Annotated in this window: 60 protein-coding genes (1 of these 60 only partly in view); 22 read left to right on the forward strand and 38 right to left on the reverse strand. The window is 64.3% G+C overall.

Going from position 1 to position 55,551, the window contains the following annotated elements:
* Positions 1–91 precede the first annotated feature (91 nt).
* The 4 genes from ubiA to B3098_RS03300 all read left to right on the forward strand — a co-directional run bounded on the left by ubiA (position 92) and on the right by B3098_RS03300 (position 3,740).
* Positions 92–1,018 carry a 4-hydroxybenzoate octaprenyltransferase gene (ubiA, locus tag B3098_RS03285; RefSeq protein ID WP_286890828.1) on the forward strand — a complete coding sequence of 309 codons (927 nt, stop codon included), beginning with the start codon at positions 92–94 and terminating at the stop codon, positions 1,016–1,018.
* 199 nt (positions 1,019–1,217) lie between these two features.
* Positions 1,218–1,622, forward strand: a complete 405-nt coding sequence (locus B3098_RS03290; RefSeq protein WP_286890831.1) for a DUF1090 domain-containing protein — start codon at positions 1,218–1,220, stop codon at positions 1,620–1,622.
* A gap of 400 nt (positions 1,623–2,022) precedes the next feature.
* Entirely contained in the window at positions 2,023–2,418 is a 396-nt protein-coding gene (locus B3098_RS03295; RefSeq protein WP_175124752.1) for a DUF4148 domain-containing protein, read from the forward strand.
* Between the two features lie 203 nt (positions 2,419–2,621).
* A complete protein-coding gene (locus B3098_RS03300) occupies positions 2,622–3,740 on the forward strand; it encodes a saccharopine dehydrogenase family protein (protein ID WP_286890838.1) in 1,119 nt (372 codons plus the stop codon).
* Between the two features lie 40 nt (positions 3,741–3,780).
* Here the strand turns inward: B3098_RS03300 and glcC are convergent, their stop codons facing one another.
* Positions 3,781–4,545 (reverse strand): transcriptional regulator GlcC, encoded by a 765-nt coding sequence (gene glcC, locus B3098_RS03305; RefSeq protein WP_286890841.1) that lies wholly within the window; start codon positions 4,543–4,545, stop codon positions 3,781–3,783.
* A gap of 237 nt (positions 4,546–4,782) precedes the next feature.
* Here glcC and B3098_RS03310 point away from each other — a divergent pair, with 237 nt between their 5' ends.
* The 3 genes from B3098_RS03310 to B3098_RS03320 all read left to right on the forward strand — a co-directional run bounded on the left by B3098_RS03310 (position 4,783) and on the right by B3098_RS03320 (position 8,793).
* On the forward strand, positions 4,783–6,957 hold the full coding sequence (locus B3098_RS03310) for a malate synthase G (protein ID WP_286890843.1): 2,175 nt from the start codon (positions 4,783–4,785) through the stop codon (positions 6,955–6,957).
* Between the two features lie 152 nt (positions 6,958–7,109).
* On the forward strand, positions 7,110–7,727 hold the full coding sequence (locus tag B3098_RS03315; RefSeq protein ID WP_286890845.1) for a TetR/AcrR family transcriptional regulator: 618 nt from the start codon (positions 7,110–7,112) through the stop codon (positions 7,725–7,727).
* A gap of 211 nt (positions 7,728–7,938) precedes the next feature.
* Positions 7,939–8,793: a cysteine hydrolase gene (locus tag B3098_RS03320; RefSeq protein ID WP_286890847.1), complete on the forward strand. Its 855-nt coding sequence runs from the start codon at positions 7,939–7,941 to the stop codon at positions 8,791–8,793.
* A 95-nt stretch (positions 8,794–8,888) separates the two neighbouring features.
* Here the strand turns inward: B3098_RS03320 and B3098_RS03325 are convergent, their stop codons facing one another.
* From B3098_RS03325 to B3098_RS03345, 5 genes are all read right to left on the reverse strand, one after another.
* Positions 8,889–9,485 (reverse strand): TetR/AcrR family transcriptional regulator, encoded by a 597-nt coding sequence (locus tag B3098_RS03325; RefSeq protein WP_175124757.1) that lies wholly within the window; start codon positions 9,483–9,485, stop codon positions 8,889–8,891.
* A gap of 154 nt (positions 9,486–9,639) precedes the next feature.
* Complete coding sequence (locus tag B3098_RS03330; RefSeq protein ID WP_175124758.1) at positions 9,640–9,945, reverse strand: DUF4148 domain-containing protein; 306 nt, start codon at positions 9,943–9,945, stop codon at positions 9,640–9,642.
* A 91-nt stretch (positions 9,946–10,036) separates the two neighbouring features.
* Positions 10,037–10,342 (reverse strand): DUF4148 domain-containing protein, encoded by a 306-nt coding sequence (locus tag B3098_RS03335; protein WP_175136911.1) that lies wholly within the window; start codon positions 10,340–10,342, stop codon positions 10,037–10,039.
* 89 nt (positions 10,343–10,431) lie between these two features.
* Positions 10,432–10,737, reverse strand: coding sequence for a DUF4148 domain-containing protein (locus B3098_RS03340; protein WP_175136911.1), 306 nt, complete (start codon positions 10,735–10,737; stop codon positions 10,432–10,434).
* Positions 10,738–11,039: 302 nt separating this feature from the next.
* Positions 11,040–12,206: a mandelate racemase/muconate lactonizing enzyme family protein gene (locus B3098_RS03345; RefSeq protein ID WP_286890856.1), complete on the reverse strand. Its 1,167-nt coding sequence runs from the start codon at positions 12,204–12,206 to the stop codon at positions 11,040–11,042.
* A 95-nt stretch (positions 12,207–12,301) separates the two neighbouring features.
* Between B3098_RS03345 and B3098_RS03350 the strand changes: the two genes are divergently transcribed.
* Entirely contained in the window at positions 12,302–13,231 is a 930-nt protein-coding gene (locus B3098_RS03350; RefSeq protein ID WP_286890858.1) for a LysR substrate-binding domain-containing protein, read from the forward strand.
* 100 nt (positions 13,232–13,331) lie between these two features.
* Here the strand turns inward: B3098_RS03350 and ssb are convergent, their stop codons facing one another.
* Complete coding sequence (gene ssb / locus B3098_RS03355; protein WP_175124763.1) at positions 13,332–13,847, reverse strand: single-stranded DNA-binding protein; 516 nt, start codon at positions 13,845–13,847, stop codon at positions 13,332–13,334.
* 295 nt (positions 13,848–14,142) lie between these two features.
* Positions 14,143–15,327 carry an MFS transporter gene (locus B3098_RS03360; protein WP_286890861.1) on the reverse strand — a complete coding sequence of 395 codons (1,185 nt, stop codon included), beginning with the start codon at positions 15,325–15,327 and terminating at the stop codon, positions 14,143–14,145.
* A 240-nt stretch (positions 15,328–15,567) separates the two neighbouring features.
* On the opposite strand from B3098_RS03360, the gene uvrA reads away from it, so the two are divergent.
* Positions 15,568–18,423 (forward strand): excinuclease ABC subunit UvrA, encoded by a 2,856-nt coding sequence (uvrA, locus tag B3098_RS03365; RefSeq protein ID WP_239216363.1) that lies wholly within the window; start codon positions 15,568–15,570, stop codon positions 18,421–18,423.
* Positions 18,424–18,454: 31 nt separating this feature from the next.
* Positions 18,455–19,117 (forward strand): glutathione S-transferase family protein, encoded by a 663-nt coding sequence (locus tag B3098_RS03370; protein ID WP_286890867.1) that lies wholly within the window; start codon positions 18,455–18,457, stop codon positions 19,115–19,117.
* Between the two features lie 10 nt (positions 19,118–19,127).
* Here the strand turns inward: B3098_RS03370 and B3098_RS03375 are convergent, their stop codons facing one another.
* From B3098_RS03375 to B3098_RS03385, 3 genes are read right to left on the reverse strand one after another with little or no spacing between them, the layout of a single operon-like run.
* Positions 19,128–20,255 (reverse strand): deoxyguanosinetriphosphate triphosphohydrolase, encoded by a 1,128-nt coding sequence (locus tag B3098_RS03375; RefSeq protein WP_175124767.1) that lies wholly within the window; start codon positions 20,253–20,255, stop codon positions 19,128–19,130.
* Positions 20,256–20,279: 24 nt separating this feature from the next.
* Positions 20,280–21,356 carry a 3-dehydroquinate synthase gene (aroB, locus tag B3098_RS03380; RefSeq protein ID WP_286890871.1) on the reverse strand — a complete coding sequence of 359 codons (1,077 nt, stop codon included), beginning with the start codon at positions 21,354–21,356 and terminating at the stop codon, positions 20,280–20,282.
* Entirely contained in the window at positions 21,353–21,994 is a 642-nt protein-coding gene (locus B3098_RS03385) for a shikimate kinase (RefSeq protein WP_175124769.1), read from the reverse strand. The genes aroB and B3098_RS03385 overlap by 4 nt, the downstream gene beginning before the upstream one ends.
* Before the next feature lie 113 nt (positions 21,995–22,107).
* Between B3098_RS03385 and B3098_RS03390 the strand changes: the two genes are divergently transcribed.
* The gene (locus B3098_RS03390) at positions 22,108–24,555 is read left to right on the forward strand and encodes a penicillin-binding protein 1A (RefSeq protein ID WP_175124770.1); all 2,448 of its coding nucleotides are present in this window, start codon (positions 22,108–22,110) and stop codon (positions 24,553–24,555) included.
* A 33-nt stretch (positions 24,556–24,588) separates the two neighbouring features.
* On the opposite strand, the gene cyaY is transcribed toward B3098_RS03390, so the two are convergent.
* On the reverse strand, positions 24,589–24,918 hold the full coding sequence (gene cyaY / locus B3098_RS03395; RefSeq protein WP_175124771.1) for an iron donor protein CyaY: 330 nt from the start codon (positions 24,916–24,918) through the stop codon (positions 24,589–24,591).
* 55 nt (positions 24,919–24,973) lie between these two features.
* Between cyaY and lptM the strand changes: the two genes are divergently transcribed.
* Both lptM and lysA read left to right on the forward strand, forming a co-directional pair.
* Positions 24,974–25,141, forward strand: coding sequence for an LPS translocon maturation chaperone LptM (gene lptM / locus B3098_RS03400; RefSeq protein WP_286890876.1), 168 nt, complete (start codon positions 24,974–24,976; stop codon positions 25,139–25,141).
* Positions 25,138–26,430 (forward strand): diaminopimelate decarboxylase, encoded by a 1,293-nt coding sequence (gene lysA, locus B3098_RS03405; RefSeq protein WP_286890878.1) that lies wholly within the window; start codon positions 25,138–25,140, stop codon positions 26,428–26,430. The genes lptM and lysA overlap by 4 nt, the downstream gene beginning before the upstream one ends.
* 70 nt (positions 26,431–26,500) lie before the next feature.
* On the opposite strand, the gene ccsB is transcribed toward lysA, so the two are convergent.
* From ccsB to B3098_RS03420, 3 genes are all read right to left on the reverse strand, one after another.
* Positions 26,501–27,847 (reverse strand): c-type cytochrome biogenesis protein CcsB, encoded by a 1,347-nt coding sequence (gene ccsB / locus B3098_RS03410; RefSeq protein ID WP_175136918.1) that lies wholly within the window; start codon positions 27,845–27,847, stop codon positions 26,501–26,503.
* A gap of 8 nt (positions 27,848–27,855) precedes the next feature.
* On the reverse strand, positions 27,856–29,937 hold the full coding sequence (locus B3098_RS03415; protein ID WP_286890882.1) for a cytochrome c biogenesis protein ResB: 2,082 nt from the start codon (positions 29,935–29,937) through the stop codon (positions 27,856–27,858).
* Between the two features lie 119 nt (positions 29,938–30,056).
* Positions 30,057–30,758, reverse strand: coding sequence for a c-type cytochrome (locus B3098_RS03420; protein ID WP_175124857.1), 702 nt, complete (start codon positions 30,756–30,758; stop codon positions 30,057–30,059).
* Between the two features lie 264 nt (positions 30,759–31,022).
* Here B3098_RS03420 and yihA point away from each other — a divergent pair, with 264 nt between their 5' ends.
* Together yihA and hemB are read left to right on the forward strand one after the other, a co-directional pair.
* Positions 31,023–31,646: a ribosome biogenesis GTP-binding protein YihA/YsxC gene (gene yihA, locus B3098_RS03425; RefSeq protein WP_279971524.1), complete on the forward strand. Its 624-nt coding sequence runs from the start codon at positions 31,023–31,025 to the stop codon at positions 31,644–31,646.
* On the forward strand, positions 31,643–32,659 hold the full coding sequence (gene hemB / locus B3098_RS03430) for a porphobilinogen synthase (RefSeq protein ID WP_239216356.1): 1,017 nt from the start codon (positions 31,643–31,645) through the stop codon (positions 32,657–32,659). Before yihA ends, hemB begins: the two co-directional genes overlap by 4 nt.
* 79 nt (positions 32,660–32,738) lie before the next feature.
* Here hemB and B3098_RS03435 read toward each other — a convergent pair whose 3' ends face one another.
* The 3 genes from B3098_RS03435 to cutA all read right to left on the reverse strand — a co-directional run bounded on the left by B3098_RS03435 (position 32,739) and on the right by cutA (position 36,068).
* Positions 32,739–33,620, reverse strand: a complete 882-nt coding sequence (locus B3098_RS03435) for a DMT family transporter (protein WP_286891781.1) — start codon at positions 33,618–33,620, stop codon at positions 32,739–32,741.
* A 205-nt stretch (positions 33,621–33,825) separates the two neighbouring features.
* Positions 33,826–35,721: a protein-disulfide reductase DsbD gene (gene dsbD, locus B3098_RS03440; protein WP_414631258.1), complete on the reverse strand. Its 1,896-nt coding sequence runs from the start codon at positions 35,719–35,721 to the stop codon at positions 33,826–33,828.
* The gene (gene cutA, locus B3098_RS03445; protein WP_279971520.1) at positions 35,721–36,068 is read right to left on the reverse strand and encodes a divalent-cation tolerance protein CutA; all 348 of its coding nucleotides are present in this window, start codon (positions 36,066–36,068) and stop codon (positions 35,721–35,723) included. The genes dsbD and cutA overlap by 1 nt, the downstream gene beginning before the upstream one ends.
* Positions 36,069–36,190: 122 nt before the next feature.
* Here cutA and B3098_RS03450 point away from each other — a divergent pair, with 122 nt between their 5' ends.
* Positions 36,191–36,655: an HIT family protein gene (locus tag B3098_RS03450; RefSeq protein ID WP_286890889.1), complete on the forward strand. Its 465-nt coding sequence runs from the start codon at positions 36,191–36,193 to the stop codon at positions 36,653–36,655.
* 105 nt (positions 36,656–36,760) lie between these two features.
* Here the strand turns inward: B3098_RS03450 and rplQ are convergent, their stop codons facing one another.
* The 19 genes from rplQ to B3098_RS03545 all read right to left on the reverse strand — a co-directional run bounded on the left by rplQ (position 36,761) and on the right by B3098_RS03545 (position 46,909).
* Positions 36,761–37,153: a 50S ribosomal protein L17 gene (gene rplQ / locus B3098_RS03455; protein WP_006389635.1), complete on the reverse strand. Its 393-nt coding sequence runs from the start codon at positions 37,151–37,153 to the stop codon at positions 36,761–36,763.
* Positions 37,154–37,339: 186 nt separating this feature from the next.
* Entirely contained in the window at positions 37,340–38,326 is a 987-nt protein-coding gene (locus tag B3098_RS03460) for a DNA-directed RNA polymerase subunit alpha (RefSeq protein ID WP_008169002.1), read from the reverse strand.
* Between the two features lie 229 nt (positions 38,327–38,555).
* On the reverse strand, positions 38,556–39,179 hold the full coding sequence (gene rpsD, locus B3098_RS03465; RefSeq protein ID WP_175124780.1) for a 30S ribosomal protein S4: 624 nt from the start codon (positions 39,177–39,179) through the stop codon (positions 38,556–38,558).
* Positions 39,180–39,190: 11 nt separating this feature from the next.
* Complete coding sequence (gene rpsK, locus B3098_RS03470) at positions 39,191–39,592, reverse strand: 30S ribosomal protein S11 (protein WP_006216516.1); 402 nt, start codon at positions 39,590–39,592, stop codon at positions 39,191–39,193.
* A gap of 15 nt (positions 39,593–39,607) precedes the next feature.
* Positions 39,608–39,973 carry a 30S ribosomal protein S13 gene (rpsM, locus tag B3098_RS03475; protein WP_008168996.1) on the reverse strand — a complete coding sequence of 122 codons (366 nt, stop codon included), beginning with the start codon at positions 39,971–39,973 and terminating at the stop codon, positions 39,608–39,610.
* Positions 39,974–40,016: 43 nt separating this feature from the next.
* Positions 40,017–40,130, reverse strand: coding sequence for a 50S ribosomal protein L36 (gene rpmJ, locus B3098_RS03480; RefSeq protein WP_003806928.1), 114 nt, complete (start codon positions 40,128–40,130; stop codon positions 40,017–40,019).
* Positions 40,131–40,164: 34 nt separating this feature from the next.
* Positions 40,165–40,383 carry a translation initiation factor IF-1 gene (infA, locus tag B3098_RS03485; RefSeq protein ID WP_003806927.1) on the reverse strand — a complete coding sequence of 73 codons (219 nt, stop codon included), beginning with the start codon at positions 40,381–40,383 and terminating at the stop codon, positions 40,165–40,167.
* An 8-nt stretch (positions 40,384–40,391) separates the two neighbouring features.
* On the reverse strand, positions 40,392–41,717 hold the full coding sequence (gene secY / locus B3098_RS03490; protein ID WP_286891707.1) for a preprotein translocase subunit SecY: 1,326 nt from the start codon (positions 41,715–41,717) through the stop codon (positions 40,392–40,394).
* A gap of 13 nt (positions 41,718–41,730) precedes the next feature.
* Complete coding sequence (rplO, locus tag B3098_RS03495) at positions 41,731–42,171, reverse strand: 50S ribosomal protein L15 (protein WP_175124781.1); 441 nt, start codon at positions 42,169–42,171, stop codon at positions 41,731–41,733.
* Positions 42,172–42,180: 9 nt separating this feature from the next.
* Entirely contained in the window at positions 42,181–42,366 is a 186-nt protein-coding gene (gene rpmD / locus B3098_RS03500; RefSeq protein ID WP_006216520.1) for a 50S ribosomal protein L30, read from the reverse strand.
* Positions 42,367–42,369: 3 nt separating this feature from the next.
* Entirely contained in the window at positions 42,370–42,891 is a 522-nt protein-coding gene (gene rpsE, locus B3098_RS03505; RefSeq protein WP_008168987.1) for a 30S ribosomal protein S5, read from the reverse strand.
* A gap of 15 nt (positions 42,892–42,906) precedes the next feature.
* Positions 42,907–43,272 carry a 50S ribosomal protein L18 gene (gene rplR, locus B3098_RS03510; RefSeq protein ID WP_008168985.1) on the reverse strand — a complete coding sequence of 122 codons (366 nt, stop codon included), beginning with the start codon at positions 43,270–43,272 and terminating at the stop codon, positions 42,907–42,909.
* A gap of 21 nt (positions 43,273–43,293) precedes the next feature.
* Positions 43,294–43,827 carry a 50S ribosomal protein L6 gene (rplF, locus tag B3098_RS03515; RefSeq protein ID WP_062838799.1) on the reverse strand — a complete coding sequence of 178 codons (534 nt, stop codon included), beginning with the start codon at positions 43,825–43,827 and terminating at the stop codon, positions 43,294–43,296.
* Positions 43,828–43,839: 12 nt separating this feature from the next.
* Positions 43,840–44,235 carry a 30S ribosomal protein S8 gene (rpsH, locus tag B3098_RS03520; protein WP_006216525.1) on the reverse strand — a complete coding sequence of 132 codons (396 nt, stop codon included), beginning with the start codon at positions 44,233–44,235 and terminating at the stop codon, positions 43,840–43,842.
* A 10-nt stretch (positions 44,236–44,245) separates the two neighbouring features.
* A complete protein-coding gene (rpsN, locus tag B3098_RS03525; protein ID WP_006216527.1) occupies positions 44,246–44,551 on the reverse strand; it encodes a 30S ribosomal protein S14 in 306 nt (101 codons plus the stop codon).
* Between the two features lie 12 nt (positions 44,552–44,563).
* A complete protein-coding gene (gene rplE / locus B3098_RS03530) occupies positions 44,564–45,103 on the reverse strand; it encodes a 50S ribosomal protein L5 (protein WP_008168978.1) in 540 nt (179 codons plus the stop codon).
* Positions 45,104–45,115: 12 nt separating this feature from the next.
* Positions 45,116–45,436: a 50S ribosomal protein L24 gene (gene rplX / locus B3098_RS03535; RefSeq protein WP_008168975.1), complete on the reverse strand. Its 321-nt coding sequence runs from the start codon at positions 45,434–45,436 to the stop codon at positions 45,116–45,118.
* Between the two features lie 11 nt (positions 45,437–45,447).
* On the reverse strand, positions 45,448–45,816 hold the full coding sequence (gene rplN, locus B3098_RS03540; RefSeq protein ID WP_006216531.1) for a 50S ribosomal protein L14: 369 nt from the start codon (positions 45,814–45,816) through the stop codon (positions 45,448–45,450).
* Positions 45,817–46,156: 340 nt separating this feature from the next.
* Positions 46,157–46,909 (reverse strand): aspartyl/asparaginyl beta-hydroxylase domain-containing protein, encoded by a 753-nt coding sequence (locus tag B3098_RS03545; RefSeq protein WP_286891786.1) that lies wholly within the window; start codon positions 46,907–46,909, stop codon positions 46,157–46,159.
* Between the two features lie 220 nt (positions 46,910–47,129).
* Here B3098_RS03545 and B3098_RS03550 point away from each other — a divergent pair, with 220 nt between their 5' ends.
* Positions 47,130–48,557, forward strand: a complete 1,428-nt coding sequence (locus B3098_RS03550; protein WP_286891710.1) for an NAD-dependent succinate-semialdehyde dehydrogenase — start codon at positions 47,130–47,132, stop codon at positions 48,555–48,557.
* 240 nt (positions 48,558–48,797) lie between these two features.
* A complete protein-coding gene (locus B3098_RS03555) occupies positions 48,798–50,966 on the forward strand; it encodes a metallophosphoesterase (RefSeq protein WP_286891712.1) in 2,169 nt (722 codons plus the stop codon).
* 98 nt (positions 50,967–51,064) lie between these two features.
* On the opposite strand, the gene B3098_RS03560 is transcribed toward B3098_RS03555, so the two are convergent.
* On the reverse strand, positions 51,065–52,033 hold the full coding sequence (locus tag B3098_RS03560) for a helix-turn-helix domain-containing protein (protein ID WP_286891714.1): 969 nt from the start codon (positions 52,031–52,033) through the stop codon (positions 51,065–51,067).
* A 154-nt stretch (positions 52,034–52,187) separates the two neighbouring features.
* Between B3098_RS03560 and B3098_RS03565 the strand changes: the two genes are divergently transcribed.
* The 4 genes in view from B3098_RS03565 to B3098_RS03580 are tightly spaced (at most 15 nt apart) and all read left to right on the forward strand, a layout consistent with a single transcriptional unit that may run on beyond the window.
* Positions 52,188–53,081, forward strand: a complete 894-nt coding sequence (locus B3098_RS03565; RefSeq protein WP_175136925.1) for an alpha/beta fold hydrolase — start codon at positions 52,188–52,190, stop codon at positions 53,079–53,081.
* A gap of 15 nt (positions 53,082–53,096) precedes the next feature.
* On the forward strand, positions 53,097–54,269 hold the full coding sequence (locus B3098_RS03570; RefSeq protein WP_286891716.1) for a substrate-binding domain-containing protein: 1,173 nt from the start codon (positions 53,097–53,099) through the stop codon (positions 54,267–54,269).
* Between the two features lie 12 nt (positions 54,270–54,281).
* Positions 54,282–55,049: an ABC transporter ATP-binding protein gene (locus B3098_RS03575; RefSeq protein WP_286891718.1), complete on the forward strand. Its 768-nt coding sequence runs from the start codon at positions 54,282–54,284 to the stop codon at positions 55,047–55,049.
* A protein-coding gene (locus B3098_RS03580; RefSeq protein ID WP_175124788.1) for an ABC transporter ATP-binding protein crosses the window boundary here: on the forward strand, positions 55,046–55,551 show its 5' portion. The gene runs 247 nt beyond the window's last position; 506 of the gene's 753 nt are visible here — the first part of the coding sequence; the start codon lies at positions 55,046–55,048; its stop codon lies off the right edge, out of view. Before B3098_RS03575 ends, B3098_RS03580 begins: the two co-directional genes overlap by 4 nt.

The raw sequence follows: 55,551 nt of genomic DNA on the forward strand, positions 1-55,551 counted from the left end.
ATTTACGTCAACACGAACCCGTTTGCAAAAATCGGGCTGACCATAGATTGTTTTATGCTGTCGGCTTTCCCGACCACTTGTGACCGTGACAGTGAGCGCTTCGCAACAATCCCCCGCCGATCTCAGTGACATCGTCTTCACCGACTGGGTCGAACGCTGGCTGCCGAAGTCGTGGCGGCCCTACGCGCGGCTGTGCCGCCTGGATCGCCCCATCGGCACCTGGCTGACCCTGCTGCCGGCCATTGCCGCGCTGGTCCAGGCCGCGGGCGGCCTGCCCGACCTGCAACGCCTTATCGTCTTCTCGCTGGGCGCCCTGCTGATGCGCGGCATCGGCTGCACCGTCAACGACATGTGCGACCGCGATTTCGACAAGCACGTCGAGCGCACGCGCTTCCGTCCGCTGACCAGCGGCCAGTTGTCGATGAAGAACGCCGTGTGGTTCCTGCTGGGCCAGTTGCTGGTCTGCGGATCGCTGCTGTTCTTCCTGAATGACATGAGCCGCTGGCTGGCCGTGGCCGTGCTGCCCTTCGTCTTCATCTATCCGCTGTGCAAGCGCGTCACCTACTGGCCGCAGGTCGTGCTGGGCATCTGCTTCAACTGGGGCATGCTGATGGCCTGGTCGGACACGCAAAACCACGTGCCGCTCGCCGCCATCGCCATGTGGCTGGGCGCGGTGCTGTGGCAGGTGGGCTACGACAGCATCTATGCCTACGTCGACGTGCGCGACGACCGCAGCGTCGGCCTGCACTCGACCGCGATGCGCTTCGGCGACCAGGGCAAGCTCTGGATTGGCGGGTTCTACGCAGGCACCGTGCTGCTGTGGGCCTGGGGCGGTTATGCCATCGGCCTGTCGTGGGCCTATCAGGCCGGCATGGTCGCCGTGGCCGCGCATCTGGCTTGGCAGTTGAAGGTGTTCGACATCCAGCATCCCCACCGCAATTTCATGCTGTTCCGCGCCAACCTGTGGCTGGGCGCATTGCTGGTTGCCGCGGCATTGGCGGGCACGTTGATCCGCTGATGCGGCGCGGTTGAAGCGGCGCGCAAACGCGACATGGCGACGTCTGCGCGTCCCGCGCTTTCGAGCCGCGCTTTCGGGCGGTACTTTCGAGCGGTATTTTCGGGCGGTACTTCCGGGCGGTACTTTCAGGCCGTGCATTTGCGGGATTGACGGCCTCCGGCGATGATGGGCCTTCCGCCCCACGTCACGGAGTCACCGCATGCCTGCAATGATCAAATCCCTGACCACCGCCGCCGCCGTGTGCGCCCTCTTCGCCACGCTGCCCGCACAAGCCGCCACCGATTGCGCGCCGCTGCGCGGTTGCGCGGCCAAGTTCTGCCACATCGAAAACGACATCGCCGCCGCGCAGGCGCAGAATAACTCGCGCCGCGAGGCGGGCCTGCGCAAGGCGCTGTCCGAAGCCAAGGCAAGCTGCACCGACAGCCGCCTGCAATCGCAGCGCGAGGCCGACGTGCGCGAGAAGCAATCCAAAGTGGCCGAACGCCAGCAAGAGCTGGCAGAGGCGAAAGCCAAGGGCAAGCAGGACAAGATCGACAAGGCCCAACGCAAGCTTGAAGAAGCACAGGCCGAATACAACGACGCGTTGGCCGACCTGAACCGCTGACCTGACGTGCCCGCGAGCCAGGGCGTCGCGCGCGCTGGCCGCCGCTTATCTCCCACTCTCCTGCGGCCGCCCCCTCGCCGCGCCTCCTCCGATGTCCGCCTCTGCCTGCCCCGAGCCGGCCGCGCGCCCACTCCTCCAGTCGCCCTCCCATTCGCCGTCGAGCCGACCTCCAAGGCCCGGATATCTGACGCGTCATGCAATGGAAATATCGCCACCCATGGCGCCAACATGGACAATCCAAACCGATTAGCCATTATTTTGGAAAGATGTTTTCAGGTAATAAGGGTTTATCCCAGGGTTATTTAGGCACAGAATGCCTCTCATCGGGACACAGCAAGCGAGCCCCAGGCAGTCAGGCCTGGGGCTTGAATCCCAAGCTCACAAGACTCGGAGGTCTGCCATGAAAACCCTTGCTACCGCACTGATGCTGTCCATGTCCGTTCTGGCTGCCGGCGCTCAAGCCGCCGAAGCCGACCAAGCCCCCACCCGCGCTCAGGTTCAAGCTGAACTGCAACAAGCCAAGGTTTCGGGCCAATACACGTTCGGCGAAGAAGGCTACCCCGCCCCCATCGCCCAACATTCCAGCCTGACCTCGCAGCAAGTCCAAGCCGATCTGGCCCAGGCCAAGAACGCCGGCCAAGTGACCTTCGGCAACATGGACTACCCGCCCGTCGCCGCCTCGGCTTCCGCCACGTCGCTGAGCCGCGCCCAAGTCGAATCGCAACTGGCACAAGCCAAGACCGAAGGCCTGGTGACCTTCGGCAACCTGGACTATCCCCCCCACCTGGGCAGCTGATCCACGGGCCACGCCGGCCGTGAATCGCTACCAGGCAGCCCTCTGGCCACAAGCCAGAGGGCTTTTTCTTTGACGCTTCGACCACTTCAGCGGTCATATCGACGTGACTTGAAGCCGATTCGACGGTTTAGCCGCTACAAATCGACAGCACTCCCGCATAGGATGGGGCCACTTCCCTTCCCTCTCATTGCAGGAGCCGCACCATGTCCACGCACACCAAGCCCATCGTTCTACTGGGCGCCGGAAAAATCGGTTTTGCGATCGCGCTGATGCTGGAACGCAGCGGCGATTATTCCGTCCTCGTCGCGGACCAGGACGCCAGCCGGCTGGCCGTGCTTGCCGAACTGGGCTGCGAGACGCGCCAGGTTAGCGACGATGCCGGCGTGGCGCGCTGCATCGAAGGCGCCTACGCGGTGGTCAATGCGTTGCCCTTTCATCGCGCGATTGCGGTGGCGGGCTTGTGCGCCAAGGCCGGCGTACATTATTTCGACCTGACCGAAGACGTGGCCAGCACGCACGCGATCCAGGCGCTGGCCCATGACACCGGCGGCGTGCTGATGCCGCAATGCGGTCTGGCGCCCGGCTTCATCGGCATCGTCGGCAACGCGCTGGCGCGCCGCTTCGACACCTTGCTCGATCTGCGCATGCGCGTCGGCGCACTCCCGCGCTATCCGTCCAACAGCCTGCGCTACAACCTGACGTGGAGCACCGAAGGGCTGATCAACGAATACTGCAATCCGTGCGAGGCGATCGTCGACGGCCAACTGACCAGCGTGCCCGCACTGGAAGGCTACGAAACCTTTGCGCTGGACGGCGTGGAGTACGAAGCCTTCAACACCTCCGGCGGCCTGGGCACCTTGCCCGCGACGCTGCTGGGCCGCGCGCGCAACGTCGATTACAAGTCAGTGCGCTATCCCGGCCATTGCAACATCATGAAGCTGCTGCTCAATGACCTGCGCCTGCGCGACCGCCGCGACCTGCTCAAGGACATCTTCGAGTCGGCCATCCCCACTACCGAACAGGACGTGATCGTGATCCAGGCATCGGCGTCCGGCTACCGCCACGGCCGTCTGGAAGAAGAGTCGTATCCGATTCGTGTCTTCGGCGCGGAAGTCGACGGCCACCGCCTGAGCGCAATCCAGTTGTCCACGGCCGCAGGCATTTGCGCGGCCCTGGATCTGGTGGCGCACGGCGTTCTGCCGCAGCAGGGCTTCGTGGGGCAAGAGGCGATTGGCCTTGAGGCATTGCTCAACAACCGATTCGGCCGCATTTACGCGGGCAAACCGCTGGCGCTGGCCGGGTGCGCGGTGGCCGATCGCTGAGTCCGTCATCACAGCCGGCATCGTCGCCGCCAGCGCGGCGCTACGTCCAGCCTTCCAGACGCAGCGTCGCGCGCACCAGTCGCTGCTCTTCCTGCTCGATATCCGACAGGCTCTGGCGCACGCTGTCCACATGGTCGGCCGCGGCCTTGCGCGCCTGCTCTGGCTGGCGCCCGATCACCGCGTTGAACAGCCGCGTGTGCTGGCGGTCGATCTGGCGCTTCTCGGGCTCGCGGTGGTACAGGTTGTTCACGCACGCGAACACCGATCCCAGCAGCAGATCCGTCAGCGATTGCAGCGTATGGACCAGCACAGGGTTGTGCGAGGCCTCGCAGATCGCCAGATGAAAAGCGTGGTCCAGATGCGCGTGGGTGGCGGTATCGGTGGCGGCTCCCTGCGCGGACACCATCTCGTCATACCGGCGCCGGATCATGATGAAATCGGCCTCGGTCCCGCGGAGGGCGGCCAGCCGTGCCGATTCGGCCTCCAGCAGCGACCGCACTTCAAGCAGGTCATACAGCGTGCGCGGCTGCGAATTGAACAGGTGCATCAGCGGCCCGGCGTCCACCTTCGAGATGCGCGCAACGAACGAGCCCTTGCCCTGCGCCGTGTGAATGATCTCGCGGGCGCGCAGCAGCTTCAGGCCCTCGCGCAGCGCCGTGCGCGATACGCCCAGCTTTTCGGTCAGGCGCCGCTCGGACGGCAGGGCCTGGCCCGCCTTGAGGACGCCGTCCAGAATCAGACGCTCGATCCGTTCGGCGACTTCATCGGCCACCTGACGGGGCTTTTCTTCAATTTCCGCGTGCATGCAAACTCCGCACCAGTGGTATGACCATGCGCGGTCGGCGCTTGCGCGGCTCGGCCTTGCCTAGGTAAGTGGCTGATATCAAACCATAAAAATCGGCGCTCTGCCCGGCGCGCACCACACAAACTGGTATGACCAGCGGGTTTCCGTATGGACATCGGCGCGGTCGCGGACGATGATGTCAGCACCCCTCACCCGGCGCGCCGCGCCGGTCAGCTTGACTCAACGCCAGAGAACCGCATGACTCAACGCATCCAGCACCACGGCCTGCAAGTGGCGGCCAATCTCAGTCAATTCATTGAACAGGAAGCGCTGCCCGGTTCCGGCCTGGAGGCCGACGCCTTCTGGCAAGGCTTCGCGGCCCTGGTGCACGATCTGGCGCCCAAGAACCGGGCCTTGCTCGCCGAACGCGATCGCCTGCAGGCAGAACTCGATGCCTGGCATCGCGCCCATCCCGGTCCCATCACGGATCCCGCCGCCTACCGCAAGTTCCTCGAAGGCATCGGCTACCTGCTGCCGCAGCCTGCCACCGTGCGCGCCACCACCGACAACGTGGACACCGAGATCTCGCAGCAGGCCGGCCCGCAGCTCGTCGTGCCGATGTCCAATCCGCGATATGCGCTGAACGCCGCCAACGCGCGCTGGGGCAGCCTGTACGACGCCCTGTACGGCACCGATGCCATCCCTGCCACGCCCGGCGACACGGGCCGCGGCTACAACCCGGAACGTGGCGCCGCCGTCATCGCCCGCGCGCGCAGCTTCCTGGACACCGCGGCGCCGCTCGCGCAGGGCTCGCATGCGGATGCCAAGGGCTACACGGTCGAAGGCGGCCAGCTTCGCGTGGCGCTTGCCACCGGCGCGACCGGCCTGAAGACGGGCACGCAATTCGTCGGCTACCAAGGCGACGCGTCCGCTCCCACGGCGATCCTACTCAAGAACAACGGCCTGCATTTCGAAATCCAGATCGACCGCGCCAGCACCATCGGCGCCACCGATGCGGCGGGTGTGAAAGACGTGGTGGTCGAGGCCGCGCTCACCACGATCATGGACTGCGAAGACTCGGTCGCGGCCGTCGACGGCGACGACAAGGTGCAGATCTACCGCAACTGGCTGGGCCTGATGAAGGGCGACCTGACCGAGGACGTCACCAAGGGCGGCAAGACCTTCACCCGCAAGCTCAACGCCGACCGCAACTACACGCGGCCGGACGGCTCGGCGCTGACGCTGCATGGCCGCTCGCTCATGTTCGTGCGCAACGTGGGTCACCTGATGACCAACCCGGCCGTGCTGGATCGCGACGGCCAGGAAATCCCCGAAGGCATTCTCGATGCCGTCGTCACCAGCCTGGCCGCGGTGCAGGACCGCAAGCACAAGCTCAATTCGCGCACGGGCTCCGTCTACATCGTGAAGCCCAAGATGCACGGCCCCGCCGAAGCCGCATTCGCCAGCGAACTCTTCGACCGCGTCGAAGACCTGATCCGCGTGCCGCGCAACACGCTGAAGATGGGCATCATGGACGAAGAGCGCCGCACCAGCGTCAACCTCAAGGCCTGCATCGAAGCTGCCGCCTCGCGCGTGGCCTTCATCAACACCGGCTTTCTGGACCGCACCGGCGACGAGATGCACTCCGGCATGGAAGCCGGTCCCATGCTGCGCAAGGGCGACATGAAGTCCAGCGCGTGGATCACCGCTTACGAACGCAACAACGTGCTGGTGGGCCTGGACGCCGGCCTGCGCGGCCGCGCCCAGATCGGCAAGGGCATGTGGGCCATGCCCGACCTGATGGCCGCCATGCTCGAACAAAAGATCGCGCATCCCAAGGCCGGCGCCAATACCGCCTGGGTGCCTTCGCCCACCGCTGCCACGCTGCATGCGCTGCATTACCACCAGGTCGACGTGCAGGCGGTCCAGCAGGAACTCGAACGCACGAAGCTGGACAGCGTGCGCGACGACCTGCTCAATGGCCTGCTCACGGTGCCGGTCGGCGATCCCGCCAAGTGGTCCGCCGCCGACATCCAGCAGGAACTGGACAACAATGTGCAGGGCATTCTTGGCTACGTGGTGCGGTGGATCGACCAGGGCGTGGGCTGCTCGAAGGTGCCCGATATCCACAACGTGGGGCTGATGGAAGACCGCGCCACGCTGCGCATTTCCAGCCAGCACATCGCCAACTGGCTGCGCCACGGCATCACGAACCGCGATCAGGTCACCGAGACCTTCAAGCGCATGGCCAAGGTCGTCGACGGCCAGAACGCGGGCGACCCGCTCTACCAGCCGATGGCTGGCAACTTCGACACGTCGCTGGCATTCAAGGCCGCGTGCGCCCTGGTGTTCGAAGGCCTGACCCAGCCCAACGGCTACACCGAGCCGCTGCTGCACAAGTACCGCCTGGAGTACAAGGCGGCGCGCGCCTGATTCAGCGCCGCGCTTGACCAAAGCCGGACGGCAATGCCGTCCGGCTTTTTTTTCGGGTCTGAATTTGCATCGGGGCGGGGGGGTGTCTTGCTGCCTCATCCCTCCCCGATTAAAACCCCTTGGTTTTCGCACGATCGTGCTAAATTTCCGCCATGACAGCAAAAACCGAGAAAAGCGAACTCACCTTCGCGGCCATCGTGAACACTGCGCTCGACATGGCTGCCGCGCAAGGCATGGAAAGCCTCTCGCTGGGCCAGGTCGCCAAGCGGCTCGGCATCAGCAAGAGCGGCGTCTTCTCGCGCGTCGGCTCGCTCGAAGCCCTGCAGCAGGCGGTGCTGGACGAATACGACCGGCGCTTTGTCGAAGCGGTCTTCACGCCTGCCATGGCCTACCCGCGCGGCCTGCCGCGCCTGAACGCGCTGGTGTCGCTGTGGATCGACCGCGCCAGCAATGTCGAGACGCTGACCGGCTGCATCTACGTGGCCGGCGCATTTGAATACGACGACGTCGACTCGCCGCTGCGCGCGGTGCTGGAACACAACCTGAAGCGCTGGCGGGCCGCGATGGTGCGCACGGTGAACCAGGCGCTCGAAGCCGGCCACTTGCGCGCCGACACGGACCCGCAACAGCTTGTGTTCGAGGTCTACAGCCTGATGATCGGCCTGATGCACGACGCGCGGTTCCTGCGTGACCCGAAGGCGCACGAACGCGTGAAGGTCGGCTACGAGCGTCTTATCTCCACGTATCGCAGCTTCAAGTACATCGAGTAATCCCCGAAGCCGGCGTTGTGCCGGCTTTACTTTCGCTTAATTTCGCACGACCGTGCGAATATTGACAGGAGCAGGCCATGTGGATTCTTATTCCGTTAGGCGCGTTAGGCGTATCGTCCATCCTTTGGCGCCAATGGCGCTTGCTGCTGCGCCAGTTGCCCGACCGCGCCGAACACCTCGTGCTGTTCTAAGACCCCGCCCCCCCCCCACCATGCCGCGCACCATTCACCTGCTGATCGTCGACCCGCAAAACGATTTCTGCGACTTGCCCGAGTCGTACCGGCCCCTCGACCCGCTGACTGGCCTGGCGGTTGCGCCCGCGCTGCCCATCGCAGGCGCCCACGCAGACATGCAGCGGCTGGCGCGGTTCATCGACGCCACGGCCCCCGTGCTCTCGTCGATCACGGTTACGCTGGATTCGCATCATCGTCTGGACATTGCGCACCCCACATTCTGGCGCGCGGGCAATGGCGACCCGGTCGCGCCCTTCACGCCGATCACGGCGGCGCAATTGCGCGCCGGCGAATTCGTGCCGCGCCATGACGACGACCTGCCGCGCACGCTCAACTACCTGGATGAACTCGAAGCGCGGGGCCGCTACACGCTGATGGCGTGGCCGGTGCATTGCGAGATCGGCACGTGGGGTCATAACGTGCATCCCGACGTGCGCGCCGCGTATGGTCGTTGGGAAGAAGAGCGCCAGTTCATTGTGCGCAAGGTGCCCAAGGGCGCCAACCCCTGGACCGAGCACTACAGCGCGCTGATGGCTGAGGTGCCCGACGCCGACGATCCGCGCAGCCAGCTCAACCGCGACTTGCTGGACTCACTGGACCGCGCGGATCTGATCCTGATCGCGGGCGAGGCCGGCAGCCACTGCGTCAAGGCCACCGTCGAACACCTGGCCGAGCACCTGCCCGGCGGCAACCTGTCGCGCATCGTGCTGCTGACGGACTGCATGAGTCCCGTCGCGGGCTTTGCGAACGCACAGTCGAGCTTTCTGCAACGCATGCGGGATCTCGGCGTGCAGGAACGCACCAGCACCGACATGGCGCGCGCGCTGGCGTAAGACGGCGACGCGCAGTCGGCGCGCCCAAACACAACGGCCGCCTGCGTCAGCAAGGCGGCCGTGAAACGGTGAACAGCGAAGTCAGCGCGTGGAGTTCAGGCGCCGTGGCCCGTCTTGCCTTCGCATTCAACGTAAAGCGCGCTGATCGCTTCGCACAACGCGGGCGGCTGCTGGAACAGGCGCGACACCAGCAGACAGCCCTGGATCGTCGCGAACACCGCACGCCCCGCTGCTTCGGGCGTGCCGGAAAACTTCAGCGTGCCTTGCGCCGCGCCCTCGGCCAGCACGCGGGCCAGCCACGCTTCGTGCGCGCGGAAAAATCCCTGCAGCGCGCCGCGGACCCGTTCCGACAAACTCATCACGTCGGCGGCCAACATGCCGCCCAGACAGAGTTCACCGGAACCGCAGGCGGCGGATTCCATCATCGACAGATATTTTTCAAGCTGCGCTTGCGCCGGCTGCGCGGTGTCGATTCCGCGCACCGCGCCAAGTGCGCGCGTGCTGTAGGCCTCGACCGCTTCGTACAGCAGGTCGTCCTTGCCTGGAAAGTAGTAATGGATGCTGGACGTCTTGACGCCCACATGCTCAGCCAGGTCGCGGTAGCTGAAGCCGTTGCATCCGCGCATGCGGATCAGCTTCTCGGCGTGCGCCAGAAGCAGTTCGCGAGTGGTATTGGAAGTCGGGGTATCCATGGCGGCATATTACCTACTAATAGATCGGTTCGTCATTGGGAGGGTCCCTTATCGGCAGTTACCGAGCGGGCCATTCCATGTCACCGACCGTGCCAGCGGACTCCGGCCGGGACAAGAATCCCGCCCCCGGGGTCCGCTTTGATTGCCATCTGCTTCAGCCTTGCACGGGCGGGTAGTCGAGTTCACCGCCGTCGGTCAGGCCTTGGGCGCGGGCGGCCGCCAGTTCCTGCTTGACCTGAGCGCGCGTCTTGTCGCCAGCGTGGGCAAAGGCGGTGGCGGCGTAGCCTTCTTCACCGGACACCAGTTCGCCATTGGCGCGGGCGGCGGCGAGTTCTTGCTGCACCTGAGCGCGGGTCACCGTGCTTTGGGTGTTCAGTTCGGGCGGATAGTCCAGTTCGCCGGCTTGGGCAGCGCCGATGAAGGAAGCGGAAAGGATCAGGGCGGAAATGAGGGTCTTCATGAGAAATCTCCAGAATGGTTGAGTTGCTGCAGTTGCTGCGTGGTTGTCGGTTAAAGCTATCTATCTATAGATAGAGGTTTGGTCGAAAAAATCAGCCTTGAACGGGCGGGTAGTCCAGTTCGCCGCCGTCGGTCAGGCCTTGAGCGCGGGCAGCAGCCAGTTCTTGCTTGACCTGAGCGCGGGTCTTGTCGCTGGTGAAAGCGATCGGGGCAGCGGCGTACCCTTCTTCACCGAATGCCAGTTCACCGTTGACGCGGGCGGCGGCCAGTTCTTGCTGCACTTGAGCGCGGGTCACCGTGCTTTGGGTGTTCAGCTCGGGCGGATAGTCCAGTTCGCCAGCTTGGGCAGCGCCGATAAAGGAAGCGGAAAGGATCAGGGCGGAAACGAGGGTCTTCATGAGAAATCTCCAGTCAGTTTGGTTGAAATGCAGTGTTGCGTTGTTGGGTTGAAGCTATCTATCTATAGATAGAGGTTTGGTCGAAAAAATCAGCCTTGAACGGGCGGGTAGTCCAGTTCGCCACCGTCGGTCAGACCTTGAGCGCGGGCAGCAGCCAGTTCTTGCTTGACCTGAGCGCGGGTCTTGTCGCTGGTGAAGGCGATCGGGGCGGCGGCGTAGCCTTCTTCACCGAATGCCAGTTCACCGTTGACGCGGGCGGCGGCCAATTCTTGCTGCACTTGAGCGCGGGTCACCGTGCTTTGGGTGTTCAGTTCAGGCGGATAGTCCAGTTCGCCAGCTTGGGCAGCGCCGATGAAGGAAGCGGAAAGGATCAGGGCGGATACGAGGGTCTTCACGGTCAATCTCCAGTTTTAGATGCAGTATGTGTTTCAGTTAGCTATCTACTTGTAGGTAGATGTCGAGGGAAATAAAAAAGCGGTCCTACTGTATTTCTGATTTCGGCGCCGGGCGGTTTGTTGTTTGCGCTGCGTCGATGGGATGAATCTTACCTACTACTAGATAGACGACGCAAGCGGGTAAAGTGAAACAATTTATGTCGCGACGCAGGCCAACCACATCGGACGCGGCGTGACGGCCTGAATCAGTGCGGTACGGCGGTTCCCGCTGGCGCGGCCAACGGGACCGCCGTCGCCGGCAATCAAGCGGACAGCGCCTGCATCACCGCGTACAGATCGGACTTGCCCTCGAAGCCGATGCCCGGCAGGTCCGGCATCGTGACGTAGCCGGCCTCCACCTTCACCCCATCCGGAAAGCCGCCAAAGGGCTGGAACAGGTCCGGGTAGCTCTCGTTACCGCCCAGACCCAGACCCGCCGCGATGTTCAGCGACATCTGATGCCCGCCATGCGGCACGCAGCGGCTCGCGGACCAGCCGTGCTGACGCAGCATCGCGAGCGTGCGCAGGTACTCCACCAACCCATAGCTGAGCGCGCAATCGAACTGCAGATAATCGCGGTCGGCGCGCATGCCGCCATAGCGGATCAGGTTGCGCGCATCCTGCATCGAAAAGAGGTTTTCGCCCGTCGCCATGGGCTTGTCGTAGTAGTTGCGCAGCGTCGCCTGCAGTTCGAAATCCAGCGGATCGCCCGGCTCCTCGTACCAGAACAGGTCGTACTGCGACAGCGCCTTGGCGTAGGCAATCGCCGTGTCCAAGTCGAACCGCCCGTTCGCATCCACAGCCAGCTTCTGGCCGTCCTGCAGCACGCTCAGCACCGAGTCGATCCGGCGAAGGTCCTCGTCCAGCGACGCGCCGCCGATCTTCTTTTTCACGACCGTGTAGCCGCGATCGAGATAGCTGCGCATTTCGTCTTTAAGCGCGGCGTGGTCCTGCCCTGGGTGGTAGTAGCCGCCGGCCGCGTACACAAACACCCGCCGGTCCGGCTGGCCATTGCCGTAGCGTTCGGCCAGCAACTGGAAAAGCGGCTTGCCTTCGATTTTTGCGACCGCATCCCACACGGCCATGTCGATGGTGCCGATCGCCACCGACCGCTCACCGTGGCCGCCGGGCTTCTCGTTCTTGAACATCGCGTCCCAGACCTTGTGCGGATCCAGGTTGCGCCCCGTGGCGTCCACCAGCGTGTCCGGGTCTGCTTCCAGCACGCGCGGGATGAATCGCTCGCGCATGAGCTTGCCCTGTCCATAGCGGCCATTCGAATTGAAGCCGTACCCGACCACCTGCTTACCGTCGCGGATCACGTCGGTGATCACGGCGACCAGGCTCAGCGTCATCTTGCTGAAGTCGATGTAGGCGTTGCGGATGGGCGAGCTGATGGGCAGGGTCTGCTCGCGGATGTCGACGATTCTCATGGCTTGTCTCCGGTTGGGTCGCATCGGGAATCGATAGATTAGTGGCGCATCCCTGCCCTAGAATTCACCCAAGTTCATTTGATTATTTACTTTCAGTGAAAGCCGACCTTGCCTCCGAGCTGCAGTTCTTCGTGCTGATCGCCCGGCTGGGCAGCCTGTCCGCGGCGGCGCGGCAATTGGATCTGACGCCACCGGCGGCCACCAAACGCCTGGCCCTGATGGAAAAGCGCATGGGTGTGCGACTGGTCAACCGCACCACGCGCAGCATCAGCCTTACGAATGAGGGCGAGACCTACCTGGCCTATGCGACCCGGATCCTGGCGGACCTGCGCGAGATGGAAGACGTGGTGTCCAGCAGCAGCGCCCAGCCGCGCGGCCTGATCCGCGTCAACGCCACGCTGGGATTCGGCCGCACGACCATCGCGCCGCTGGTCTCCGACTTTGCGAAGCGCTATCCGCAGGTGCAGGTAGAACTGGAGGTAACGGACCGGCCCATCGACCTGGTGGAAGGCGGCTTCGATCTGGCCATCCGCTTCGGCGAACTGCCCGACAAGCGCCTCGCCGCCCGGCGCATCATGACCAACCGGCGCTTTCTGTGCGCGTCGCCCCGCTACCTGAAGGCACACGGCACGCCGGCAACACTGGCCGACCTGGCGCATCACCAGTGCATTCTTCACCGGCAAAACGACGAGGCGCACGGCGTCTGGCGGTTTACACACAAAGGCCGCGTCGAAGTGGTGAAGGTGGAAGGCGGGCTATCCAGCAATGACGGCGACATCGTGCTGGGCTGGGCCCTGGACGGCCACGGCATCCTCATCCGGTCGGAATGGGATCTGGCCAAGTATCTGGAAAGCGGCAGGCTGCGGGTGGTGCTGCCCGACTTCGCGTTGCCGTCGGCGGATCTGTTCGTCTATTACCCGCAGCGCCGCAACCAGACGGCTCGCCCGCGGGCGTTTATCGATTTTCTGGTTGAGGCATTTCAGCCAGGTCCTGCAAAGGAAATCGCTGGCGCGGACCGTCCCTAGCCCTTGAGGCGCGGCTGCGTCGCCCCGTGTTCCCTAAAAGCAAAACCCCGGCCTTCCATTGAAAGCCGGGGTCTTGAACATACGTAACGCGGGGCGACGCTTAGAACGGAATATCGTCGTCCATGTCCGCCAGGTTGGCGCCGCTGCTGGCCGGGGCCGCTGCGGGAGCCGGGCGCTGCTGAGGCGCCGGGCGTTGGGCCGGAGCAGCGCGCTGCTGGCGCGGCGCGTCGTCGTAGCCGCCACCACCGTAGTTGCCGCCACCGCCGCCGCCGCCGTCTTCGCGGCCGCCCAGCATCTGCATCTGGTCAGCGACGACTTCGGTGCTGTAGCGGTCGGCGCCGGTGTCCTTGTCTTGCCACTTGCGCGTCTTGAGGCGGCCTTCGATGTAGACCGAGCGGCCCTTCTTCAGGTATTCGCCGGCGATTTCAGCCAGGCGGTTGTACATGACGACGCGGTGCCATTCCGTTTCTTCGCGCTTTTCGCCGCTGGCCTTGTCCTTCCAGGACGAGGTCGTGGCGATCGACATGTTGCAGATTGCCGCCCCGTCGGGGCTGTAGCGGACTTCCGGGTCGCGACCCAGATTGCCCACGAGTATGACTTTGTTAACCGATGCCATGCCGATGTCCCTCTGTTGTTGACAGCCTGCGACTAGCGTTGCCGCGAGCGCGCCGGCAACAACATAAAAAAGCGATGTTGAAGACCGGCTTCATGAAACTCGCCGGTCATCGAAGCGATGACCGGCGATGCCCAGGTGAAGCCTGTGTTGATGCGTATTATCGACGAAAGCGCCCGCCGCGCCAAACGGGATCAGTGACAAATCGATCACCGCAGGCAAACCATTTCGGCGCTGTTGGACGCCGTTCGGGGCCAGATCCGCGACTTTACCAATCCTGCGGGAAAGCCCGCAGGGGTCAGGCCAGCGGCCGCAGCGCCCAGGTGACCGCCAGCCACACGGCCGACAGGATTGCCGCGCCGATGAACACCGCGCTGGCGCCCGAATGCCCCGCCAGCCAGCCACCCAGCGCGCCGCCCGCGAAGAGGCCCGCGGCCTGCGCGGTGTTGTAGAAGCCCAGCGCCAATCCCTTGTAGGCCTGCGGCGCCACGCGCGAGACCAGCGACGGTTGCAGCGCCTCCAGCACATTGAAGGCGACGAAGAATCCGGTCAGCGCGATGGCCAGCGTGTAAAAGCCGTGGCTGGCGGCCGGCAGCAGCGCGCACACGAGCACCAGGCCGGCCACCGACGCGCGCAGCGCGCCGCGGTGCGCCCGGCGCTTTTCGGCCACGAAGACCACCGGCACCATCAGCACGAACGACACCAGGATGACCGGCAGGTAGACCTTCCACAGGTCGCGCGCGTCCAGTCCGCCGACCTTGGCCAGCAGCGCCGGCACCACGACAAACAGCGACACCTGGATCAGATGCAGGACAAAGACGCCAAAATTCAGCCGCAACAGGTCGCGATGGGTCAGGACCTCGCGCGGCTTGGCCGCCTGCATCGTGCGGGCCTGCGTGCGGGGCACCACGGGCACCACGAAGCGCGCCACGGCCAGGCAGACGACGCCCAGGCAGGCGATGGTCCAGAACAGGCCCGACAGCCCCCACCAGCCCACCAGCACCGGCGACAGCACCAGGGACACGGCGAACGACAATCCGATCGATGCGCCCACCATCGCCATCGCGCGCGTGCGCACCTCGTCGCGGGTGGCGTCGGCCAGCCAGGCGGTGACCGCGGCGGAAATGGCGCCGGCGCCCTGGATGGCGCGGCCTATGGTGATCCAGAAGACGTCCGTCGCCTGCGCACAGACGATGCTGCCGGCGATAAAAAGCAACAACCCGAAGATCACCACCGGACGGCGCCCCCAGCGATCGGACGCCAGGCCGAAGGGAATCTGCATGAACGCCTGGGTCAGGCCGTACATGCCCAGCGCCAGCCCCACGCGGGCAGGATCGTCGCCGCCCGGCATGCCGCTTGCGGCAACGGCAAAAACCGGCAGCAACAGGAACAGCCCCAGCATCCGCGCGGCGAACAGGCCGGCCAGGGCCACGCTGGCGCGGCGCTCGGAGGAGGTCAATTTCAGTTTTTTATCTGCCGGCATGCGGAAATTTCAACGATGACTAGGGCGGCGCGCATGCTTCTCATGTCATACGCTCACGGTCTGATGCTTGCGGTGCGGCGCCGGCCTCGGGCCAGTCCAACCGGATGAACGGCCTTGAACGCGAGAGGATTCGGCGCGCTATAGTACCAAGTTGGCCTTTGAAATCGCTTAAATGCGCCCAAAGGGTGCGCGGGATCAAAGGCGTCATCGACGACGCAACTGGACGTTACCCATACCGACGTGACCATACGCATCCGGGGTGCTCGCACCCACAATCTCAAGAACGTCTCGCTGGACCTGCCGCGCCACAAGCTGGTGGTCGTCACTGGCCTGTCCGGGTCCGGCAAATCCTCGCTGGCATTCGACACGCTGTACGCGGAAGGCCAGCGGCGCTACGTGGAAAGCCTTTCGGCCTATGCCCGCCAGTTCCTGCAACTGATGGACAAGCCGGATGTGGATCTCATCGAGGGCCTGTCTCCGGCCATCTCGATCGAACAGAAGGCCGCGGGACACAACCCGCGCTCCACGGTCGGCACCATCACCGAAATCCACGACTACCTGCGCCTGCTCTACGCGCGCGTCGGCACGCCCTACTGCCCCGACCACGGCCTGCCGCTGCAGGCCCAGAGCGTCAGCCAGATGGTGGACGCCGTGCTGGGTTGGACGCCCGAGACGCGGCTGGCGGTGCTGGCGCCCATTGCGCGCGGCAAGAAAGGCAGCTTCGAGGACGAATGCGCCAGCCTGCAGGCGCAGGGCTACGTTCGTCTGCGCGTCGATGGCCAATTGGTGGAAATCGACGGCATGGCGCCGCTGAAGAAGACCGAGAAGCACGATATCGACGTCGTCATCGACCGCCTGCGCATCAAGCCCGAAAGCAAGCAGCGCCTGGCCGAAAGCTTCGAGACGGCACTGCAGCTCGCCGAAGGCCGCGCCCTGGCGCTGGACATGGACAGCGAGCGCGAACAGGTCTTCTCCAGCCGCTACGCCTGCCCGGTGTGCAGCCACAGCCTGCCCGAACTCGAACCGCGCCTGTTCAGCTTCAACAATCCGATGGGCGCCTGCCCCAGTTGCGACGGCATCGGACAGGTCGGCTTCTTCGATCCCAAGCGGGTCGTCGCCTTTCCGGAACTCAGCCTGGCCGCCGGCGCGATCCGCGGCTGGGATCGCCGCAATGCCTTCACCCACTCGCTGCTGACCAGCCTGGCCGCGCATTACGAATTCGACATCGAGGCGCCTTTTGAAGACCTGCCCGAAGCGTTGCGCGACAAGGTCCTGTACGGATCCGGCGAGGAAGAGATCTCGTTCCTGTACTTGAACGAAAAAGGCCGCAGCACCGTCAAGCGCCACACCTTCGAGGGCGTCATCCCGAACCTGGAGCGCCGCTGGCGCGAAACGGACTCGGCGACGGTGCGCGAGGAACTGGGCAAGTACCGCAACATCAAGACCTGCCCCGACTGCGCCGGCTCGCGCCTGCGCCCCGAAGCGCGCAATGTGCTGATCGGCCATGACCCGCGCGGCGGCGAACGCCACGGCCAGGCCATCTACGAAGTCGAGGCCATGCCGCTGTCCAGCTGCCTGGACTGGTTCCGCAACCTGAACCTGACGGGCGCCAAGCAGGAGATCGCGCAGCGCATCGTGCGCGAGATCGAGGCCCGGCTGAGCTTCCTGAACAACGTCGGCCTGAACTACCTGTCGCTGGACCGCAGCGCGGACACGATCTCCGGCGGCGAGGCGCAGCGCATCCGGCTGGCCAGCCAGATCGGCTCGGGCCTGACGGGCGTGATGTACGTGCTGGACGAGCCCTCCATTGGTCTGCACCAGCGCGACAACGACCGCCTGATCGGCACGCTGCAGCACCTGCGCGATCTCGGCAACAGCGTCATTGTGGTCGAACATGACGAGGACATGATCCGCATGGCCGACTGGGTCGTGGACATGGGACCGGGCGCGGGCGAGCACGGCGGCGAAGTCGTCGCTCAAGGCGATCCCGAGACCGTGCAGCGCGATCCCAATTCGCTGACCGGCCAATACCTGAGCGGCGCGCGCGCCATCGCCATCCCGAAGCGCCGCCCCGTCGACGACGAACTGCCGTGGCTGACGCTCACCGGCGCCACCGGCAACAACCTCAAGAACGTCGACCTGCACGTGCCCGCCGGCCGCCTAGTCTGCGTGACCGGCGTGTCCGGTTCGGGCAAGTCCACGCTCATCAACGACACCCTGGCGGTGGCCGTGTCGCGCCAGCTGCATCACGCGCAGAGCGAGCCCGCCCCCTACGTGTCGATGCAGGGGCTGGAGAACTTCGACAAGATCATCAGCGTGGATCAAAGCCCCATCGGGCGCACGCCGCGCAGCAATCCCGCCACGTACACGGGGCTGTTCACGCCGATCCGCGAACTCTTCGCCGGCGTGCCTGAAGCGCGCACGCGCGGCTATGACCCGGGGCGGTTCAGTTTCAACGTGAAGGGCGGCCGCTGCGAAGCCTGCCAGGGCGACGGCGTGGTCAAGGTCGAGATGCACTTTCTGCCCGACATGTACGTGCCCTGCGACGTCTGTCACGGCAAGCGCTACAACCGCGAGACGCTCGAAATCCGCTACCGCGGCCGCAACATCAGCGAAGTGCTGGACCTGACGGTGGAGCAGGCGCTCGAATATTTCGAATCGGTGCCCGCCATCTCGCGCAAGCTGCATACGCTGATCGACGTGGGTCTGTCGTACATCCGCCTGGGGCAAAGCGCGACCACGCTGTCCGGCGGCGAGGCGCAGCGCGTGAAGCTTTCGCAGGAGCTGTCGCGCCGCAGCACCGGGCGCACGCTGTACATCCTGGACGAGCCGACGACCGGCCTGCATTTCCGCGACATCGAACTGCTGCTTCAGGTGCTCAATCAGTTGGTGGACGCCGGCAACACGGTGCTCATCATCGAGCACAACCTGGACGTCATCAAGACGGCCGACTGGCTTATCGACATGGGTCCTGAAGGCGGCGACGGCGGCGGCAGGGTCGTGGCGCAAGGCACGCCGGAAATCGTGGCAGCAACGCAGGCCAGCCATACCGGCCAGTATCTGGGCAAGCTTTTGCGCCGCAAGCCGGGCGACTGAACACCCCCACTCCATCCAATGGAAAGCCAGCATGTACACCCTGATCATCGGCAACAAGAACTACTCGTCCTGGTCCATGCGTCCGTGGATCGCGCTGCGCGCCGCGGGCATTGCGTTCACGGAGCAGAAGGTCGGCCTGTTCACCGAGGAGTTTTCCAAGCGTGTCGCGGCGGTGTCGCCTGCCGGCCTGGTGCCCGTGCTGCTGGACGGCGATTTCGCCGTGTGGGACTCGCTGGCCATCTGCGAGTACGCCGCCGAGCGTCATCCGGAGGCCGCCTTGTGGCCGAAAGATGCCAAGGCCCGTGCCCGCGCGCGTTCGTTGGCCGCGCAGATGCACAGCGGTTTCGGCGCGCTGCGCCAAGCCATGCCGATGAATGTCGAAGCCGATTTGCCGGGCATCGACTTCCCCGAAGCGGCGCTCGCGGACGTCGCGCGCGTGCAGGCCATCTGGCAGGAAACGCGTGTGCAGTTCGGCCAGGGCGGCCCTTTCTTGTTTGGCGGGTTCTCCATTGCCGACGCCTTCTTTGCGCCGGTGGTCTCGCGTTTCAAGACCTACAACATCGCCGCGGCAGGTCCGGTGCGCGAGTACATGGATGCTGTGCTGGCGCTGCCGGCTATGCAGGAATGGACGCGGGACGCGCTGGCCGAAGCGACCTTCGTCGAGGCCGACGAGCCCTACCGCAAGCGCCGCTGACAGCGGAACCCTACGCCATGTCGAACAGCCGCTTGTGTTCGCGGATGGCGTAGCGGTCGGTCATACCGGCGATGTAGTCCGAAATGGCACGCGCCTGTTCGTTGAACTGCGCGCGCCGGTAATCGGGCGGCAGCAGACGCGGATCATCCAGGAACACCGCAAACAGCTCGCGCACGATGCGCCGCGCCTTGCGCGTCATGCGCAGCACGCGATAGTGGCGGTACAGGTTGTCGAACAGGAATTTCTTCAGCGTGTCGGCTTCGCGGCGGATCTCGTCGGAAAACCCCGCCAGCGGCGGCGAGCGGCGCACGTCGTCCGCGCTGGCCGGCGCCGCGTCGCGGATGCGCGCCAGCGACGTGTGGGTCAGGTCGACGATCAGCGTGTTGATCATGCGGCGTATCGTTTCAGCGACTGCGCGCCGCGGCGCCAGACCGGGATAGCGGTCCACCACGTACGCATGGTGGCGCTCGAAGATCGACACTTCCTTCAACTGATCCAGCGTGATGAGCCCGGACCGCAGGCCGTCGTCTACATCGTGGTTGTTATAGGCGATCTCGTCGGCCAGGTTGGCAAGCTGCGCCTCCAGCGACGGCTGCGTACGGTTCAGAAACCGTTCGCCGACATCTCCCAGCACCCGTGCATGGGCCACGGAGCAATGCTTGAGAATGCCCTCGCGCGTCTCGAAGCACAGGTTCAAGCCATTGAAGTCGGCATAGCGCTCTTCAAGCTCATCCACCACCCGCAGGCTTTGCAGGTTGTGTTCAAAGCCCCCCGCCTCCGGCGCCAGTTCGCGCATGCAGGCGTTCAGCTCGTCCTGGCCGGCATGGCCGAACGGCGTGTGCCCCAGGTCGTGGGCCAGAGAAATGGCTTCGGTCAGGTCTTCGGACAGCCCCATGCTGCGCGCCAGCGTGCGCGCGATCTGCGCCACTTCCAGGCTGTGCGTGAGGCGTGTGCGGAATAGATCACCCTCGTGATTGACGAAGACCTGCGTCTTGTATTCCAGCCGCCGGAAGGCGCTGGAATGGACGATGCGATCCCGGTCGCGCTGGAATTCCGTGCGGTTCTCGGGTGGCGGCTCGGCATGCGCCCGGCCGCGCGATCGGGACGGGTGAGAAGCATAGGAAGCCAGTTCATTCATCTGCAACACCGTCCTTCACTGCGTTTACTGGGTGGTTCGTGCCAGCACGGCGCGCACCGCGTCGTCGGGAGCCGGCCGCATCAGGGCTTCACCGATGCGTGTCATGAGCACGTAGCGGATCGAGCCGCCTTCGGTCTTCTTGTCCACCTGCATCAGGTCCAACCAACGGTCGGCGCCCAGGTCCGGCGCGACGGTCGGGCAGCCGATGGCCTGGACCAGCGCGCGAACGCGTTCGACGTCGGCGGGATCAAAGCCGGCCACATCGGCCGACAGCTCAGCGGCTTGCACCATGCCGCAGCCCACGGCCTCGCCATGCAGCCAGGCGCCGTAGCCCAGGCCCGATTCGATGGCATGGCCGAATGTATGTCCCAGGTTCAGGATGGCGCGCAGCCCGGATTCCCGCTCGTCCTTGCCCACCAGCTGCGCCTTCAGCTCGCACGAGCGGCGGATGGCATACGTGACGGCCTCGGGGTCCAGGGCGCGCAGTTTTTGCGCATTGTCCTCGCACCAGCGCCAGAATTCCGGATCCAGGATGAGGCCGTATTTGATGACCTCGGCCAAGCCTGCCGAGACCTCGCGCGCCGGCAGGGTGCCCAGCACGTCGGTATCGATCTCGACCGCGATCGGCTGGTAGAAGGCGCCGATCATGTTCTTGCCCAGCGGGTGGTTCACGGCCGTCTTGCCGCCCACCGAGGAGTCGACCTGCGCCAGCAGCGTGGTGGGCACCTGCAGGAAACGCACGCCGCGCATGTACACGGCCGCGGCAAAACCGGTCATGTCGCCGATGACGCCGCCGCCCAGCGCCACCAGGACGCAGCGCCGGTCCAGGCGATTGCCCAACAGCGCGTCGAAGATCAGGTTGAGCGACTGCCAGTCCTTATAGGCCTCGCCGTCGGGCAGCTCGATGCGCAGCACCCGCTTGCCCGTGCGCGCCAGCGCGGCTTCGGCGCGTTCGGCATACAGGGCCGCCACGGTCGGATTGGTGACGACCGCAATCGCGGTGGCGTCCGCGGGAATGCATTGATCCAGGGAGTCCAGACGGCCCGGTCCGATGTGGATCGGATAGCTTCCGCCCGGAGTTTCAACGTCAACAACGTTCATATGCGCTTCTCGAATGCTTGTAATTGCGGCAGCAGCGCCTTGACCAGGGTGTGGATGGGCATTGACCCCGTTTCCACCACCAGGTCGGCGACTTCCTTGTATAGGGGCTCGCGCCGGGTCATCAGGTCGCGAAGGGTGCCGCGCGGGTCGGCGGTGGCCAGGAGGGGCCGGTTGCGGTCGCGGCAGGTCCGGCGGAACAATTCGTCCACGCTGGCGCGCAGATAGACGACGATGCCGCGCTCGTGCAGAAGCTGCCGGTTCCCGGCGTCCAGGATGGCGCCGCCGCCCGTTGCAAGAATTATGTTGCGCCGTTGGGTACACTCTTCCAAGGCGGCGGACTCTCGGCGACGAAAACCGGCTTCGCCCTCGATTTCGAAGATTACCGGCACCCGCACGCCGCAACGCGCCTCGAGCTCATGATCCAGATCCATAAAGTCGCGCCCCAGCGCGCGCGCCAGGCTACGGCCTATGGTTGTCTTGCCCGCGCCCATCATTCCGACCAAAAATACCGGCAGGTCGTGCGGCAACGACGCGGTCTTGCCCGTGCACTCGACGGCGCAGGGCTGGCTTTCAGGCGCGGCGTCGGCACGCGCCGGGTCCGGGGCTGCCTCCGGACATGAGTTAGCGGCAAAGTTCATGGCGGCATTATCACATTTGCCGCAGTTGCCCGCGCACCACACTGACCTATTTTGTTACAGAAACCGATCCGCCACGATGAGGCGGGACCGGAGATACCCGTAAAATCGCCGCGATGAGCAAGCCCCAGAATTCCTCCAAGAAAGACAAGCCCGCCAGCAGCGGCTCCCCGATACTGCGGTTCTTCGTTAAAACCGGCATCCTTTTCGCCGGCCTGTTCCTGTGCGGCGTCCTGCTCGCGGGCATGGCGCTGGCGCTCGCGTGGCCCAACCTGCCCGACCTGAACGCCATGACGGACTACCGTCCGCGGGTGCCGCTGCGCGTGTACACCGCAGACCGCGTCCTCATCGGCGAGTTCGGCGAAGAACGCCGCAACGTGCTGCGCTTCAACGAAATCCCGGACGTCATGAAATCGGCGGTCCTGGCGGCCGAGGACGACCGCTTCTACCAGCATGGCGGGATCGACTGGATGGGCGTGGTGCGGGCCGGCCTGACCAACCTGATCAACATGTCCAAGACGCAGGGCGCCAGCACGATCACGATGCAGGTCGCGCGCAACTTCTACCTGTCGTCAGAAAAGACCTATTCACGCAAGTTCTACGAACTGCTGCTGACCTTCAAGATTGAATCCGAGCTCACCAAGGACCAGATCCTCGAGCTCTACATGAACCAGATCTACCTGGGTCATCGCGCTTACGGATTTGCGGCCGCGTCGCGCACGTATTTCGGCAAGCCGCTGTCCGAAATCACGCCGGCCGAAGCCGCCATGCTGGCCGGCATCCCCAAGGCCCCCTCGCGCTTCAACCCCATTGCCAACCGCCCCCGCGCCGAACTCCGCCAGCGCTACGTGCTGGGCCGCATGCACTCGCTGGGCTACCTGACCGAACCCGAATACAAGCAGGCGATGGCGCAGCCCATCGTCATGAAGTCCGCCGAAGGCACCCCGGCCGGCGGCTATTCCATCCATGGCGAATACGTGGCCGAACTGGCGCGCCAGCTCCTCTACAACGTGTACCAGGACAACGTGTATTCGCGCGGCATCAACATCTACACGACCGTGCAGTCCAAGGACCAGGAAGCCGCGTACCGCGCCGTGCGCGAAGGCGTGCTGGAATACACGCGCCGCGCGCCCTACCCCGGCCCGGAGGAACAGCTGGACCTGCCCGCCGGCACCGAGAACAACCCCGCCGCGCTGGACGAGTTCCTGGACGGCGTGTTCGACAAGTTCCCGGACAGCGGCGACCTGCTGACCGCGGTCGTGCTGTCGGCCAGCCCCACCGAAGTGAAGCTGGCGCGCAGCTCGCGCGAAGTCATCACCGTGACGGACAAGAAGGTGCTGGGTGTCGTGGCTCGCGCGCTGAACGACAAGGCCAAGCCCGAACAGCGCATCAAGCGCGGCTCCGTGGTCTACATCCGCAAGTTTGGCGACAACTGGGAAATCATCAACCTGCCGTCGGTGCAGGCAGCCTTCGTCGCACTGTCGCCGCAGGACGGCGCCATCCGTGCCATGGTCGGCGGCTTCGATTTCTACCGCGGCAACTTCAACCGCGTGACACAGGCATGGCGCCAGCCGGGCTCGAACATCAAGCCCTTCATCTACGCCGCCTCGCTGGAACGCGGCCTGACGCCGGGCACGCAGATCTCGGACCAGCCGTTCGAACTGACCGCCGCGCAAACCGGCTCGAAGGCCTGGAATCCCAAGAACTACGGGAACCAGTACGAGCCCATGCTGACGCTGCGCCAAGGCCTGTACAAGTCCAAGAACATGGTGTCGATCCGCATCCTGCAGGCCATCGGCCCGCAGTACGCGCAGGATTACCTGACCCGCTTCGGCTTTGACAAGGCGCGCCAGCCCGCCGTGCTGCCGCTGGCGCTGGGCGCAGGTTCGGTCACGCCGCTGCAACTGGCCGGCGCCTTCTCGGTGTTCGCCAACGGCGGCTACCGCGTCACGCCTTATCTCATCGACCGTGTCACCGACAGCAGCGGCAAGGTCATCATGCAATCCAAGCCGGTTGTGGCCGGCGACGCGGCAGCCCGCGCCATCGACCCGCGCACCGCCTGGGTCATGGACGACATCCTGCGCGGCGTCACCACGTACGGCACCGCGGCGCGCGCCCGGGCGCTCCTCAAGCGCGGCGACATCGCCGGCAAGACGGGCACGACCAACGAATCCGTGGACGCCTGGTTCTCGGGCTACACGCCGACGCTGGCGGCAACCGCCTGGCTGGGCTTTGACCAGCCCAAGTCGCTGGGTTCGCGCGAAACCGGCGGTGGCGTCGCCATGCCGATCTGGGTGGACTACATGCAGAGCGTGCTGAAGGGCGTGCCGGAAGAAAAGCAGCGTCCGCGTCCGGACGGCCTACTCGTCGAGAACGGCGAGTTCTACTTCTCGGAGTTTCCGCCGGGACAGGCCGTGGCGCGCCTCGGACTGCCCGAAGCCGACACGCTGGGTGAATTCCTGAATGGCCTGAGCAGCAGCTCCAGCGAGGACACCCGGATCAAGGTCGCGCCGGGCGTGGGAACGCAAACCACCACGCCCTGGTCGCAGAAGATTCCTTTCTGATGCAAAAAGGCCGGCCCACTGGGCCGGCCTTTTTTACAGCCGTATCGTCACGGGGACGCCGGCGGCAGCGGAGCAGATCTGAGACAGGGCGTCCGGCAGCTGCGGCCCGCCCCGGGTATCGTTCCAGTGCTGGCCATCAAAGCGGTAGTGGAAGCCGCCGCTGCGTGCGGCGACCCACAGCTCCTGCATGGCGGCCTGGCTGTTCACCACGACGTGGGTGTTGTCCTCGAAAACCATGGTCAGCACATTGCCGCTGCGGCTGGTTTCGACATCGACGTCGAGCGAAGCCGCCCAGTCATCGGCCTGGCTTTCGATGCTGTCCAGCACCTGGTCGATCAACGCAAGAAATTCGGTTTCGGTCATAATCGAGCCTGCAAGAATTACGGAGTTCCCAGTGTTCCAATTGGCATACAGCCGCATGGCTCTTCGCATTGTAGCCACGCTCATGGCGACCGGCATCGTGGCGGCCTGCGGGTACAAGGGGCCGCTCTACATGCCGCCGCCCCCTGAAGGCAGCAAGGCGCCGGCCAGTACGCAGCAGACCGCGCCGCCGGTGCAGATCCCTCCCGCCCCGCCCCTCCCATGACGCCACCGTTCCCCACTCCGCCAGACCTGGCCGGCCATCCCTACTTCCAGTACCGCAATAATGTGTTGTACGCCGAAGATGTGCCGCTTGACCATCTGGCCGAACGGTTGGGAACACCCCTTTACGTCTACTCCCGCGCGGCGCTGAAAGCCGCGTGGCAATCCTATTGCAGCGCCATCGGACCGCGTCCGGTGCTCGTCTGCTATGGCATGAAGGCCAACTCCAATCTGGCCGTGCTCGGCGAATTTGCGCGGTTGGGCGCCGGCTTTGACATCGTGTCCGGCGGCGAACTGCATCGCGCGCTTACCGCCGGCGCCGATGCTTCGCGCATCGTGTTCTCAGGCGTGGGCAAGCAGGCCTGGGAAATGCGCGATGCGCTGCGCGCTGGCGTAAAGTGCTTCAACGTCGAATCGGTCGACGAACTGCACCGCCTATCCGACGTCGCGGCACACATGGGCCTGCGCGCCCCCGTGTCGCTGCGCGTGAACCCGGACGTCGACGCCCGCACGCACCCGTACATCTCGACCGGCCTGAAGGAAAACAAGTTCGGCATCGCCATCGGCGACGCGCTCGAGGCCTACCGCACCGCGCAGTCGCTGCCCGGTCTTCGGATCGTCGGCGTGGACTGCCACATCGGCTCGCAGCTCACCGACATCAGTCCCTACTTCGATGCCCTCGAAAAGCTGCTGGACCTGATCGAAAGCCTGCAACAGGCGGGCATCGCTATCGAACACCTGGACCTGGGCGGTGGACTGGGCATCCGCTACCTGGACGAGACGCCGCCTTCGCCCCGCGCCCTGCTCGACCGCGTTTTTGAACGGTTGAACGCGCGCGGCCAAGGTCATCTGCAACTGGTGCTGGAACCGGGACGCTCGCTCGTCGGCAACGCCGGCGTGCTGCTCACCACCGTCCAGTACATCAAGCACGCCGAAGCCCGCAATTTCGCCATCGTCGACGCAGCCATGAACGACCTGCTGCGCCCGGCGCTCTATGACGCGTTCCATGGCGTGCAGCCGCTGCACCCGCGCGCCGGCGACCCCGCCGAATACGACCTCGTCGGCCCTGTATGCGAAAGCGCCGACTGGCTCGCCAAACAGCGCCTGCTGACCATCCGCCAAGGCGACGTGCTGGCGGTGGAATCGGCCGGCGCCTACGGCATGACCATGGCCAGCAACTACAACTCGCGCGGGCGTCCGGCCGAGGTCATGGTCGACGGCGACAAATACTATGTCGTGCGCCAGCGCGAAACCCTGGCGGACCAGCTTCGCGGCGAATCGCTGCTACCCTGAACGGGCGTCGGCAAAGACAAAGGCCCCTGCATGCAGGGGCCTTCGTTCGTCTGCCGGGATATTTACGGCGTTAAAGCTGGCCGTACGAGTGCAGGCCCGACAGGAACATGTTCACGCCCAGGAACGCAAACCCCGTGATCAACAGGCCTATCAGCGCCCAGTAGGCAGCCATCGCGCCACGCAGGCCCTTGATAAGCCGCATGTGCAGCCAGGCGGCGTAATTCAGCCAGACGATCAGCGCCCAGGTTTCCTTCGGGTCCCACTGCCAGTACGCGCCCCACGCGTCGGCGGCCCACAGCGCCCCCAAAATGGTGGCCACCGTGAAGAAGGCGAACCCGATCGCGATGGCGCGATACATGATGTCGTCCAGCACTTCCAGCGAGGGTAGCGCCTCCGCGATGCGGCGGCGGCCCAGAAGAATGGCGCCCACGATCACCGCGCCCACGCCGAAGTACAGCATCCAGGTGGCCGACAGGCCATCGGTGCGGAACACCATCGGCTCGGCGCATAGCAACACACCCAGGATGAACAGCGGCGCCAGCTTGGCCCACGACGTGGTCTGACCGTGCTGCTTGACCAGGTACGCGAAGCCCACCATCGCCGCCAGCGAGAACGTGCCGTAGCCGATGAAATTGGCGGGCACGTGCAGTTTCATCCACCAGCTTTTTAGCGCGGGCACCAGCGGCTGGATCTGTCCCGCGTCGCGCGTGAACGAATACCAGAGCAGGAACACGACGGCCGAGGTGACCACCAGCATCACGAAGCCGCCCAGCGCGCGCGTGGCGTACTTGCGTTCGTAGTACAGATAGAACAGCGCCGTGATGAGGCAAAACAGCACGAAGACTTCATACAGGTTGCTGACCGGGATATGACCCAGGTCCGGACCCATCAGATGGCCCTCGCGCCAGCGCACGAGCAGACCCGTGACGCCAGCAAACACCGCGCCCCAATTCAGCGCCGTGCCCAGCCAGGCGGCCGTCGGGCTGAAAAGGCCGATCCAGTAGCACACCATCGACAGCGCAAACAGCGCACTCATCCAAAGAATGGCGGACTGCGAGGAAAACAGAAACTTCAGGAAGAACACCTGCTCGGCGCGGGCGAGGTCGGTGCCATAGAGCATCAGCGCCAGGCCCGACGAGATCGCACAGGCGATCATCAGCCGGCGCAGCGGCCGCCACAGCCAGCCTAGCCAGGCCACCGCGGGCACCGTGCCGCACAGGATGATCTTCTCGTAGTAGTCCATCGCGTGCCCGTAGCGGGTCAGCGCGAATCCCGCGCCCGCTGCCAGCAGCAAAAAGAAGACGATGTCGGTCCAGTCGGGCTTGCCGCGTTGCGCGCGGCTGTCGCCGGTTTCGGATAAGGCGTCCTGCCAGAGCGTTTCAGGCGACGGGGGTTGCGTGGTGGTCGTCGTGGACATAAATAACCTCAGGACCCTTTTTTCTGGCGCAGCAGCGCCTGCTTGAAGCGTTCAAACTCTTGATTGAAGTCAAGTGTACGCTTCTGAGACGTCATGGCCGCCAGGACGCTGCTGCCGCCGCCTTGCGGCTTGACCCAGATCCAGACACGACGATCGCGAATGTAGAACATGGAGAACACGCCCAGGACCAGCAGCAGGCTGCCCAGGTAGACCGTGTTTTTGCCCGGCGTGCGGCTGACCTGGAACACGCTGGCCTGCACGTGATTGAAGTCGGCCAGCGACAGGAACACCGGCGCGGGGTAGACGGTCAGGTCGGACAGCGCCGCCACTGCCAGCCGCGACCACACCGCCGCGCGTTCGCCTTCCTGGCCTTCGACGGGGACGGGCGGCTGGCCCGCGCGTTCGCGCGCGATGGCGCGCAATTCGTTCATGCTGGCGCCGATCAGGCGGATCACGACATCGGCCGCGCGCTCAAGATCCTGGGCGGGCGTATTGGCTTGCAGGAAAGACGCAACGGCCTGCAGGCCGCCGGCGGCAAAGGTGTCCAGCGCGCGCTCTGCCGCGGTCTCCAGCGGTTGGCGGTCCGCGCCCGAAGGGCTGTTGCGTTCGGCAAAGCGGCGGGCGGCTTCCTTGCGGGCGGCCGGATCGGCCAGGGTGGCGCGCAGCCGCATGAATTCAGCGATGGTGCTGTCGTCGTCGGCCGGAATGCGCAGATAGCGGAACGGCTCGGACGCGTTGTTGCGCACGCCGGCCAGGAACACGGCCGCGCCGTCCAGCTCGACGGGCAGCATGTAGTTCTGGAATTCGTGCGCCTGGCCCGCATCGTCGATCAGCTTGTACTCGACGCTGGGCCCCACGTTGCGCAGGTTCTCGTTCTTCTTGCCGGCCGCGCTGCCGGCAACCGACGCCACATGATCCGCAAAGCTCTGGTCGGCGCCCTTGGGGTCGCCGCGGGTCAGGTCCTCGACGTTGATGGGACGCATGGCCGTGATCTCGATGCCCATGCTGCGCGGCCCCTTGGCCGTCTGCGCGGTGAGCTCGCTGGTCTTGCCGACGGTACCATCGACCGAGAACGTGGCGTCGTTGGCTCCCACCAGCGGATAACCCTTGAGCGCGACCGTGCTGCCGCCATCGTCAAAGCTGGATTGATAGACCGTCATGCCCTTGAAGCGCAGCGGTTCGTTGACCTCGATGGTGGAATCGAAGGTTTTGCCGGTGTCCGGGTCCGTGACCTCGACTTCGCTGGCGAAGCGGCTGGGCATGCCGGTGGAGTAGTAGTCGACGACGAACTTCTTGAGCTTGAGCGTGAAGGGCATCGGCTGCACCAGGGCGCCGTCGCCCACCATCACGACCGCGGTGCTGGCCTGGCCGCCCTCGGGCACGAGGACGCTCGCGCGAAAGCTCGGATTGTTGACCGACAGGCGCCCGCTGTCCGGCACTTCGGAAATCAGCATGTTGTCGACGATGGGCTGCTTGCCGCCAAACATGACCTGCAGGCGCACCGGCAACTCGCTGTCGAGCAGGCCGCCGATACAGATGATGACCATGGCCGCGTGGGCAAACACATAACCCAGTCGGTTTGCGCTGCCCTTCTTGGCCGCCAGCAGGAGGCCATCCTGGTCCTCGCGCACGCGCACCGCATACCCCATGCGGCCAAGCAGCGCCTTCAAGCCGGTCACGGTCTGCGGCACGCCGGTGGGCTCGTTGGTTTCCACACGGTGCGGAAACGCGCGCAGGCTGCCTTCGCGCACATGCTCGCGGAACGAGCGGGCGTCGCGCAGCATCTTGGGCGCATTGCGGATCAGGCACACCGAGGTCGACACGACCAGAAAGCCCATGATCAGCAGGAACCACCAGCTGTTGTAGACGTGCCAGATGGAGAACTTGTCGAACACTTCAAACCAGAACGGGCCGAACTGGTCGATGTAGTTGTTGGACGAGCGGTTCTGCTGCAGCACCGTTCCCACGAGGCTGGCCACGCAGATGAACATCAGCAGGCTGACGGCAAAACGCATCGAACCCAGAAGTTCAAAGAGATCGCCTGGCAGGCTGCGCAGAGAGGGGCGGGAGTGGGTTCGAGTCGAATTCATGAAAAAAGGGGGGCCGCGCTATCGGCTACCCCCCTCATAGACAGTGCGTGACGGAACGAGGTTCCGGCGCGCGCAAGTTGCATCAACGCGGACCGGCCGCGCACGTTGCGGCCGATCGTTTACCGAAGGCCGGCCGCGTAATCCGACACCGCCTTGATGTCGGCGTCCGACATGCGGTCCGCGATGGCATGCATGACGTCGTTCTTGCGGTCGCCGCTACGGAAAAGCTTCAGTTGCTCTTCGATGTACACGGGGAACTGGCCCGACAGACGGGGGTACTGACCGGGAATCCCGGCGCCATTGGCAGAATGGCATGCCGCGCAAGCCGGGACGTTGCGGTCTGGCAAACCGCCACGCCAGATCTTTTGACCTAGCTCAACCAGGTTCTCATGGCCAGCCGTGGCGGGCTCTTTGAGCGGCTGCGTTGCCAGGTACAGCGCGATGTTCTGCATGTCGGCCGGCGTCAGGTTCTGCACCATGACGGTCATGGGGCTGGGATTGCCGCCCGGGCCGTTGCGAACAGGCGCTTTGGCGCCTTCCTTCACCTTGAAGTCGGCAAGCTGCTTGGCCAGGTATTCGTGCGGCTGCGCGGCCAGGTTCGGGTTCACCGGAATGGTGCTGTTACCCGCCGCGCCGTGACAGGAGGCACAGGCAATGATGCCGCGGGCCGCGTCGCCTTGGTCAAACAGCTGACCGCCCTTGGCGGCATCTGGTTTGGCCGGGCCCGCAGCGCCATTGGCGGCGAAACTCGTAGCAGAGAGGGCGGAGGCGCCGAGCAACAGCCCGCTCGCAACCAACATCCGGGACAGCACACGCTTCATGAAGACCTCGACGATCACATCGATCAAGGCGCAAAAAGGCGCCCACGCCTGCCCGCACTCGCAGTAAAACCGTATCGAACCTGTTTTGCTTGTCCTGCTTGCGATCTTTCTGCGAAGCTGCGTCAGCGCTGCCCGAAAGGGGCTTTTATCGGCTGGATGACAGCTAAACAGTAAGCAAAAAAGACGGCTCCGCGCACGGGGACCACTGTAGCAAACGCCGGATTATACAATAGGGCTCGAAACCAACCGTATCGAAAGCCATCCGTGTCCCTCCTACATCGCGCCTCCTTCCTCACTTCCGCGGCTCGCCTCGACCAGTTGCCGCCCGCCGGCGCTCCCGAGGTCTGCTTTGTCGGCCGCTCCAACGCCGGCAAGTCCACGTCCATCAACGTGCTGTGCAACCAGCGCCGTCTTGCGTTCTCCAGCAAGACGCCGGGCCGCACGCGCCTGATCAACATGTTCGGCCTGCCGGACCCGCTGGACCCGGAAGCCAACATCGGCTATCTGGTCGACCTGCCCGGCTACGGCTATGCGTCCGTGGCCCGCAACGAGAAGGAAAAGTGGGCGGACATCCTGGGCGGCTACCTGCGCGACCGTGAGTCGCTCGTCGGCATCGTGCTGCTCATCGACATCCGCCGCGGCGTGACAGAACTGGACCGGCGTCTGGCGAACTTCATTGCCCCCACCGGCCGCCCGGTGCTGGCGCTGCTGACCAAGGCCGACAAGCTGCCGTACGGTCAGCGCATGCGCACCGTGTTCTCGGTCCGCAAGGATCTGGCCGACATCGGCGCGCTGCATACGATTCCCTTCTCGGCGCCCGAGCGCATCGGCTTGGAAGAAGCCGGCGCCCATATCGAAAATTGGATTTCCCCCAAGGTCGTACCATGAACCCGCAGATCATCACCCCTGAGTTTCCGGTTTCCCGCCCCCGCCGCCTGCGCCGGGACGACTTCACCCGCCGTCTGGTGCGCGAGAACGCACTGACGGTCAATGACCTGATCTACCCCGTCTTCGTCGCTGAAGGCTCCGGCCTGCGGCAGGCTGTGGCCTCGCTGCCCGGCGTGGTCCGCTATTCGCTGGACACGCTGCTGCCCGTGGCCGAGGAATGCGTGGCGCTGGGCATCCCCGTGCTGTCGCTCTTTCCCGCCATCGACCCGTCGCTGAAGACCCCGGACGGCATCGAAGCCACCAACCCCGACGGCCTGATCCCGCGCGTGGTCCGCGAGCTGAAGTCGCGTTTCCCGGAACTGGGCGTGCTGTGCGATGTGGCTCTGGACCCGTACACCAGCCACGGCCAGGACGGCGTCATCGATGCGGACGGCTACGTGGTCAACGAACCCACCGTCGAGATCCTGGTCAAGCAGGCGCTCACGCAGGCTGAAGCCGGCGTCGACATGGTCGCCCCCAGCGACATGATGGACGGCCGCATCGGCGCGGTGCGTCGCGCGCTCGAGGCCAACGGCCACATCCACACGCGCATCATGGCGTATTCGGCCAAGTACGCCAGCGCGTTCTACGGTCCCTTCCGCGATGCCGTGGGCTCGGCCACCAATCTGGGCAAGTCCAACAAGATGGCCTACCAGATGGATCCGGGCAACATCGACGAGGCGCTGCGCGAAGTGGCCGGCGACCTGCAGGAAGGCGCCGACATGGTGATGGTCAAGCCGGGCATGCCTTACCTGGACGTGCTGCGCCGGGTCAAGGACACGTTCCGCGTGCCGACCTTCGCCTACCAGGTCAGCGGCGAATACGCCATGATCAAGGCGGCCGCCGCCAATGGCTGGCTGGATCACGACAAGGTCATGATGGAAGCGCTGCTGGCCTTCAAGCGCGCCGGCGCCGACGGCATCCTGACGTACTTCGCCATCGAAGCGGCCAAGCTGCTGAAAAACCAGCGCTAGAAAGACCTCCGGGCGCGGCGGCTTTGGCCGTCTGCGCTCGGCGCCACCCGCCGGCCAGGACGCCGGCAATCCCCCGCCATCAAGCCTTTGCGGCGGCAGCCCGCGCCGGCTGCGCGCCGCGGCGCAGTCCGAGCCACGTCCCACCCAGCACACAGCCCAGACCGACGACATGCGTCAGCGTGACGTGCTCGTCCAGGAACAGGGCCGCGAACAGCAGCCCGAAGATCGGCAGCCAGTTCACGAACAGCGCGGCGCGGCTGATCCCCAGCCGCGCGATGCCCGCGTTCCACACGATGTTGCTGATACCGGACGCGACCACCGCTGAAAACATCAGCACCGCCCAAGGCCACCACGCCATCTGCCACGTCTCAGTGTGGTACGAGGACGGCGTCAGCGCGGCATGTCCCACCAGCATCACGCCGCCGGCCAGGTACATGTACCAGAGCATCCCCAGCGGATCCATCATGCGTGACATCCGCTGGATGACGAGGCCGCCAAACACGAACACCAGCACGGCCACGAACACCACGGCATCGCCCCAGCCGGTCAACCCGAGCTGCGCGCCGCTACCCACCACCACCATGCCGACGCCCAGGAGGCCAAGCAGCGCGCCGGCAATGCGGGTCGCCGTGAGTTTTTCACGGTAGAAGAGGGCGGCAAGAAAGGCGGACAGCAACGGGCTGGTGGCCATGATCAGCGTGCCGTTGGCCGCCGACGACACCCGCAAACCCGACACCAACGCCACCTGGTGCGCATACACGACCAGAAAGCCGGCAAGCGCCACCCAGCCCAGCTGCGCGCTACCCAACTTCGGGATACGGCCGCCGCGCGCCTTGATGATGAGGGTGACGGTAATGAACGCAATGACGATCCGAACGGCGGCGAGCGCCTGGATGTCCATGTGCTGGGTCAGATACTTGATGGAGACGATGTTCAGGCCCCACGTGGCCATGACGAACATCAATTGAAGATAAATCAGACCGTTCCGGTCCTGACTTGCATCAACGGTGGGGGACGTCACGGCGCCGGCCTGGAGGGAGTGGGATGCGCCGCGCGGGCAGCGAAGCGATCATGGTATATCGCGCCCTTTCTTGATTCAACGCAAGCGTCGTCGCGTTGCGCGCATCAGACGCTGGCGCCCGCCCCGCCGCGAGCGTGCTCGTCCCTCAACGCACGAGCACGCGGTCCAGCGATTCCGTGAAGCGCTTTGCGTCTTGAAAGCCCACTACGCGCGCATCCGCGATTTCCTTACCGCCCGGCTCGAAGAACATGATGCCCGGCGGGCCGAACAGCCGGAAGCGCTTGAGCAGCGCGCGGTCGTCGGCATTGTTCGCGGTCACATCCGCCTGCACCAGCACCATGCCCGCCATGCGCTGCGCGACGCCCGGATCCGTGAAGGTGAAGCGCTCCATTTCGCGGCACGACACGCACCAGTCCGCATAGAAGTCCAGCATCACCGGCCGGGTGCTTTGCGCCAGCAGCGCGTCCAACTCGGCATTGCTGCGCACGCGGGTGAAATGCACCTCGCCCGCGGCGGCGCCGCCGGCAGCCGGTGCTTCGCCGCGCGCGGCCAGGTGCGACAGCGGCTGCAGCACGTCGCGCCCGCCACTGGCCGCACCGACGAGCCACGCCGCGGCCGCTAGGGCAAGCAACAGGCCCAGGCCCTTGCCGAACATGCGTCCGGCGCCCGCGCCTTGCGGCAAGGCGTCGAAGGCGCGCAGCATCACGGCCGACACGACAGCCAGGAACGCCCACCCCGTCATCTGGACCCACGTCGGCACGACGGGAATCAGCATCCACCACGCGGTCGCCAGCAGCAGCATGCCGAACAGCCGCTTGACGCCGTCCATCCACGGTCCGGCCTTGGGCAGCAAGGCGGACGACGACGCGCCCACGATCAACAGCGGCACGCCCATCCCCCATGCCATCGCAAACAGCGCCGATCCGCCCAGGACCACGTCCCCGGTCTGCGAGATATACAGCAAGGCGCCGGCCAGCGGCGCGGCCACGCACGGGCCGACGATCAGCGCCGACAAGGCGCCCATGACCAGGGCGCCGGTGTAGCGTCCGCCCGGTACGCGCGACGAGCGCTCGGACAGCATCGCCTGCACACCCGACGGCATCTGGAACGTGAAGACATCGAACATCGCCAGCGCCAGCACGGTCAGCAGGATGGCAAAGAGGGTCAGGATCCACGGCGTCTGCAACCAGGCCGCAAGGCCCGCGCCGCTCAGGCCGGCAGCCACGCCCAGCGCGGTGTACACCACCGACATGCCCAGCACGTAGGTGGCGGCCAAAGCCAATCCGCGTCCGCGGCTGGGCCGCTCCTGCTGCGCGCCGCCCAGCACGATGGACGACAGGATGGGGATCATGGGCAGCACGCACGGCGTGAAGGCCAGCAACAGGCCCAGCACCAGAAACACGCCAGCCGTCTTGATCCATCCCAGGCCACCCAGCGCGTCGGCCAGGCCCGTGTCTCCGGCATGGACCAGCGCGGACAAGCCGCCGGAAGCCGCTTGCGGCGCCAATGCCCCGCCAAGCCCCGTGCCCGCCACCGTATATCCACCTGCCACGGGCGTGAGCTTCACGGTGCTGTCCATCGGCGGATAGCAAAGGCCGGCATCCGCACAGCCCTGGCCCGTCAGCGTCAGCGTGAACGGCTGTCCGCCGGCTCCCACCGGGACGCGGATCGTCACGTCCTTGTGGAAGACTTCCATGTCCTTTTCAAAGGTCGGGTCGTACTTGACCTCGCCCTTGGGATAAACGGCCTCGCCCAACGTGGTGGCATCGGCGGGGCTGATGGCAATGGCGAAGCGCTCGCGGTACATGTAATAGCCGGGCGCGACCTTGTAGTGCAGCTCCAGCGTGTCCGCGGACGCCATGTTGGCGCTGAACACGAACGCCTTTTCAGGCTCCAGGAACTCGGTATCCGCGCGCGCGGCAGCCTGCCATCCGAACAGCAGGATGGCCATCGCCAGCAGCATCAGACAGTGCCTGAAAAAGGGGGAGGTCGCGCTCTCGGCGCGTCCGCGCGCGCCGATCGTACCGGCAAGTTGCAACATCAGTTTCTCTTGTTCTGCGTAAGGGCCGTCTGCTCGCGCACCCAGTCCAGGTATGGCGCTGCGCCGGCGATGACCGGCAGCACGATGATCTCGGGGACGTCGTAGGGATGCATTTTCGACAAGGCCTGCACGACGGCGGCATGCCGCGCGTAGGTCGTCTTGATCTGGATGGGGATTTCTTCCGTCCCTTCGACCTCTCCGTTCCACAGGTAGATGGACAACCCGGGCGCGCCGAGGTTCACGCACGCGGCCAGTCCGTCTTCGACGAGCACGTGCGCAATGCGCTTGGCCAGCAACAGGTCCGGCGCATTGCTGATGACCAGCACGACGTCGTCATCGCGCAACATGGAGCCTCCTTGGGATACCCGCGTGGGATGTAACTCGCGGTATTTTATCGGTATTGCGGCCACCTTCCCGGAACCGCCGCGCGCCAGGCCGCCGCGCCGCCCTCTTACACGCCGAGGCAAGCATGTCCGACAACTGCCTGTTCTGCCGCATCGCCCGTCACGAGATTCCCGCGCACGTCATCCACGAAGACGATCGCCTGCTGGCCTTCCTCGACATCCAGCCCGTGCGCCCCGGGCACACGCTCATCATTCCCAAGCAGCACTATCCCTATTACGAAGACATGCCGGCTGACCTTGCCGCCAGCATCGTCAACCTGGGCCAGCGGCTGGGCCGCCAGATGAAACGCCTGTACGGCGTCGAGCGCGTGGGTTTTGCGTTCACGGGCATCCATGTCGCGCACGCGCACGCCCATGTCGTTCCGATGCATCACCCGCAAGACGTGACGTCGACGCAATACATCGAGCAGCAGGACCTGACTTTCAGGATGCCGTCTCAGCCGCCCCAGGATGTGTTGGCCGCCACAGCCGCGGAGCTGCGGGGGCAGTTGCGCGGCGGGCGCGAACGCGAGGATGCGGGCAACGCCTGATCGGTGCCTTCGCGTCCCATCGCGAATCGCAGCGCCCAATCGTGCTACCCAAAAAACAAGGGCGGGTCCGAAGACCCGCCCTTGTCGCTTATCTAGCTGCCGAAATTACTCGGCGCTGTCCTCAGCGGCTTCATCGACTTCCGGACGGTCAACCAGCTCCATGAAAGCCATGGGAGCGTTGTCGCCTTGACGGAAGCCCATCTTCAGCACGCGGGTGTAGCCGCCGTTACGGGCCGCGTAGCGCGGGCCGATTTCGGCAAACAGCTTCACAACCGCATCGCGATCGCGCAGACGGGCAAAAGCCAGACGCTTGTTCGCGAGCGTGGGCTCCTTGCCCAGCGTGATCAGGGGTTCGATGACGCGGCGCAATTCTTTCGCCTTCGGCAGCGTGGTCTTGATGGCTTCGTGGGTGATCAACGAAACGGCCATGTTGCGGAACATGGCAAGACGGTGACTGCTGGTGCGGTTGAGCTTACGCAAGCCATTACCGTGACGCATGATAAGTTTCCTTTGAATCTAAAGAAGGCGTTTCCGCCATCGGGTTGCCGGCTCTTCTATCAGCCTGCAATCAGGCTGCGGTCCGGTAGAAAACGGGGCATTTTACGACGATTTCGCAAACTGCCCGGCCGTGAGGCCGGGCGCTGCGGGGGACGCCCCTTTTCAGGGGCGGCACCCTTTCAAGACTTACGGACGCTCCAGGCCCAGGGGCGGCCAGTTCTCGAGCTTCATGCCGAGGGTCAGGCCACGTGCAGCCAGCACTTCCTTGATCTCGTTGAGCGACTTGCGACCCAGGTTCGGGGTCTTGAGCAGCTCGTTTTCGGTACGCTGGATCAGGTCGCCGATGTAGTAGATGTTTTCGGCCTTCAGGCAGTTGGCCGAACGCACCGTCAGCTCCAGGTCGTCGACCGGACGCAGCAGCACCGGGTCGATCTGCGGCGTGCCGCGGACCGGGGCTTCGTACGAATCGCCAGCGCCTTCCAGGGCGGCGAAGACCGAGATCTGGTCCATCAGGATGCGGGCCGACTGGCGCACCGCTTCCTCGGGCGAGATCACGCCGTTGGTTTCGATGTCCAGGACCAGCTTGTCCAGGTCGGTGCGTTGTTCAACGCGGGCGCTTTCAACGGCGTAGCTCACGCGGCGGACCGGGCTGAACGAAGCGTCCAGAACGATACGGCCGATGGTGTGGGTGCGGTCTTCCGACAGCGCGCGCACGTTGCCCGGCACGTAGCCGCGGCCCTTTTCGACCTTGATCTGCATTTCCAGCTTGCCTGCTTCCGTCAGGTTGCAGATGGCGTGGCCGGGGTTGATGATCTCGACGTCGTGCGGCAGCTCGATGTCGCTGGCCAGCACCGTGCCGGCGCCGGACTTGCGCAGAACCAGCGTCACTTCGTCGCGGTTGTGCAGCTTGAAGACCACGCCCTTCAGGTTCAGCAGGATGTCGACGACATCTTCGCGAACGCCCGGGATGGTCGAGTATTCATGCACCACGCCCGTCATCTGGACTTCGGTCGGCGCGTAGCCGGTCATCGAAGACAGCAGGATGCGGCGCAGGGCGTTGCCCAGCGTGTGACCGTAGCCACGCTCGAACGGCTCCATCACGATCTTGGCATGGTGCGTGCCGACCGGTTCGACTTCAATGGAGCGCGGCTTCAGGAAACCTTGAGTGGACATTTACTGTGTTCCTTTTCAATACCCTCGGCTCGTTACACCGATAAGGCTGATGGACAGGGTGAGACTTGATGCTCAAACCATGGGCGGCGCAAAAACGCTGCCCGATACTTACCGCAAAGCCCGCTCCACCAAATGGCGAAAGCGGGCTGCTGCGGGACTTGCTAACGGGTCAACCGGGTCGCGTGACCAGCTTGCCAGCACCTTGCGAAGGAGGCGCCGGCAGGCGTGATTAACGCGAGTACAGTTCGACGACCATCGATTCGTTGATGTCGCGAGCGACGTCAGCGCGATCGGGGGCCGACTTGAACGTGCCGGTCAGCTTGGCCGCGTCGACTTCCACCCACTGGGGGATGCCGATGCTGGTGGCCAGGTCGAGCGATTCCTTGATACGGCCTTGCTTCTTGGCCTTTTCACGAACCGAGACGACGTCGCCAGCCTTGACCAACATCGAAGCGATGTCAGCCGTGTGGCCGTTCAGTTCGATGGCGCGGTGGCTCACCAGCTGGCGAGCTTCGGCGCGCGTCGAGCCGAAGCCCATGCGGTAGACGACGTTGTCCAGACGCGATTCCAGCAGCTGGATCAGCGTTTCGCCGGTGTTGCCACGGCGACGCTCGGCTTCAGCGAAGTACTTGCGGAATTGCTTTTCCAGCACGCCGTACATGCGCTTCAGCTTTTGCTTTTCGCGCAGCTGCAGGCCGTAGTCGGAAGTGCGGGCACCCGAAGTGCGGCCGTGTTGGCCAGGCTTGGAATCCAGCTTGCACTTGGAATCCAGCGAGCGGCGGGCGCTCTTCAGGAACAGGTCAGTACCCTCGCGGCGCGAGAGCTTGCATTTGGGTCCAATATAACGTGCCATGTGGATTCCCTTTAGATACGACGACGCTTCGGCGGACGGCAGCCGTTGTGCGGAACGGGCGTGATGTCGGCGATGGACGAAATCTTGATGCCCAGCGCGTTCAGCGCACGGACCGACGACTCGCGGCCAGGACCGGGGCCCTTGATGCGGACTTCCAGCGTCTTGATGCCGTACTCGAGCGCAACGCGGCCAGCCGTTTCAGCGGCAACCTGCGCGGCAAACGGGGTCGACTTGCGCGAACCCTTGAAGCCAGCACCGCCCGAGGTGGCCCACGACAGTGCGTTGCCCTGACGATCGGTGATGGTGATGATGGTGTTGTTGAACGAAGCGTGAACGTGCGCGATGCCGTCCGAGACGTTCTTCTTGACCTTTTTGCGCACGCGCGAAGCGCCGCTGGTGGAAGCTTTCGCCATAATCCTGTTCCTCGATTATTTCTTCAGGGACGCAGCAGCACGACGCGGGCCCTTACGGGTCCGGGCGTTGGTGCGAGTGCGCTGGCCGCGCACGGGCAAACCGCGCTTGTGACGCATACCGCGGTAGGTTCCCAGGTCGATCAAACGCTTGATCGAGAGCTGTACTTCACGACGCAGGTCGCCTTCAACCGTGAACAAACCAACATGTTCGCGGACGCGTTCCAATTCAGCGTCGCTCAGATCCTTGACCTTTTTGTCAAAGGGTACGTTTGCCGCTTCGCAAATCTTGCGAGCGCGCGTACGACCGATGCCAAAAATGGCGGTCAGGCCGATCTCGGCGTGCTGTTGCGGCGGAATGTTAATGCCAGCAATACGGGCCATGACTGTTCCTTGAATAAATCCGTTGCGTAGTCGCTAACCCGAGTTAGCCTTGACGCTGCTTGTGACGCGGGTCGGTGCAGATAACGCGCACCACGCCGTGACGTTTGATAACTTTGCAGTTGCGGCAGATCCGCTTAACCGATGCCATTACTTTCATGGTTGACTCCTAATTTTCCGTAATCCGGTTTCGCTCACTTGGAGCGGAAAACAATCCTGGCTCGCGTCAGGTCATAGGGCGTGAGCTCCACTGTGACCTTGTCACCCGGCAGGATCCGGATGTAATGCATACGCATCTTGCCGGAAATATGGCCCAACACCACGTGGCCGTTTTCGAGCTTGACGCGAAATGTCGCGTTCGGGAGGTTCTCAAGAACCTCACCTTGCATCTGAATGACGTCGTCCTTGGACATTCTTTTGCTTACCGCATCGGCAAACCCGCGCCCTTGAAGTTGGCCTTCTTGAGCAACGAGTCGTACTGGTGAGACATCATGTAGGCCTGAACCTGCGCCATGAAATCCATCGTCACCACCACAATGATCAACAGAGACGTACCACCGAAGTAGAAGGGAACGTTCCAGCGCATCACCAAGAATTCCGGCAACAGGCACACCAACGTGATGTAGATGGCACCTGCGAGCGTCAAACGCATCAGGATCTTGTCGATGTAGCGCGCCGTTTGCTCGCCCGGACGGATGCCCGGAACAAACGCACCACTCTTCTTCAGGTTGTCCGCCGTTTCGCGGCTGTTGAAAACCAGAGCCGTGTAGAAAAAGCAGAAGAAAATAATCGCGACCGAGTACAGCGTGATGTAGAGCGGTTGACGAGGCGACAGGGCCGCAGCCAGGTCGCTAAGCCAGCGCATGTTCTCGCTGCTGGAGAACCAGCTCGTGATCGTGGCCGGGAACAGAATGATCGACGACGCGAAGATCGGCGGAATCACCCCTGCCATGTTCAGCTTCAGCGGCAAATGCGAGCTTTGACCACCGTAGACCTTGTTGCCGACCTGACGCTTGGCGTAGTTCACCGTGATCTTGCGCTGTCCGCGTTCCACGAACACCACAAAAGCGGTAACCAGCACCACCAGAGCCACGATGAACAGTGCCGAAAGCACAGACATCGCGTTGGTGCGGACCAGGTCCAACAGTGCAGCCAGCGCCGCGGGAAGACCCGCCACGATACCTGCGAAGATCAAGATGGAAATCCCGTTGCCCAGACCGCGTTCCGTGATCTGCTCACCCAGCCACATGACGAACATGGTGCCAGTGACCAAAGTCACGACGGTCGTGAAGCGGAACAGCATGCCCGGATCGATCACCAGTCCGTGCTGAGACTCCAACGCCACCGAAATGCCCACGGCTTGCACCAGCGCCAGCACGACCGTGCCGTAGCGGGTGTATTGGGTAATCTTCCGACGGCCGGATTCGCCCTCTTTCTTGAGCGCTTCCAGCGACGGCACCACCACCGACATCAACTGCATGATGATGGATGCCGAAATGTACGGCATGATCCCCAGGGCAAAAATCGAGAAACGCGAGAGCGCTCCGCCCGAGAACATGTTGAACAGGCCCAGGATCCCGCCCTGGTTCTGACGGAACAAGTCCGCCAGCGCGTCCGGGTTGATACCCGGAACCGGGATGTGTGTACCCAAACGGTAAACCACCAGGGCGAGCACCAGGAACACCAGACGGCGCTTCAGATCGCCGTATCGTGCTCCGGATTTGCCCAATGCCTGCGCGTTAGCCACTCGTCACCTCTGATCAAGCAAGCGAGCCGCCCGCGGCTTCGATGGCGGCGCGAGCGCCGGCCGTCGCGGTAATGCCCTTGAGCACGACCTTGCGCGAGAGTTCACCAGACTTGATGACCTTGGCGTAACGAACCGCCTGGCCAATCACGCCGGCCGCCTTCAGCGCTTGCACATCGATATCGTCGATGGGCAGGGCCTGGAGGTCCGACAAGAGAACTTGTGCATACAGGTGTTGACCCAGCGGGGTGAAACCACGCTTGGGCAGGCGACGTTGCAGCGGCATTTGACCGCCTTCGAAGCCAACCTTGTGGAAACCGCCCGAGCGCGACTTCTGACCTTTGTGACCACGGCCGGCGGTCTTACCCAGACCCGAACCGATGCCACGGCCGACGCGGCGCTTGGCGTGCTTGGAGCCCTCGGCGGGCTTCAGCGTATTAAGTTGCATATCCGACATGGTGATTCCTTAGGCTTCCGAGACGGAAACGAGATAATCCACCTTACGGATCATCCCACGCACCTCGGGCGTATCGACCAGCACGCGGCTGCTGTTGATGCGGCCCAAGCCCAAACCGCGAACCGTATCACGGTGCGATTGCTTGGTACCGATCACCGAGCGCACGAGGGTCACTTTGATCTGCTTCTGAGCCATGATTTACCCCAGGATCTCTTCGACCGTCTTGCCGCGCTTGGCAGCAACATCGGCCGGGGTCAGGGAGGCGCGCAGGCCGTTCAACGTGGCGCGAACCATGTTGTAGGGGTTGCTCGAGCCCAGGCTCTTGGCAACCACGTTACGCACACCCATCACTTCGAAAATAGCGCGCATCGGGCCGCCGGCGATAACGCCAGTACCTTCAGCAGCGGGCGAAATCAGCACGGTAGCGGCGCCATGCTTGCCGACCACGGTGTGGTGCAGCGTGCCGTTCTTCAGAGCGACCTTGAACATGCCGCGACGGGCCTGTTCCATAGCCTTCTGAACGGACACCGGCACTTCACGCGCCTTGCCCTTACCCATGCCGATGCGGCCATCGCCATCGCCAACCACGGTCAGCGCGGCAAAGCTCATGGTGCGACCACCCTTGACCACTTTGCTCACGCGGTTGACCGCGATCATCTTTTCGCGGAGGCCGTCATCGTTCTCTTTTTCCGCGGCGTTCTTGCCTTGTACTTTAGCCATTTGACAGATCCTCGCTTAGAACTTCAGGCCGGCTTCACGCGCGGCATCGGCCAGCGCCTTGACGCGGCCATGGTAACGAAAGCCCGAGCGATCGAAAGCGACCAGTTCGATACCGGCAGCCTTGGCCTTTTCGGCCACGCGCTTGCCAACCAGCGTCGCAGCGGCTTTGTTGCCACCCTGACCGGTTTGGCCGGCCAGTTGCGCACGCACTTCGGCTTCCACCGTCGAGGCGCTGACCAGAACGCGATCGCCTTCCGGCGAAATGATGTTGGCGTAGATGTGCTGGTTCGAGCGGAAAATCGAGAGGCGATGAACGCGCAGCTCGTTGATCTTCCGGCGAGTCGGAACCGCACGACGCAAACGGGAAACTTTTTTGTCCATGATTCGTCCTTGCGTGCGCCGTTATTTCTTCTTGGTTTCTTTGATGACGACGCGTTCGTCCGAGTAACGCACGCCCTTGCCCTTGTAGGGTTCGGGTTCGCGGTACGCGCGGATTTCAGCGGCCACCTGACCGACGACTTGCTTGTTGGAGCCCTTGATGACGATTTCCGTCTGGGTGGGGCATTCGGCCTTGATACCGGCCGGCAACTGATGCAAAACGTCGTGCGAGAAACCGAGCTGCAGCTTAACGGCGTCGCCTTGAACCGAGGCGCGGTAACCCACGCCGACCAGGTTCAGCTTGCGCTCGAATCCCTTGCTCACGCCGTTGACCATGTTGGCCACGAGCGCGCGCACGGTGCCCGACATGGCGTTGGCGTGACGGGAATCGTTGGCAGCGGCAAACGTGAGCTTGCCACCGTCCAGCGAGATCGTGACGTCGCCAGTCAGGGGTTGGGTCAGGGAGCCCAGCGGGCCCTTGACAGTGATCTGATCCTGCTTGATGTCAGCTTCGACACCCTTGGGCAGTTCGACCGGATACTTAGCGATACGTGACATTCGAATTTCTCCTTAGGCCACGTAGCACAGCACTTCGCCGCCGACGCCGTTGGCGCGAGCCTTACGGTCGGTCATGACGCCGCGCGAGGTTGAAACGATAGCCACGCCCAGGCCGTTCATGACCTGAGGAATGCTGGTACGGCCCTTGTAGATACGCAGACCAGGGCGCGAGACGCGTTCGATGCGCTCGATGACCGGACGGCCAGCGTAGTACTTCAGGGTGATCTCGAGCTCAGGCTTGGCCTGGGTGCCCTTGATTTCAAAGCTGTCGATGTAGCCTTCGTCTTTCAGCACAGCGGCAATAGCCGCCTTCAGCTTCGAGGAGGGCATGCTCACCGTAACTTTGTCCACTTGCTGCGCATTGCGAATGCGGGTCAGCATATCGGCGATGGGATCGCTCATGCTCATATTGTTTCTCCTACCAGCTGGCCTTGGTGATGCCGGGGATTTCACCCTTCATCGCCATTTCACGCAGTTTGTGGCGCGTCAGGCCGAACTTGCGGAACACGCCGCGAGGACGACCGGTAACCACGCAGCGGTTGCGTTGACGCGTCGGGTTGGCATTGCGCGGCAGCTGTTGCAGCTTGAGCCGAGCTTGGTAACGTTCTTCGTCGGTCTTCGACTGGTCGTCGATGATCGCCTTCAACTCAGCGCGCTTGGCAGCGAACTTGTCAGCCAGCTTGGCGCGCTTGATGTCGCGATTGATGAGGGAAAGTTTAGCCACGTCATCAGCCCCTTAGTTACGGAACGGGAAGCTGAAGGCCGTCAACAGCGCCTTGGCTTCTTCGTCGGTCTTCGCGGAGGTGGTGATGCTGATGTTCAGCCCACGCAGCGCGTCGATCTTGTCGTACTCGATTTCGGGGAAAATGATCTGCTCTTTCACCCCGATGTTGTAGTTGCCACGGCCGTCGAACGCACGACCCGAGATACCGCGGAAGTCGCGCACGCGAGGCAGCGCAACCGCCACCAGGCGATCCAGGAATTCGTACATGCGTTGACCACGCAGCGTGACCATGCAACCAATCGGGTAGTTTTCGCGGATCTTGAAACCGGCGATAGCCTTCTTGGTCTTCGTCACGACGGGCTTCTGGCCGGCGATCTTGGTCAGATCCGACACAGCGTGCTCGATGACTTTCTTGTCGGAGACCGCTTCCGAGACACCCATGTTCAGGGTGATCTTGGTGATGCGCGGCACTTCCATTGCGCTCTTGTAGCCAAACTTGGCCTGCAGGTCGCCAGCGACCTTGCTCTTGTAGAAATCTTGCAAACGAGACATGTCTATCGCCCCTTACGCCTTGGCGCCGACAACGGCACCATTGGAACGGAACACGCGGACCTTGCGACCTTCGACTTCTTGAACGCCCACGCGGTCGCCACGACCGGTTGCGGGGTTGAAGAGCGCCACATTCGAGATGTGGATCGGCATGGTCTTTTCGACAATCCCGCCCGGGTTATTAGCCATCGGGTTGGCTTTCACGTGCTTCTTGGCAACGTTGACGCCTTCGACCAGGACGTGGTCGGCGCCAACGCGGGCCAGCACCGTGCCACGACGCTTCTTGTCGCGGCCGGTCAGGACGATGACTTCGTCGCCTTTACGAATGTTGTTCATCGTAGGGCTCCTTACAGCACTTCCGGGGCCAGCGACACGATCTTCATGAACTTCTCGGTACGCAGTTCACGCGTAACGGGTCCGAAGATGCGGGTGCCGATAGGCTCCAGCTTGGCGTTGAGCAACACGGCGGCATTGCCACCGAAACGAATCAGCGAACCGTCTTTACGGCGCACGCCCTTGGCGGTACGAACCACCACGGCATTGTAAATTTCGCCTTTCTTGACGCGTCCGCGCGGAGCCGCATCTTTGACGCTCACCTTGATGATGTCGCCGATACCGGCATAACGGCGCTTGGAGCCACCGAGCACCTTAATGCACATGACATGACGCGCACCAGTGTTATCGGCCACGTCCAGCGTGGTCTGCATTTGGATCATGATTTTTCCTGTTCCAACTTAACTGGAAATACGGTTTTCCCAACAAGGGAACACTGCAATTCCTGCCAGTTTTGGTCCCGTCAGGTCAGCCGCCCTGCTTTTTTGTCGGCAAGTCCGTACTATCTGGACCAGCAACTGGTGGCAACGCAACGACCCTGGGTTGAAATCCTGCGGGTATTCCCCCCGACGCGCTCACCTTACCTTCGGCTAAGTGAATCGACAATCTGGGAAAGCTGATAATTCTAACGTGGTTAATTTTTGAGCGCAAGCACTTTGTTGGGATTGCGCACAAAAGACCACGCCCCCTGTCAAGGGGGTCGGTTTGTCGGGCCATCCGCCCCTATTTCTGGCGGTAGTAGCCCTTCTCCCAGGCGTCATGATTTGCCTTGCCGCGACGGATTTCGTCCGTGAACGGCGCGGCCATGAGCACAAGGCGATTTAGCCATTTTACAGGAGCTCGGCAGGGACGCTCGAAATCCACGAAAAGCACGGCTCTGACGCCGCCGGTGTCGTTGTGCACCTCGTGGGGATACAGGTCGTCAAAGACCACCGCCTGTCCTTCGCGCCAGCTATAGCGCTGGCCACCGACTTCTATCCAGCAGCGTTCGGGCGGGTCGGGGACGACCAGGCCGAGGTGCAGGCGCAGCACGCCGTTGTACGGCCCCGTGTGCAGCGGGATGCGCTTGCCGGCTTCGAGGATGGAGAAGAAGGCAGTGCGCAGGCCCGGGATGTCCTGCAGGGCGCGCGCGGTGGACGGACATCGGGCAAGGTTGCGTTCAGAGCGCAGGCCATAGCCCAGGAAGACGAACGTCTTCCATCGGTCGTCGGAGGTGATCATGCCCACGTCCGGGGAGAGTTCGTGGAAGGCCGGAAGCGCCTGGCGGTCGGCCAGCAGGCTCATCAGTTCGGCCCGAATGGCAGGCGCCCGCGCTTCGAGGGTGGCAACCCACGGGAACTGGCTGTTCTGGAATATCGGCTTGTCGCCGACCAGCGAGGCCTGCGCAATGCGCTGACGCAGCCAGTCAATGAAGCGGAAAACAACCCGCGAATAGAAGCTGGGCTTGGCGGCCGGACGCGCATCGATGGGTTGCACGATGGATATACGGATGACAGCCGAAGATTCCTCATTTTTGTCCACGGCGATGCGCTTGTCCACGGTGGCACGCGTGCCGGCACTTGGCACGCCAATGGACCCAAGCCCGCGGCCGGGATTGGCTCCTTCCACTGCGGGGAAGCTGGTTTAGACTGCCGTGGGCGACAGCGGTCGCTCTCGCCCTTGGCTACCCATTCCTATTACGCAAGGAACGACAGGCATGTATGAACAGTTGGCGCTGTATATCGACGGCGAATTCGTCGCCGGCGAGGGCAGGCGCACCCAGGACGTCATCAACCCCGCCACGCTCGAGGTGCTGGGCCAGCTGCCTCACGCCACGCAAGCCGATCTGGACCGCGCCCTTGCCGCTGCCCAGCGCGCCTTCGAATCGTGGAAGAAGTCCTCGCCCATGGACCGCTCGGCGATCCTGCGCAAGGTCGCCACGCTGTCGCGAGAGCGCGCCCAGGAGATCGGCCGCAACATGACGCTGGACCAGGGCAAGCCGCTGGCGGAAGCCGTGGGCGAAGTCAGCTCCTGCGCGGAACATGCCGACTGGCACGCTGAGGAATGCCGCCGCATTTACGGACGCGTCATCCAGCCGCGCAATCCGGATGTGCGCCAGATCGTGGTGCGCGAACCCATCGGCGTCTGCGCCGCCTTCACGCCCTGGAACTTCCCGTACAACCAAGCCATCCGCAAGATCGCCGCCGCCATCGGCGCCGGCTGCACGGTCGTGCTCAAGGGTCCCGAGGATTCGCCCAGCGCGGTCATGGCGATTGCGCGCATGTTCCACGATGCGGGTCTGCCCAAGGGCTGCCTGAACATCGTCTGGGGCGAACCCGCCACCATCTCCGATTACCTGATCCGTTCGCCGATCGTGCGCAAGGTGTCGTTCACCGGCTCCGTTCCGGTCGGCAAGCAGCTTGCGGCGCTGGCAGGCGCGCACATGAAGCGCGTCACCATGGAACTGGGCGGCCACTCGCCCGTGCTGGTGTTCGACGACGCGGACATCGACCGCGCCGCCGAGATGCTGGCCAAGTTCAAGGTGCGCAACGCGGGCCAGGTCTGCGTGTCGCCCACCCGCTTCTACGTGCAGGACGGCGCGTACGAGCAGTTCCTGGCGCGGTTCTCTGAGGTCCTCAAGAACATCAAGGTCGGCGACGGCCTGGAAGCCGGCACCGAGATGGGACCGCTGGCGCATGAACGCCGCGTGCCCGCCATGAGCGCCTTCATCGACGACGCCAAGAAGCACGGCGCCAAGGTGGTGGTGGGCGGCGGTCCGCTGGACCGCAAGGGCTTCTTCTTTGCGCCGACCGTGGTCACGGAACTGCCCGACAACGCCATGCTGATGACCGAAGAGCCGTTCGGCCCCGTGGCGCCCGTCGTCCGTTTCAAAGACACTGACGAGGTGCTGCGCCGCGCCAACAGCCTACCCTTCGGCCTGTCCTCGTACGTGTTCACGAATTCGCTGAAGACCGCGACCAAAGTGTCCAACGGCCTGGAAGCCGGCATGGTCAACATCAATCACTTCGGCAGCGCCCTGGCCGAGACGCCCTTCGGCGGCATCAAGGACAGCGGCATCGGCAGCGAAGGCGGCACGGAGACCTTCGAGGGCTATCTGGTCACCAAGTTCATCACGCACGTCTGATCCTGCGGCCATCGCAAAGCAAAGCCCCGCACCTGGCGTGCGGGGCTTTTTTTTGTCTGTCGTGTGGCGCGGACCGGTCAAGGATTCATGACGCTGTCATGCGGCTCAGTGAGCATTGGGCCCGCTTACAAGCAGCTGACCCCAGCAGCTGACCCAAATCGCTTAACCGTGGCGGCCGCTTCCGCATGGCCAACGCCCATGCGCGACCGCCGCCGCACTGACCCGTGGATTCCGCCCTCGATGACGCTTCGCCCTTCCCGCCCCGTCCGCGCCGCAGCCTCCCTGCTGCTCGTTGCCCTGCTCGCCGCTTGCGGCGGCGACAAGGACGATGGCACGCCACCGCCCGTTGCCGAGACGCCGCCCCCGGTCGAAACGCCCGCGCAGCCGCCCGCCCCCGTGCAGGTCGCGTTCATGCCCGACATCCACTTCCATGATGTCTACGCGGACTTCAAGGACGGCTCGTTCCCCGGCATCCCCAACCCGAAGGCCGGCGACAACGCGACCATCCGCACGATGTACGCGCAGCTGACGTCCACGCGCCTCTTCAACGAAAACTACTTCGCCTTCCTGGCCGCGCTGGACGACGCCGTGAAACGCGGCGTGAAGTACATCGCACTGCCGGGCGACTTCTCGGACGACGGCCAGCCTGTGCACATGCGCGGCCTGGTCAAGATCATGGACGACTATTCGAAGAAGCACGGCATCCAGTTCTTTGCCGCGCCCGGCAACCATGACCCCAACCGCCCCTTCAACCAGCCCGCGGGCAAGGGCGACTACCTTGGCCTGGATCCCGTGACGGGCGCAATCGGCTTCTCGCAGCCGATCTACAGCCGCGGCGCGAACGTATGCAACACCGCCTACAGCGGCGACTGGACGCGCATCGGCAACACCTATTGCACCGAGGAAGTGCTGCACATGGGCTACTCGGGCATCACGACCGCGCTCGAGCAGCATGGCTTCATGCCGCAGCCGCAGAACGTGTATTACGAAACCCCGTACAGCACCTACAAGTACGAAGACTACGATTACGCCACGGCGGTCTCGCAAGCCAACTGGATCAACCGTCAGTACGAGATCTGCGCCGAAGGCACCGGCGGTCCGAACAAGCCGCAGAACTACACGCTGTGCAAGATGGTGCCCGACACGTCGTACGTGGTCGAGCCCGTCGAGGGCGTGTGGCTGGTGGGCCTGGATGCCAACGTCTACGTGCCGACGGGTCCGGGCGCCAACGACTTCACCGGCTCGGGTGACCAGGGCTACAACAAGATGCTGACCCACAAGGCGCACGTCATCACGTGGCTGACCGACGTGGTGGCGCGCGGCAAGGCGCAGGGCAAGCAGGTCATCGCCTTCAGCCACTTTCCGATGTCCGAGTTCTTCAATGGCGCGTCCGACGACATCGAAGCGCTGCTTGGCGCGAACAAGATGCAGATGATCCGCCGCCCCGCGGAGAACACCACGCGCGCGCTGGCCGAGACCGGTTTGAAGGTGCACGTGGGCGGCCACATGCACTTCAACGACATGGCGCTGCGCAACTACGGCGGCGACCACGCGCTCTTCAACATCCAGGCGCCCTCCATGGCCGCCTATGTGCCCGCGTACAAGCTCATGACGCTGCAGAGCGCCGATGAGATCGAAGTGCAGACCATCCGCCTGGACAAGGTGCCGCGCTTCGATGAGCTGTTCGACCTGTACCGCGCGGAAAACGCCTACACCGTGCCGCCGCGCTGGGACGTGTCCATCCTGGACGCCAAGGACTACGGCGATTTCACCTACCGCTACATGAGCGAACTGGTGCGCCTGCGCTTGCTGAACGACGACTGGCGCTGCGAGATGCGCGAGCTGGTCAAGAGCCCGCTGACGGGCGCCGACCTGCTGGCGTTGTCGCAACTGCAGACGACGGTCACGCTCAAGGAATTGGCGAACACCGGCGATCAGAACAATCTGACGCCCGCGTTCTTTGCATGCCTGTCTGACAGCGGCGGCAGCGGCGCCAGCAATCCGGCCTATGCCGCGGATGCCGCCAACGCGCAATCGCGCGCGCAAGCCTTGGCCCAGGCCAACGGCATGCAGCTGGCGGACTTCGCGCAGTGGACGGCGCTGGAGATGGCCGGGGACTTCGTGCGCCTGGCCAATGCCGGCGACCTCGCGTTTACCGATATCCCGGCGCAGCGCGCCAGCCAGTACAAGCTGCTGGCTCAAGCACTGAACCAGACCAACGCCGCCGTGCAGATGAACGGCAACAACGTCAGCGACGCCAACACGCCCGCAGACCTGTTCAAGGCGCGCTTCAAGCCGCTGATGGCGATCATGCTCAAGCTCGCCAACGGTGCGCCGTCCGAGCACATCCGCCTGGATCTGACGACCAACAGCATCGTCAACCTGTCCAACCAGCCTTCGCCGTTCTAAGCCTGATTCGAAGGTTCCGAAAGGCCAACGGCCCGCTGATCAAGCGGGCCGTTTTTGTTTGGCGGCATTGCCTGGCGCGCAACGTTCCGCGTTCACGCCTATAAGGCGCGCCCGCCCGCGCGCAGGTCCCGCGGCGTCATGCCGAAGCGCTGCTTGAACAGCCGGCTGAAATGCGAAGGATGAGAGAAACCCACCTGATACGCCAGCTCGGCGATGCCGCGATGGCGGTGCCGCACGTCCAGCAGCAGTTCGCGGCACCGGTCCAGCCGCTGCTCGAAGATGAACGACTCCACCGACAACCCGCCCGCGCGCAGGATGCGGTGCAGATAGGCGACCGACACGCCGCAGCCCTGCGCCACCCGCGCGGGAGACAGATCCGGGTCGGCGAGATGCTGGCGGATATAAGCCAGCACACGCGCTCTGTGCGCCACCGTGACGCTGCTGTCCGCCTCCGAGACCTGTCCCTGTCCCGGCTGCACCAGGAAGAGCACGATGAGGTCGATCAGACGCTCGCCCAGCTCGGCGGCTTCGGTCTCGGACCAGCCGTCCATGCCTTTGAACAGGTGATCCATGTAGCCGGCCAGCAGCGCGCCGCGCGGCGACCCGTCGTCGGTGCGCAGCTTGTAGAAGGCGCCGATGCGTGAGTCCCGCTGCGACAGTGCACTGCGCGGGAACGAGACGCTCAGGCTGCGGTAGCCCGCCGCGCCGTTCGCGGTCGCCTGATACGGCAGGCTCTGGTTCATCAGATACACGCAACCCGGTTCCACCTGGAATTCCCGGCCCGCTTGTCGCACTGCCAGCGGACCGGCCAGCGGCAGGCCGAAGGTGTAGAACTCCTGATCCAGCCGCGACACGTTGCCCGGCGTGCGTTCCAGCCGCTGGCCCTGGTAATGCAGATCGTTGAATTGAAGGCTGGCGCGTCGCGCATAGCGGACATGGCCCGCGAAATGACCGGGTTTGCCGCCATGCACCTCGAACGGCCCGAAAGCATCGGCCAGCGCCGCGCGCCACGCATCGCGCCGGTCGGCGCCGGCGCTGGCCGAAATGGCGAATTCCGTATCTGGCATGGCACGGTCTCCTGGGGGCTGCGCAAATTGATCTTGCGTCTACATATTGTTGACTCACCCTGCTGTGGGGTGGCCGGCGCATTGTGGGCGCGCTTGCCGCAAGTCTATATTCAGCCCGATAAGCACACAACCTGGACAAACCGGGAGGAGACGCATGGACGAGGCAGGGTCGGCAACCGCGCGCCATACGCCGGCGTCGCGCTATCTGCGCTGCGCAGGGCGCGAGTTGCACTACACGGACTGGGGCGCTTCTGACGCGCCGCCCATCATCATGTGGCATGGCCTGGCCCGCACCGGCCGAGACTTTGACGAGCTGGCGCAGGCACTGGCCGGCGACTACCGCGTGATCTGTCCCGACGCGATCGGGCGCGGCCTGTCGCAATGGAGCCCCGATCCGGTCGGCGAGTACCGGCTCGACTTCTACGCCACGTTGGCGCGCGCCCTGCTGGACGGCCTATCGCTGGCTCGCGTGCGCTGGGTGGGAACGTCCATGGGCGGCGCGACCGGCATGCATGCGGCCGCGACCACGTTGCGTGATCGCATTTCGCACCTGGTCGTCAACGACATCGGACCGGAACTGCCGCAGCCTGCCGTCGAGCGCATCCTGGCCTATGCCGGCAACCCGCCGGCCTTCGACACGGTGACGGAGCTCGAAGCCTGGCTGCGCGCCGCCTACAAACCCTATGGCTGGCAGAGCGACGATCAGTGGCGCCGGATGGCGGAAACGTCGGTGCGCCGCCTGCCCGACGGCCGCGTCACCGCCCATTACGATCCGGCCATCGTCGGACAGTTCAGCCATCACCCGAACGACTATGACCGGTGGGCCGGCTACGACACGCTGCGCATGCCGACGTTGCTTTTGCGCGGCGCCGAATCGGACCTGCTGCTGCCCGACGTTGCGCACGCCATGACGCAGCGCGGCCCCCGCGCACAGCGCATCGACTTTCCCGATTGCGGGCACGCCCCCGCGCTGAACGTGCCCGCCCAGATCGAACCCATCCGTCAATTTCTCGCCAGGCCGGACGACACGGCCGCACGCGCCCACTGACACCAGGAGACATCCATGAAACGCATTCTGCTCGCCGCCATGGCCAGCCTGTGCATGAGTTCCGCGCTGGCGGCAAAGGACTTCGTGGTCGCCCACGTCTATGACAAGACCGGCCCGCTGGAAGCCTACGCCAAGCAGACCCAGAACGGCCTGATGCTGGGGCTGGAATACGCCACGCAAGGCACCATGACGGTGGCCGGGCGCAAGATCCGCGTCATCGAGAAAGACAACCAGGGCAAGCCCGACGTGGCCCGCGCGCAGCTCGCGTCCGCCTATGCCGACGACAACGCCGACATCGCGGTCGGTCCGACGTCGTCGGGCGTGGCGCTGGCCATGCTGCCGATCGCGGAGGAATACGAAAAGATCCTGCTGGTGGAGCCGGCGGTGGCCGATTCCATTACCGGCGAGAAGTGGAACAAGTACATCTTCCGCACCGGCCGCAACTCCTCGCAGGACGCCATCGCCAACGCCGTGGCGTTCGACCAGGAAGGCACGTCGATCGCCATGCTGGCGCAGGACTATGCCTTTGGCCGCGACGGCGTCAAGGCCTTTAAGGGCGCGCTCAAGAACGCCAAGATCGTGCACGAAGAATACCTGCCGGCCAACGCGACCGACTTCACGGCCGGCGCGCAGCGGCTGTTCGACGCGCTGAAGGACAAGCCCGGCCGCAAGATCATCTTCATCCTGTGGGCAGGCGCCGGCAATCCGTTCAAGATCGCCGATCTGGATCCCAAGCGCTACGGCATCGAGATCGCCACGGGCGGCAACACGCTGACCGCCATGACGCCGCTCAAATCCCTGGCGGGCATGGAAGGCGCCACGTATTACTACTACGGCATCCCCAAGAACGCGGTCAATGATTGGCTCGTGGCCGAGCATCAGAAGCGTTTCGGCCAACCTCCTGATTTCTTCACCGCGGGCGGCATGGCGTCGGGCATTGCGATCGTTGCCGCGTTGAACAAGACCGGCGGCGATTCAGATACCGACAAGCTCATCAAGGCGATGGAAGGCATGAGCTTCGATACGCCCAAGGGCAAGATGACGTTCCGGCCCGAGGACCATCAGGCCATGCAGTCGATGTATCACTTCCGGATCAAGAACGATCCCTCGGTGCCATGGGCAGTCCAGGACCTGGTCAAGGAAATCACGCCGGACCAGATGGCCGTGCCTATCCAGAACAAGCGCTGATTCCCGCCGCTCATGCTTGAGACCCATTCGCTCACCGTTCGCTTCGGCGGTCATGTGGCGGTCAATGATGTCAGTTGCGTCTACGCGCCCGGCACCTTGACCGCCATCGTCGGCCCGAACGGCGCCGGCAAGACGACGTACTTCAATCTGATTTCGGGGCAGTTGCGCGCCAGTGCCGGCACCGTGACATTGAACGGACGCGATCTGACCACGCTGTCCGCGCCGGCCCGCATGCACGCGGGGCTAGGCCGCGCATTTCAGCTGACGCAGCTATTCCCCCGGCTGAGCGTTCACGAAAACGTGCGGCTTGCCCTGCAGTCTCGGCAACAGGGCATGGGTTGGCGCCACATCCGGTTCTGGCGCACGTGGCGCGACGATCGCGGTCTCATGGAGCGTGCCGATGCCCTGCTCGCACGCACACGGCTGACCGCCCGCCGCGACCAACCCGCCGCCGACCTGCCCCATGGCGACCAGCGCAAACTGGAGATCGCAATGCTCATCGCGCTGGAGCCTTCGGTGTTCATGTTCGACGAACCTACCGCCGGCATGAGTGTGGACGACGTACCTGTCGTGCTGGACCTCATCCGCGAGCTGAAGGCCGACGCGTCCAAGACCATTCTGCTCGTCGAGCACAAGATGGATGTCGTGCGCGAGCTGGCGGACCGCATCGTCGTGCTGCACAACGGGCGGCTGATGGCCGACGGCGATCCGGCCACCGTGATTGCCTCGCCCATCGTGCAGCAGGCGTACCTGGGCATCAGCGCGCAGGAGGCGGCATGACCGCGCAACCGCTTCTGGAATTGAAGGACGTGCACACGCATATCGGCGCATATCACATCCTGCACGGCGTGAACCTGTCGGTGCCGGCATCGGCGGTCACCATGCTGCTGGGGCGCAATGGCGCGGGCAAGACGACGACGCTGCGCACCATCATGGGATTGTGGCGCGCATCGCAGGGCCAGGTCTGCCTGGACGCCAAGCCGATCGGCGGACCCGGCACGCGCACGTCGCCACCCGACATGGCGCGCATGGGCATGGCTTATGTGCCCGAGAACATGGGCATCTTCGGCGACCTGTCCGTCAAGGAGAACATTCTGCTCGCGGCACGCCTTGCCAGAAATGCCGCGCAACTGGACACCGCCCGGCTGGAATGGATCTTCGGGTTCTTTCCGGCGCTCAAGAAGTTCTGGCTGCACCCCGCCGGCAAACTGTCGGGCGGGCAAAAGCAGATGCTGGCGATGGCGCGCGCGATCATCGAGCCGCGGCGCCTGCTGCTGGTCGA

It is taken from the genome of Achromobacter sp. UBA2119 (assembly GCF_002331005.1).
Classification (GTDB): domain Bacteria; phylum Pseudomonadota; class Gammaproteobacteria; order Burkholderiales; family Burkholderiaceae_B; genus Achromobacter; species Achromobacter animicus.

Bases quoted from the DNA above. Each gene is read 5' to 3' on its own strand.
- B3098_RS03290 (WP_286890831.1), top strand. From the start codon at position 1,218: ATGCCTGCAATGATCAAATCCCTGACCACCGCCGCCGCCGTGTGCGCC.
- B3098_RS03295 (WP_175124752.1), top strand. From the start codon at position 2,023: ATGAAAACCCTTGCTACCGCACTGATGCTGTCCATGTCCGTTCTGGCT.
- B3098_RS03300 (WP_286890838.1), top strand. From the start codon at position 2,622: ATGTCCACGCACACCAAGCCCATCGTTCTACTGGGCGCCGGAAAAATC.
- glcC (WP_286890841.1), bottom strand. From the start codon at position 4,545: ATGCACGCGGAAATTGAAGAAAAGCCCCGTCAGGTGGCCGATGAAGTC.
- B3098_RS03310 (WP_286890843.1), top strand. From the start codon at position 4,783: ATGACTCAACGCATCCAGCACCACGGCCTGCAAGTGGCGGCCAATCTC.
- B3098_RS03315 (WP_286890845.1), top strand. From the start codon at position 7,110: ATGACAGCAAAAACCGAGAAAAGCGAACTCACCTTCGCGGCCATCGTG.
- B3098_RS03320 (WP_286890847.1), top strand. From the start codon at position 7,939: ATGCCGCGCACCATTCACCTGCTGATCGTCGACCCGCAAAACGATTTC.
- B3098_RS03325 (WP_175124757.1), bottom strand. From the start codon at position 9,485: ATGGATACCCCGACTTCCAATACCACTCGCGAACTGCTTCTGGCGCAC.
- B3098_RS03330 (WP_175124758.1), bottom strand. From the start codon at position 9,945: ATGAAGACCCTCATTTCCGCCCTGATCCTTTCCGCTTCCTTCATCGGC.
- B3098_RS03335 (WP_175136911.1), bottom strand. From the start codon at position 10,342: ATGAAGACCCTCGTTTCCGCCCTGATCCTTTCCGCTTCCTTTATCGGC.
- B3098_RS03345 (WP_286890856.1), bottom strand. From the start codon at position 12,206: ATGAGAATCGTCGACATCCGCGAGCAGACCCTGCCCATCAGCTCGCCC.
- ssb (WP_175124763.1), bottom strand. From the start codon at position 13,847: ATGGCATCGGTTAACAAAGTCATACTCGTGGGCAATCTGGGTCGCGAC.
- B3098_RS03360 (WP_286890861.1), bottom strand. From the start codon at position 15,327: ATGCCGGCAGATAAAAAACTGAAATTGACCTCCTCCGAGCGCCGCGCC.
- B3098_RS03370 (WP_286890867.1), top strand. From the start codon at position 18,455: ATGTACACCCTGATCATCGGCAACAAGAACTACTCGTCCTGGTCCATG.
- B3098_RS03375 (WP_175124767.1), bottom strand. From the start codon at position 20,255: ATGAATGAACTGGCTTCCTATGCTTCTCACCCGTCCCGATCGCGCGGC.
- aroB (WP_286890871.1), bottom strand. From the start codon at position 21,356: ATGAACGTTGTTGACGTTGAAACTCCGGGCGGAAGCTATCCGATCCAC.
- B3098_RS03385 (WP_175124769.1), bottom strand. From the start codon at position 21,994: ATGAACTTTGCCGCTAACTCATGTCCGGAGGCAGCCCCGGACCCGGCG.
- B3098_RS03390 (WP_175124770.1), top strand. From the start codon at position 22,108: ATGAGCAAGCCCCAGAATTCCTCCAAGAAAGACAAGCCCGCCAGCAGC.
- cyaY (WP_175124771.1), bottom strand. From the start codon at position 24,918: ATGACCGAAACCGAATTTCTTGCGTTGATCGACCAGGTGCTGGACAGC.
- lptM (WP_286890876.1), top strand. From the start codon at position 24,974: ATGGCTCTTCGCATTGTAGCCACGCTCATGGCGACCGGCATCGTGGCG.
- lysA (WP_286890878.1), top strand. From the start codon at position 25,138: ATGACGCCACCGTTCCCCACTCCGCCAGACCTGGCCGGCCATCCCTAC.
- ccsB (WP_175136918.1), bottom strand. From the start codon at position 27,847: ATGTCCACGACGACCACCACGCAACCCCCGTCGCCTGAAACGCTCTGG.
- B3098_RS03415 (WP_286890882.1), bottom strand. From the start codon at position 29,937: ATGAATTCGACTCGAACCCACTCCCGCCCCTCTCTGCGCAGCCTGCCA.
- B3098_RS03420 (WP_175124857.1), bottom strand. From the start codon at position 30,758: ATGAAGCGTGTGCTGTCCCGGATGTTGGTTGCGAGCGGGCTGTTGCTC.
- hemB (WP_239216356.1), top strand. From the start codon at position 31,643: ATGAACCCGCAGATCATCACCCCTGAGTTTCCGGTTTCCCGCCCCCGC.
- B3098_RS03435 (WP_286891781.1), bottom strand. From the start codon at position 33,620: ATGTTCGTCATGGCCACGTGGGGCCTGAACATCGTCTCCATCAAGTAT.
- dsbD (WP_414631258.1), bottom strand. From the start codon at position 35,721: ATGTTGCAACTTGCCGGTACGATCGGCGCGCGCGGACGCGCCGAGAGC.
- cutA (WP_279971520.1), bottom strand. From the start codon at position 36,068: ATGTTGCGCGATGACGACGTCGTGCTGGTCATCAGCAATGCGCCGGAC.
- B3098_RS03450 (WP_286890889.1), top strand. From the start codon at position 36,191: ATGTCCGACAACTGCCTGTTCTGCCGCATCGCCCGTCACGAGATTCCC.
- rplQ (WP_006389635.1), bottom strand. From the start codon at position 37,153: ATGCGTCACGGTAATGGCTTGCGTAAGCTCAACCGCACCAGCAGTCAC.
- B3098_RS03460 (WP_008169002.1), bottom strand. From the start codon at position 38,326: ATGTCCACTCAAGGTTTCCTGAAGCCGCGCTCCATTGAAGTCGAACCG.
- rpsD (WP_175124780.1), bottom strand. From the start codon at position 39,179: ATGGCACGTTATATTGGACCCAAATGCAAGCTCTCGCGCCGCGAGGGT.
- rpsK (WP_006216516.1), bottom strand. From the start codon at position 39,592: ATGGCGAAAGCTTCCACCAGCGGCGCTTCGCGCGTGCGCAAAAAGGTC.
- rpsM (WP_008168996.1), bottom strand. From the start codon at position 39,973: ATGGCCCGTATTGCTGGCATTAACATTCCGCCGCAACAGCACGCCGAG.
- rpmJ (WP_003806928.1), bottom strand. From the start codon at position 40,130: ATGAAAGTAATGGCATCGGTTAAGCGGATCTGCCGCAACTGCAAAGTT.
- infA (WP_003806927.1), bottom strand. From the start codon at position 40,383: ATGTCCAAGGACGACGTCATTCAGATGCAAGGTGAGGTTCTTGAGAAC.
- rplO (WP_175124781.1), bottom strand. From the start codon at position 42,171: ATGTCGGATATGCAACTTAATACGCTGAAGCCCGCCGAGGGCTCCAAG.
- rpmD (WP_006216520.1), bottom strand. From the start codon at position 42,366: ATGGCTCAGAAGCAGATCAAAGTGACCCTCGTGCGCTCGGTGATCGGT.
- rpsE (WP_008168987.1), bottom strand. From the start codon at position 42,891: ATGGCTAAAGTACAAGGCAAGAACGCCGCGGAAAAAGAGAACGATGAC.
- rplR (WP_008168985.1), bottom strand. From the start codon at position 43,272: ATGGACAAAAAAGTTTCCCGTTTGCGTCGTGCGGTTCCGACTCGCCGG.
- rplF (WP_062838799.1), bottom strand. From the start codon at position 43,827: ATGTCACGTATCGCTAAGTATCCGGTCGAACTGCCCAAGGGTGTCGAA.
- rpsH (WP_006216525.1), bottom strand. From the start codon at position 44,235: ATGAGCATGAGCGATCCCATCGCCGATATGCTGACCCGCATTCGCAAT.
- rplE (WP_008168978.1), bottom strand. From the start codon at position 45,103: ATGTCTCGTTTGCAAGATTTCTACAAGAGCAAGGTCGCTGGCGACCTG.
- rplX (WP_008168975.1), bottom strand. From the start codon at position 45,436: ATGAACAACATTCGTAAAGGCGACGAAGTCATCGTCCTGACCGGCCGC.
- rplN (WP_006216531.1), bottom strand. From the start codon at position 45,816: ATGATCCAAATGCAGACCACGCTGGACGTGGCCGATAACACTGGTGCG.
- B3098_RS03550 (WP_286891710.1), top strand. From the start codon at position 47,130: ATGTATGAACAGTTGGCGCTGTATATCGACGGCGAATTCGTCGCCGGC.
- B3098_RS03555 (WP_286891712.1), top strand. From the start codon at position 48,798: ATGACGCTTCGCCCTTCCCGCCCCGTCCGCGCCGCAGCCTCCCTGCTG.
- B3098_RS03560 (WP_286891714.1), bottom strand. From the start codon at position 52,033: ATGCCAGATACGGAATTCGCCATTTCGGCCAGCGCCGGCGCCGACCGG.
- B3098_RS03565 (WP_175136925.1), top strand. From the start codon at position 52,188: ATGGACGAGGCAGGGTCGGCAACCGCGCGCCATACGCCGGCGTCGCGC.
- B3098_RS03570 (WP_286891716.1), top strand. From the start codon at position 53,097: ATGAAACGCATTCTGCTCGCCGCCATGGCCAGCCTGTGCATGAGTTCC.
- B3098_RS03575 (WP_286891718.1), top strand. From the start codon at position 54,282: ATGCTTGAGACCCATTCGCTCACCGTTCGCTTCGGCGGTCATGTGGCG.